This window comes from Pseudomonas sp. RGM2987, assembly GCF_022952855.1.
Lineage (GTDB): Bacteria > Pseudomonadota > Gammaproteobacteria > Pseudomonadales > Pseudomonadaceae > Aquipseudomonas.
In genome coordinates, this window is the sequence record NZ_JALJDX010000193.1 from 1 (window position 1) to 55,654 (window position 55,654).

Genomic DNA, 55,654 nt, shown 5'->3' on the forward strand with positions numbered 1-55,654 from the left:
ATTCAACATTTTGGGCGACAGACACACCGCTTTCGCGAGCAAGCCCGCTCCCACAGGGGCGGCGGATGCTTTAAGTGCTTGGCAATGCCAATTGCGGATTGCCAAACCCGAACGGTGCCAGCGCAAACCCTTGTTCATCCACCTGCAACGCCCAGCCTTGCTTGTCCCAATCCCCTAGCACTATGCGTCTCGCGGCATGTTCGCCGAGTTGCAGTTTGTGGATAGCGGGGCGGTGGGTGTGGCCGTGGATCAGGGTGCTTACGCCGTACTGCTGCATGACCCGTGGGATTTCCTCGGGCGTGACGTCAACGATGTCGTTGGCTTTCATCCGCGTCTGCGCACGGCTTTCACTGCGCAACTTGCGCGCCAGTTTCTGGCGAGTGCCCAGCGGCAGGTGGCGCAGGATGAACAGCGTGACCGGGTTGCGCAGCCAGCGGCGCAGCTTCATATAGCCTTCGTCGCGGGTGCAGAGGCTGTCGCCGTGCATCAGCAGCACCGGCTCGCCGTTGAACTGCACGACACTCGGGTCCTTGAGCAGGGTGCAGCCGGCCGCTTTGCAGAAGGCCTGCCCCAGCATGAAGTCGCGGTTGCCGTGCATCAGGAAAATCGCCGTGCCGCTGTCGCTCAGTTCGCGCAGGGCCTGGCAGATGGAACGCTGGAACGGCGTCATGGCATCGTCGCCGATCCAGGCTTCGAAAAAATCGCCCAGGATGTACAGCGCTTGCGCCGCACGGGCGCGGGTGGCCAGTAAATCCAGAAACGCCCGGGTGATGTCCGGGCGCTCCTCTTCCAGATGCAGATCTGAAATCAGCAGTATCACTCAATGATCTCGGCTTTCTCGATGATCACGTCTTCTGCCGGTACGTCCTGGTGGCCCGCCTTGGACGTGGTGGAAACGCCCTTGATGCTGTCGACCACGTCGGTGCCTTCGATCACTTCGCCAAACACGGCGTAGCCCCAACCTTGCACGGTCTTGCCGCTGTGGTTGAGGAAGCTGTTGTCAGCCACGTTGATGAAGAACTGCGCGGAGGCCGAATGCGGCTCCATGGTACGGGCCATGGCGATGCTGTACTTTTTGTTCGGCAGGCCGTTGTCGGCTTCGTTCTGGATGCTCGGGCGCTTGTCTTTCTTTTCTTTCATGCCTGGCTCGAAACCACCGCCCTGGATCATGAAGTTACCGATGACGCGGTGGAAAACGGTGTTGGTGTAGTGACCGGCCTGGACATACTCAATGAAGTTGGCAACGGTCAGCGGCGCTTTTTCGGCGTTCAGTTGCAGAACGATGTCGCCGTGGTTGGTGGTCAGTTTGACTTTGCTCATGATGACTACTCTTTCAAGGAATTCGTGGGTTTCGGGGCGCGAGCGCCCGCAACCGGTCTGGCTGCAATCGGCCAGGTTCGGCAGTTTAGCCTGCCAGGCGCGAAATTCGAGGCTGTTTTTCGTCAGGCCGTCGATTAAATTCAATCGTTTACCGGCCTGGCCTGTCAGCCGCTTGACAGCATCGGCTATGATACGGGCTTTGATTTATCAGGCCGCACCCGGCCGCGCACTTGTCTGTTCAAGGATCCTATGAGCAAGCCCACTGTCGACCCTACCGCGAATTCCAAGACCGGCCCGGCCGTGCCGGTCAATTTCCTGCGCCCGATCATCCAGGCGGACCTGGACTCGGGTAAGCACACACAGATCGTCACTCGCTTTCCTCCTGAGCCTAACGGCTACCTGCACATCGGCCATGCCAAGTCGATCTGCGTGAACTTCGGCCTGGCCGAGGAGTTCGGCGGCGTCACGCACCTGCGTTTCGACGACACCAACCCGGCCAAGGAAGACCAGGAATACATCGACGCGATCGAAAGCGACGTCAAGTGGCTGGGCTTCGAATGGTCCGGTGAGGTGCGCTACGCCTCGCAGTATTTCGACCAGTTGCACGACTGGGCTGTGGAGCTGATCAAGGCCGGCAACGCCTACGTGTGCGACCTGACCCCCGAACAGGCCAAGGAATACCGCGGCAGCCTGACAGAGCCAGGCCGCAACAGCCCGTTCCGTGAGCGCAGCGTCGAGGAGAACCTGGACCTGTTCGCCCGCATGCGCGCCGGTGAGTTCCCGGACGGCGCACGCGTGCTGCGGGCCAAGATCGACATGGCCTCGCCGAACATGAACCTGCGCGACCCGATCATGTACCGCATCCGCCACGCCCATCACCACCAGACCGGTGACAAGTGGTGCATCTACCCCAACTATGACTTCACCCACGGCCAGTCGGACGCTATCGAGGGCATCACCCATTCGATCTGCACCCTGGAATTCGAAAGCCACCGTCCGCTGTACGAGTGGTTCCTGGAGCATCTGCCGGTGCCGGCCAACCCGCGCCAGTACGAATTCAGCCGCCTGAACCTGAACTACACCATCACCAGCAAGCGCAAGCTCAAGCAACTGGTAGACGAGAAGCACGTCAACGGCTGGGACGACCCGCGCATGTCGACGCTGTCGGGCTTCCGTCGCCGTGGCTACACGCCGAAATCGATCCGCAATTTCTGCGAGATGGTCGGCACCAACCGTTCCGACGGCGTGGTGGACTTCGGCATGCTGGAATTCAGCATCCGTGACGACCTCGACCAGAGCGCCCCGCGTGCGATGTGCGTGCTGCGCCCGCTGAAAGTGGTCATCACCAACTACCCGGAAGGCCAGGTCGAGAACCTCGAGCTGCCGCGTCATCCGAAGGAAGACATGGGCGTGCGCGTGCTGCCGTTCGCCCGGGAAATCTACATCGACCGCGACGACTTCATGGAAGAGCCGCCAAAAGGCTACAAGCGCCTGGAGCCTGCCGGTGAAGTGCGCTTGCGCGGCAGCTACGTGATCCGCGCCGACGAAGCGATCAAGGACGCCGACGGCAACATCGTCGAGCTGCGTTGCTCCTATGACCCCGACACCCTGGGCAAGAACCCGGAAGGCCGCAAGGTCAAGGGTGTGATCCACTGGGTGCCGGCCGCCGCCAGCGTCGAGTGCGAAGTGCGCCTGTACGATCGTCTGTTCCGTTCGCCGAACCCGGAGAAGGCCGAAGACAGCGCCAGCTTCCTGGACAACATCAACCCTGACTCCCTGCAAGTACTCACTGGTTGTCGTGCCGAGCCTTCGTTGGGCAACGCACAGCCGGAAGACCGTTTCCAGTTCGAGCGCGAAGGTTACTTCTGCGCGGATATCAAGGACTCGAAGCCAGGTGCTCCGGTATTCAACCGTACCGTGACCTTGCGTGATTCCTGGGGTCAGTGATCAAGTCTTAAGGGAAACCCTGTGCTTACGATCTACAACACGCTCACCAAGAGCAAAGAAGTCTTCAAGCCGCTCGATGGCAACAAAGTGCGCATGTACGTCTGCGGCATGACCGTGTACGACTACTGCCACATCGGGCATGGCCGCAGCATGGTCGCCTTCGACCTGGTAACCCGCTGGTTGCGTTTCAGCGGGTATGACCTGACGTATGTGCGCAACATCACCGACATCGAAGACAAGATCATCAACCGTGCCCGGGAGAACGGCGAGCCTTACGATGCGCTGACCGAGCGCATGATCAAGGCCATGCACGAGGACGAGGCGCGCCTCAATATCCTCAAGCCGGACCTGGAACCGCGTGCCACGGACCACATTCCGGGCATGCTGGCGATGATCCAGACCTTGATCGACAAGGGCTATGCCTATGCACCAGGCAATGGCGACGTGTACTACCGCGTCGCCAAGTTCATGGGCTACGGCAAGCTGTCGCGCAAGAAGATCGAAGACCTGCGCATCGGCGCGCGCATCGAAGTCGACGAATCGAAACAGGACCCGCTGGACTTCGTGCTGTGGAAAGCCGCCAAGCCGGGCGAACCGAGCTGGGAGTCGCCATGGGGCGCCGGGCGTCCGGGCTGGCATATCGAGTGCTCGGTGATGTCCACCTGCTGCCTGGGCGAGACCTTTGACATTCATGGCGGCGGCAGTGACCTGGAATTCCCGCACCACGAAAACGAAATCGCCCAGAGCGAAGCGGCGACCGGCAAGACCTACGCCAACGCGTGGATGCATTGTGGCATGATCCGGATCAACGGCGAGAAGATGTCCAAATCGTTGAACAACTTCTTCACCATCCGCGACGTGCTGGAGAAGTATCACCCGGAAGTCATTCGTTACCTGCTGGTGTCGAGCCACTATCGCAGCGCGATCAACTATTCGGAAGACAACCTCAAGGACGCCAAGGGTGCCCTGGAGCGTTTCTACCACGCGTTGAAGGGCCTGCCGAGTGTGCCGGCGGCCGGTGGCGAAGCGTTCGTGGCGCGGTTTACCGAAGTGATGAACGACGATTTCGGCACGCCGGAAGCCTGCGCGGTGCTGTTCGAGATGGTGCGCGAGATCAACCGCCTGCGCGAGAGCGATCTCAATGCAGCGGCGGGCCTGGCAGCGCGCCTGAAGGAACTGGCCAGCGTGCTGGGTGTGTTGCAGCTTGAGGCCGATGAGTTCTTGCAAGCTGGGGCTGAAGGGCGGGTAGATGCCGCTCAGGTCGAAGCCTTGATCCAGGCGCGCCTGAGCGCGCGGGCGAACAAGGACTGGGCCGAATCCGACCGCATCCGCGACCAACTCACCGCCATGGGCGTCGTGCTGGAAGACGGCAAGGGCACAACGACCTGGCGCCTGGCGGACTGAGTCCGACTACGCACGATACCCAGTGGGAGCGGGCTTGCTCGCGAAGGCGTTCTAACCGTCAACGATGATGTTGGCAGTGAGGACGCTTTCGCGAGCAAGCCCGCTCCCACAGTGGTTGTGTGGTGGACGCAAGACCGATGACCGCCGTCATTCCCCTGTGGTAGCTGAGCTTGCTCGCGATAGCGGTGGGTCAGCTTGCATCTGTGGTGAGTGTGCCGATGCCTTCGCAAGCAAACCCACCCCCCACAGTTTTTTTGTGTTCAGCCTGCTGATCCCCCTTTTATGAGCTAGTACTGTCAGGTCAATCCGACGTTCACTGACAGGCGTCTCTCCCATGTTGGCTCATTGGTCTCTGGCAGCAATCCATCTCCTGGCCTTCGCCCTCGGCTTCTGGGCAGTGCTCACCCGCGGCACGGCGCTGCGGCGCCTGGCGGGTGGCGCGGATGCGGTGCGCAACGTGTTGATGGCGGATAACGTGTGGGGCCTGTCGGCGCTGGTGCTGTTGGTGACCGGTGGGATGCGGGCGTTTGGCGGGTTCGAAAAAGGCTCGGACTATTACCTGCACCAGCCGCTGTTTCACCTGAAGATGACGCTGTTGCTGCTGATCCTGCTGCTGGAAATCGCGCCGATGATCGCCCTGATCAAATGGCGGATAGGCTTGGGCAAGGGGGCGGCTATCGATCCTTCTCGGGCCGGTCGGTTTGCCCGCATCAGCCACATCGAAGCCTTGCTGCTGCTCTTGATGATGATCGCGGCCACGGGCATGGCTCGCGGCGTGGGCCTGGACTGACCGACCGCAAACGCCCGCTTCATCGCCATTAAAACGAAATGTCTGACAGCCATGCTATGAGCCATGCCATTAGTATCGGGTTCACGGGCTGGACGAAAAGCAAAAGGCGGGGGATAGCGGGGGGAGGCGAGGGCGGCCGGAATCTTTAGCCAGCCATTGCAGGGATGCAAACGGGCTGGCTACGGACTGCCGCAAGGCTCAGGATTGCGGTTTGTCGGGGGCGGTAAGGCCGGCCTGGATCCGCTGATAAATCTCCTCGCGATGCACCGCAACGTTTTTCGGGGCGTTGATGCCGATCCGGACTTGTTGGCCGCTCACGCCCAGAATGGTGATCGTGATGTCGTCACCAATGTTTATGCTTTCACCGACTTTGCGGGTGAGTATCAGCATGGTGTTCTCCTTGATTGCTTTATAGGGCACCTGATTGACAGTGCAGATGTCGGTACTGCTTATAGATTAGTGCTAAGTGTCACAATGTGAGTGCCTCTTTCTGACGTGCAGACGCAGCATTAATTCCCAGGGTGCGACTATACAGAGACGCCGGACAGGATTCTCGTGTTTTGAGCGCTGTTTGCGGGGGTTCTTGTCGGGCGTGGGTGCTAAAATTCCCGCCTCATGTCTTCCAGGGGAAACGTTGTGCGCAAATTGGCTTGGGTTATCGCGGTATTGGTGTTGGCAGGGTGCGGTGAAGGGCGGGATGTCCAGGCGCCGAAACCCAACCCCGCCGCGACCTCCGCACCGGTCGCCGCTGCCGCGCCGCAGTGGGCTGTCGAAGTTCGAGGCGAGACGCCGCAGGCTGTCAGCGACCTGACCGGCTGGCTCATCGAGCACAGTTTCATGTCGAACGTCTTCAAGGAAAACGGCAAGGATCGGGTCCTGGTCGGCCCTTTCAGCTCCAAGGCCGAAGCTGAAGCCGGTCAGGAGAAGATTACCGCTGCCCTGGTCCGGGCCAAGAAGCGCAATATTGAAACGCAAGTCGTGGATTACCCGACTGCCCAATGATCGGGTGGCACTCCATCAACTGTGGGAGCGAGCCTGCTCGCGATATCGGTAGATCAGTCAACATCTGCATAGGTTGATCCACCGCTATCGCGAGCAGGCTCGCTCCCACAGGTTAAATGTCAGATCAACCGCAGGCCTTCATATCCACCGGCCCCACGAACTCGTTCCCGCGCCCCATGACGCACGCCACGCTCTGGTTGCGCTGGCGCTCCCAGCTCTCCACTGGGTAAGTCTTGTCCCAGGCTTCATACAGGCGTCGGTCCTGTTTCGACAATTGCAGGCCGTACTGCTTGCTCATGTAGAAATACGTGCGGGCGATCATCCCCCGGATCGAAGGGCGGGGCATGACCTTCTTGGCCTTGAAATCCACCTGGGTCAGGCATGAACCGTACTGGCCTTTCTGTTCTGGCAGCCAGCCGAAACTGAAATTGCTGCGGTCACCGTTCACCTCGCCGATGCTTGGCACCAGGTTGTGCAGGTCAGCCTCGGCCCGTTGATAGACCGGGTCGTAGCGGGTGCAATTCTTGCGACCGCCTTGTTGCCAACATTGCCGCTGATGGCCGATCTGCCATGCCGGGACGATATGTTCCCACTCGATGCGGGCGGCGCGGCTGGCGTTTTTCCGTGGTACATATCCGCAGGCCGCCAGGTTGACCCGATTGCCGGTGTATTTGCAGCCGCAGTAAAACTCGGTGGATTGTGGCGCGTAGAGCTTCCAGGCGACTTTCTTGGCTTCGTTGAAGGTGCGCGGGGCACCGGCCTGTGCGCCCATGGCGACAAACACAAGCACTAACGCTAAACAGCGAACACTCATCGGACTCAATCTTCCTTCGGCACTACCCAGAAAACCTGCACACCACCATCGTCGCGATAGGCGAGGGTCACGTTGTCGTTCTCGTCGATTTCTTCCAACAGGCGTTCCCACTCATCCACCGGCTCATCGGGCAAGCGGAAGATCAACGCGGCCTTGGCTTTTTGCGCGGTGGGGGCGTTGATGATTTTCGAAACCCGGAGGCCGAGTCGCGTATAGGAATCCAAGGGGGTAGTTGCAGCGGAGGGCGTTGCCACAGGATTATCCTTATTAAGCTGTACGGGCATACAGTATTTAACCGTAGGCGTTTACGCAACTACTTAAAATTCAAGAAAATCGTCTGACAGCACTTTTTTCGTTTTGGTGTAGGAGGAGGCGGTTTTTTTATTGAGTTGAATAAACAAGCGAGACGATCAAGCCTGGGCTATGGTGTGCTGCGCAAAGGCGGATTTTCAAAGTTGACAAATCCCCGAAGCCTTACCATAGTTCATTCCACGCAAACGTTTGCGCGGCGTTCCGTGCGATGATTTGCTCACAATAATCATAAGATCGGAGTGAACCCATGAAGTTGCCATTCGCTGGACGCCTTCTCGCTGTCGCCATGCTCGCGGCCGCATCCGCTGCACTGCCTGTCTCCTCGGCATTCGCCCAGACCGCTGAAAAGCCCAAGGTTGCCCTGGTCATGAAATCGTTGGCCAACGAGTTCTTCCTGACCATGGAAGACGGCGCCAAGGCCTACCAGAAAGAACATTCCGCCGATTTCGAGCTGATCTCCAACGGGATCAAGGACGAGACCGACACCGCCAACCAGATCCGCATCGTCGAGCAGATGATCGTGTCCAAGGTCGACGCGCTCATCATCGCGCCCGCAGACTCCAAGGCCATGGTGCCGGTGATCAAGAAAGCCGTGGACGCTGGCATCACGGTCATCAACATCGATAACCAGCTCGATCCTGCCGTGGTCAAGAGCAAAAACATCAACGTCCCGTTCGTAGGCCCTGACAACCGCAAGGGTGCGCGACTGGTGGGTGAGTACCTGGCCAAGCAGCTCAAGGCCGGTGACGAAGTCGGCATCATCGAGGGCGTGTCCACCACCACCAACGCACAGGCGCGGACGGCGGGCTTCAAGGACGCGATGGAAGCGGCGCAGGTCAAGGTCGTGTCCTTGCAATCGGGTGACTGGGAAATCAACAAGGGCAACCAGGTTGCCGCTTCGATGCTCAGCGAGTACCCGAATATCAAGGCGTTGCTGGCCGGTAACGACAGCATGGCGGTCGGCGCCGTATCGGCCGTGCGCGCTGCGGGTAAGGCGGGCAAGGTGCAAGTGGTCGGCTACGACAACATCAATGCCATCAAACCGATGCTCAAGGACGGTCGTGTCCTGGCTACCGCCGACCAGTTTGCCGCCAAGCAGGCGGTATTCGGCATCGAGACAGCCCTGAAGATCCTCAAGAAAGAAAAAGTCGAGATCGGCGACAACGGTGTTATCGAAACTCCAGTCGAGCTGGTGACCAAGCAGTAATCCTGGCGACAAAACGGCGCTCGCCCACTCGGGCGAGCGCATGGAGAGTTTTTTATGTCCGTTCGCGACCCGAACGCTGTCCTGTGTGTCAGCGGCATCGGCAAGACCTATGCCCAGCCGGTACTGACCGGCATCGACCTGACGTTGATGCGCGGTGAAGTGCTGGCGCTGACCGGCGAAAATGGTGCTGGCAAAAGCACCCTGTCCAAGATCATCGGTGGGTTGGTGACGCCGACCACCGGGCAAATGCAGTTCCAAGGCCAGGATTATCGCCCCGGCAGCCGTACCCAGGCTGAAGACCTCGGCGTGCGCATGGTAATGCAGGAACTCAACCTGCTGCCGACCCTGTCCGTGGCCGAGAACCTGTTTCTCGACAACCTGCCCAGTCGCTGCGGTTGGATCGACCGCAAGCAACTGCGCAAAGCGGCGATCGAAGCCATGGCCCAGGTCGGGCTCGATGCGATTGACCCCGACACCCTGGTCGGCGAGTTGGGCATCGGCCACCAACAAATGGTCGAGATCGCCCGTAACCTGATCGGCGATTGCCACGTGCTGATTCTCGACGAGCCGACTGCGATGCTGACGGCCCGTGAAGTCGAGATGCTGTTCGAACAGATCACTCGCTTGCAGGCTCGGGGCGTGGCGATCATCTACATCTCCCATCGCCTTGAAGAACTGGCACGGGTGGCCCAGCGCATTGCCGTGCTGCGCGACGGCAACCTGGTCTGCGTCGAGCCGATGGCCAACTACAACAGCGAGCAACTGGTGACCCTGATGGTCGGCCGGGAACTGGGCGAGCACATCGACCTGGGCCCACGGCAGATCGGCGCGCCGGCGCTGACCGTTAGCGGCCTGACCCGTTCGGACAAGGTCCGCGATGTGTCCTTCGAAGTGCGCAGTGGTGAAATCTTCGGTATTTCCGGGCTGATCGGGGCAGGACGCACCGAGCTGTTGCGCTTGATCTTCGGCGCCGACACGGCCGACAGCGGTACGGTCGCACTCGGCTCACCGGCCAACGTCGTGAGCATCCGTTCCCCGGCCGATGCGGTGGCCCACGGCATCGCGCTGATCACTGAAGATCGCAAGGGCGAAGGCCTGCTGCTGACGCAATCCATTGCCGCCAACATAGCCCTGGGCAACATGCCGGAGATTTCCAGTGCTGGCATCGTCAACGGCAGCGATGAACTGGGCTTGGCCCAGCGGCAGATCGATGCCATGCGGATCCGCAGTTCCAGCCCGACGCAGTTGGTATCCGAGCTGTCGGGCGGTAACCAGCAGAAAGTGGTGATCGGTCGCTGGCTCGAACGCGATTGCTCGGTGCTGCTGTTCGACGAGCCAACCCGTGGCATCGACGTCGGCGCCAAATTCGACATTTATGCGCTGCTGGGTGAATTGACGCGCCAGGGCAAGGCGTTAGTCGTGGTGTCCAGTGACCTGCGCGAACTGATGTTGATCTGCGACCGGATCGGCGTGCTGTCCGCCGGGCGTCTGATCGATACGTTCGAGCGCGACAGCTGGACCCAGGACGACTTGCTTGCCGCCGCCTTCGCCGGCTACCAGAAACGTGATGCGTTGCTCAACGAAGCAGCGCCTAGGGAATTTTCATGAAAACCGCATCTGCCGTCGGTAAATCCACTGGCAACTTCTATGGCCTCGGCACCTACCTGGGCCTGGCCGGCGCCTTGCTGGCGATGATCGCGCTGTTCTCGGCGCTGAGCAGCCATTTCCTGTCCTATGACACCTTCAGCACCCTGGCCAACCAGATTCCGGACCTCATGGTGCTGGCGGTCGGCATGACCTTCATCCTGATCATCGGCGGCATTGACCTGTCGGTGGGTTCGGTGCTGGCGCTTGCGGCATCGACTGTCAGCGTCGCGGTCCTCGGCTGGGGCTGGAGCGTCTGGCCGTCGGCATTGCTCGGCATGGCCGTGGCTGCGCTGGCGGGCACGGTGACCGGGTCGATCACCGTGGCGTGGCGAATTCCTTCGTTCATCGTTTCCCTCGGCGTGCTGGAAATGGCCCGGGGCCTGGCGTACCAGATGACTGGCTCGCGGACCGCCTACATTGGCGACTCGTTCGCCTGGCTGTCCAATCCCATCGCCTTCGGTATTTCGCCTTCGTTCATCATCGCCTTGCTGGTGATCTTCATTGCCCAGGCGGTGTTGACCCGGACCGTGTTCGGCCGCTACCTGATCGGCATCGGTACCAACGAAGAAGCCGTGCGTCTGGCAGGTATCAATCCAAAGCCCTACAAGATCCTGGTGTTCAGTCTGATGGGTTTGCTCGCCGGTGTGGCGGCGCTGTTCCAGATTTCGCGCCTGGAAGCGGCGGATCCCAACGCCGGCTCGGGGCTTGAATTGCAGGTCATCGCGGCCGTGGTGATTGGCGGCACCAGCCTGATGGGCGGGCGCGGTTCGGTCATCAGCACTTTTTTCGGCGTATTGATCATCTCGGTGCTGGCGGCGGGCCTGGCGCAGATCGGCGCCACTGAGCCGACCAAGCGCATCATTACCGGTGCGGTGATCGTGGTGGCGGTGGTGCTCGATACCTATCGCAGCCAGCGCGCCAGTCGGCGGGCTTGAACCATGGCAACGATCAAGGATGTGGCGGCGCTCGCGGGGATTTCCTACACGACCGTGTCCCACGTGGTGAACAAGACCCGACCGGTCAGTGAAGAGGTGCGGCGCAAGGTCGAGGCGGCCATCGAGCGCCTGGACTACGTGCCCAGCGCCGTGGCCCGATCACTCAAGGCCAAGACCACGGCAACCATCGGCTTGCTGGTGCCCAACAGTCTCAACCCGTACTTTGCCGAGTTGGCCCGGGGCATCGAGGATTACTGTGAGCGCAATGGCTATTGCGTGATCCTGTGCAATTCCGATGACAACCCGGACAAGCAGCGCAGTTACCTGCGGGTGCTGCTGGAAAAACGTATCGACGGGTTGATCGTCGCTTCCGCCGGTGGCGACGTCGGCCTGGCCGAGGGCTTGACCGGCGTGCGCACGCCCATGGTGATCGTCGACCGTGGCCTCGACGGCCTCGACGCCGACCTGGTGCGCATCGACCATGAACATGGCGCGTACCTGGCGACCCAGCACCTGCTGGAGCTGGGCCATCGCGACATCGCCTTCATTGGCGGCCCCGCCGAAACCAGCGTGGCGCAAATGCGTCTGGCAGGTTACTGCCGTGCCCTGAAAGAGGCGGGAATCGAGCTGCCAGTGGAACGCATGCTCGAAAGCGATTTCACCAGCACCGGCGGCTACCGCGCTGCCGCTCGCTTGCTGGAGCAACAGCCGCCCAGCGCGATCTTTGCCGCCAACGACATGATCGGCATCGGCGTGCTGCGCGCCGCCGCCGAGCGCAACGTGCGGGTGCCCAGCGACTTATCGGTCATCGGCTTTGATGACATTCAAATGAGTCGCTATGTCTATCCGGCGTTGACCACGGTAGGCCAGTCGATCCTGCAGCTCGGCGAAATGGCCGCTGAAGTGTTGCTGCGGCGGATCGCTACGCCGGGGACTGCCACCGACCAGCGGATCGTGACGCCGAGCATTGTCCTGCGAGAGTCGACTGCGCCGCTGTCCGGTGCATTCGCCCAATACCGCTGAACCGAATTGATGAGTAGTGATGTATGCCAGCAAAAGTAGTGGTAATAGGCAGCCTGAACATGGACCTGGTGACCCGGGCGCCGCGTCTGCCCCGTGGCGGTGAAACGCTGATCGGAGAGTCGTTCTGCACCATCCCCGGCGGCAAGGGCGCCAACCAGGCCGTCGCCGCCGCACGCCTCGGCGCCCAGGTATCCATGGTTGGCTGCGTGGGCACTGATGCCTACGGCGAGCAATTGCGCGGTGCGCTGTTGGCCGAGGGCATCGATTGCCAGGCGGTCAGCGTCGTGGACGGCTCCAGCGGCGTGGCGCTGATCGTGGTCGACGACAACAGCCAGAACGCCATCGTGATCGTGGCCGGGGCCAACGGCGTGTTGACGCCTGAAGTCGTGGACCGTTTCGACGCGGTGCTGCAAAGCGCCGACGTCATCATCTGCCAGCTCGAAGTGCCGGATGCCACCGTGGGTCATGCCCTCAAGCGCGGTCGTGAGCTTGGCAAGATCGTCATCCTCAATCCGGCGCCAGCCTCCCATGTCTTGCCGTCGCAATGGTATGGCTACGTCGATTACCTGATCCCTAACGAAAGCGAAGCCGCGATGTTGAGCGGGCTGGCGGTGGACTCGCTGGAAACCGCCGAGGCCGCGGCAACGCATCTGATCGCCGCCGGTGCCGGTAAGGTGATCGTGACCCTGGGGGCCCAGGGCCTGATGTTTGCCAATGGCTCAAGCTTCGAGCATTTCCCGGCACCCTTGGTCAAGGCAGTGGACACCACGGCGGCAGGCGACACCTTTGTCGGCGGTTTCGCTGCGGCACTGGCCGCAGGCAAAAGCGAGGTCGAGGCGATTCGCTTCGGCCAGGTTGCCGCCGCGCTGTCGGTGACCCGGGCAGGCGCGCAACCTTCCATTCCCACGCTGCCGGAAGTACAGGCGTTCAAATCATGAAAAAAACTCCGCTGTTGAATGTGGCGCTGTCTCGACTGATCGCCTCCCTGGGGCATGGCGACAAAGTGGTCATCGGTGACGCCGGCCTGCCGGTGCCGCCCGGGGTCGAGTTGATCGACCTGGCCCTGACCCATGGCATTCCTGACTTTGTCAGCACCTTGAAGGTGGTGCTCAGTGAAATGCAGGTTGAAAGCCATGTACTGGCCGAAGAAATCCACGATAAACAGCCGGCGGCCCTGGTGGCGCTGGAGGCGTTGACGGCCGAAGGCGCGCTGGGTGCTCGGGAACTGGTCAGCCATGAACAGTTCAAGATACTCAGCCGACAGGCCCGGGCGATCATTCGTACAGGCGAATGCTCGCCGTACTGCAACATCGTGCTGATTGCCGGCGTCACGTTCTAGATTCGTCCACCCTGCACAAGGAGTGCGCCATGCGCCGCTATGCTCAGAAAATGCATCAACTGGTCCGGAGCCTGCTGCTTTTGTCACTGATCACTGCCACAAGCGCCCAGGCGGCGGAAAAAATCGAGTTGATCATCGACACCGATCCCGGTGCCGACGACGTGGTGGCGCTGCTGTTCGCCCTGGCGTCGCCTGAGGAACTGCACATCCGCGCCCTGACCACCGTCGCCGGCAATGTGCGCCTGGACAAGACCTCGCGCAACGCGCGCCTGGCCCGGGAATGGGCAGGGCGCGAGGAAGTGCCGGTCTACGCCGGTGCGCCGAAGCCGCTGATGCGCACACCGATCTACGCGGAAAACATCCATGGCAAGGAAGGCCTGTCGGGTGTCACCGTGCATGAGCCCAAGCAAGGGTTGGCGAAGGGTAACGCCGTCAATTACCTGATCGACACGCTCAAGGCTGCCAAGCCCCACAGCATCACTATTGCCATGCTCGGTCCGCAAACCAACCTGGCCCTGGCATTGATCCAGGAGCCTGAGATCGTCCAGGGCATCAAGGAAGTGATCGTGATGGGCGGGGCGCACTTCAACGGTGGCAATATCACGCCGGTGGCGGAATTCAACCTGTTCGCCGACCCGCAGGCCGCCGAAGTGGTGGCCAAGAGTGGCGTGAAGCTGACGTACCTGCCGCTGGACGTGACTCATAAGATTCTCACCAGTGAGGCGCGGCTGAAGCAGATTGCTGCGGTGAACAATAACGCCAGTAAAATCGTCGGCGATATCCTCAACGAATACGTCAAGGGTGACATGGAACACTACGGCATGTCGGGTGGGCCGGTGCATGACGCAACGGTGATCGCCTACTTGCTCAAGCCGCAGCTGTTTACCGGTCGTTCGGTCAACGTCGTGGTGGACAGTCGCGAGGGCCCGACGTTCGGGCAGACGATTGTCGATTGGTACGACGGCCTGAAGGCGCCGAAGAATGCCTTCTGGGTGGAGAACGGTGATGCCCAGGGGTTCTTTGACTTGCTGACTGAGCGCCTGGCGCGGCTCAAGTAGCCTGCCTTCAAAAGGTCAGGCAGCCAGTGCAGGACCTGTGGGAGCGGGCTTGCTCGCGATGGCGGCGGCACATCCAACGCAGATGCAAGCTGGCAAACCGCTTTCGCGAACAAGCCCGCTCCCACAGGTTCGCGGCGTCTCAATCCACGGCGTCAACGATGCTCGGATAGCGCTCGAACGCCTGCTGGATAAAGTCGCGGGCCACTTCCGTTCCCAGCGCCTTCACCAGCAGTTCTATCCCAATGATTGCCAGTTCCTCGGGGCTGCCCGGGCTGTATGAGCTGTGGCCCTCCGACCATTTGGCATTGATGGTGGCTTCGATGCTGACGGTGTTCATGGTCGGACTCGCGAGTTGGAGGTCTGTAGGCGCAGTTAAGCATTTTTGCCATGGATTTGGCACTGCGACTTAGGCAGGGCAGGAGGCCTGTGCGACACTGGCTTTTTTATTGACGAGGAGCCTGCAGTGCAGATTGATTTGAACGCGCCTGGCGGCCTGACTCTCGACGCAGTGCGCCAACTGCTGGCGTCGGCCAGCGACGACGAACATACCCAGTTGCGGGTGACCAAGGGCGGTATTGCCTATTTGTCTTCGGGTGTGGTCGGTGGCACTGACATCGACGGTTTGTTGTTTCGCCTCGAGACGTGGGCGAAAGGCTCGGGGTATGTCGGACGGGTCGCCGCCAGCGACGAGGTCTGGGTCATGCAGATCTATAATGCGTTGAAGGATAACTGGCCCAACCCGCCCTTTGATTACATCGACGTTTATTGAGCGTTGTTCATATTCAGTCACGATTCAGCTCTGAACAGGATGTCTGGCTCAGGCAAACTGCCGGTTTTCCCAATGAGGGCAAGCTGATAGTCCGGTGTTGAAACCAAGCGCCGTCCGGGCTGTCGCACGTTCTCTGTTTATCCATTAGAAAAAGGAGGCTTCATGCCTTGGAAGCTCGTGTCATTGGGTACTTTGCTGGCTGCCGCATTCTTGAGCGGTTGCAGCAGCACCTCTGAATCGACCCCCGATCCTGTGGCAGCCGAGACCGGTCATAGCCGCTGCGAGGCAAAGGGCGCCGAGTTCGCGATAGGCAAGCAGGCTTCGCCACAATTGCTGGAGCAGGCCCGTACCCGCGCGGGTGCGCAGAATGCCCGTATCCTCAAGCCCAATGACATGGTCACACTTGAGTACCGCTCCGATCGCCTGAACCTCAATACCGACGCCAACCTGGTGGTCAATCGGGTGAATTGCGGCTGATCGCCGGTTTTCAATCGAGCATAAAAAACCCCGTCACATGGACGGGGTTTTTTTAGCGCGCCGAGAAATTACTCTGGGCGAACTTGTGCAGCTTGCATACCCTTTTGGCCTTTCTCAGCCACGAAGGAAACGGTCTGGCCTTCTTTCAGGCTTTTGAAACCGTCGCTTTCGATAGCTTTGAAGTGTACGAACAGGTCGTCACCGCCACCTTGAGGAGTGATGAAGCCGAAGCCTTTTTCATCGTTGAACCATTTAACGGTGCCGGTTTGGCGATTAGACATGGTGTATCTCCAAGAAACATATATTTTCAGTGTACTGTGCTGCTCAGGCCAACTGGGCACACCCGGGTATCATAGTCGAAATGTTCGATTTGGGAGCCCCCCGGACACGCTGTTTGCCAATCAGTCGTGTTCTCTTTGTCGCCCAGTCTCGCTGAAGGCCCCGGTTTTAAAGGGTTTCAGCTGAAAGTAAAGGCGATAAAAAAAGCTGTAAAACCTAAAAAAAACGTCTGGAAAAGGGTTTTTTCCGGCTTTTTTAACGGTGCCGACCCGCTTCAAAGGCCCCGCCTACTCATTTTTTCGCAGGTGCATTGGCCTTGCATTTGGCGATCTGGCCAAGAGCTTTCTGCTGCAGTTCGGGGGTCGCCTTGTTGTCCATCAGCGCCTGGATGTCACCCGCCGGATAGGACTTGATGGCGTCGGCGCCGCAGGCACAGTGGGACTTGGCTGCTGCCGCGCCGATCTGTGGCGTTGCCGCCTCAGTGCACTGGGCCATGTACTTCTCGCGCTCGCCCTTGGGCCAGTCGGCATGGGCGGTCAACGGAAGCAGCAGGGCGAGGGGGGCGACTACTGCGAATAAGGTGTTCAGACGCATGCGAAGATGCTCCTTTCGGGTCGATGTCTTGTTATCTGAGGCGTTGCGCTCGCTTCAGTTCAGCACTCTGGCATAAATACCTCGGATTTACGCCCGCATCAATTCGAGCACGGCGGCGACCGTTCATCTGTGCTAGGATCCCCGGCTCAGGCATTTTCAGGCTCCGGATGACACAGGTTCCGGCGGCGGCAAATGCTCGAATAACCCTGATTTGAATCCCAGTCACTCTGGTTCGGTTTCCCCGGTTGGCCGCAAGGCTCCTGCCGCTGTAAGGCAGGCGTTCGTCATTGAATGGCCTGGACTGGATCTTGTACTGGCTCATCCCAACCCACGTGACCTTTGGTAGGGGTCACCACTAGGAGAGGAGGCGCCATGCCAACTATTACTCTTCCCGACGGCAGTCAACGTTCCTTCGATCACCCGGTTTCCGTGGCCGAGGTCGCCGCATCCATCGGCGCAGGCCTGGCCAAGGCCACCCTGGCCGGCAAGGTCAACGGCAAGCTGGTCGACGCCAGCGACGTGATCGACCACGACGCCACGCTGCAAATCATCACGCCCAAGGATGAAGAGGGGCTGGAGATCATTCGCCACTCTTGCGCGCACCTGGTCGGCCACGCGGTCAAGCAGCTGTACCCGAGCGCGAAGATGGTCATCGGGCCGGTCATTGACGAAGGCTTCTATTACGACATCGCCTTCGAGCGTCCTTTTACACCGGACGACATGGCCGCCATCGAACAGCGCATGCAGCAGCTGATCGAGAAAGATTACGACGTCATCAAGAAAGTCACCCCGCGCGCCGAAGTCATCGAAGTGTTCAAGGCCCGTGGCGAAGACTACAAGCTGCGTCTGGTGGAAGACATGCCGGACGAGCAGGCCATGGGCCTGTACTACCACGAAGAATACGTCGACATGTGTCGTGGCCCGCATGTGCCGAACACCCGTTTCCTGAAATCCTTCAAGCTGACCAAGCTGTCCGGCGCCTACTGGCGTGGCGATGCGAAGAACGAGCAGTTGCAGCGCGTCTATGGCACGGCGTGGGCCGACAAGAAGCAGCTCGCGGCCTACATCCAGCGCATCGAGGAAGCCGAGAAACGCGACCACCGCAAGATCGGCAAGCGCCTGGGCCTGTTCCACACCCAGGAAGAGTCGCCGGGCATGGTGTTCTGGCACCCGAACGGCTGGACGATGTACCAGGTGCTCGAGCAGTACATGCGCCAGGTCCAGCGTGAAAACGGCTACCTCGAGATCAAGACCCCGCAAGTGGTGGACCGCAGCCTCTGGGAGAAATCCGGGCACTGGGCCAACTACGCCGACAACATGTTCACCACCCAGTCGGAAAACCGCGACTACGCCATCAAGCCGATGAACTGCCCGTGCCACGTGCAGGTGTTCAACCAGGGCCTGAAAAGCTACCGCGAGTTGCCGATGCGCCTGGCCGAGTTTGGTGCCTGCCACCGTAACGAGCCTTCGGGTGCGCTGCACGGCATCATGCGTGTGCGGGCGTTCACCCAGGACGACGCCCACATCTTCTGCACCGAAGAACAGATGCAGGCCGAGTCCGCTGCGTTCATCAAGCTGACCATGGATGTCTACCGCGACTTCGGCTTCACCGAAGTCGAGATGAAGCTGTCCACTCGTCCGGAAAAACGCGTCGGTTCCGACGAATTGTGGGATCGCGCCGAAGCCGCATTGGCCGCAGCCCTCGACAGCGCGGGCCTTGCGTACGATCTGCAGCCGGGCGAGGGTGCGTTCTACGGTCCGAAGATCGAGTTCTCGCTGAAAGATTGCCTTGGCCGTGTCTGGCAGTGTGGTACCCTGCAGCTCGATTTTAACCTGCCGATCCGTCTGGGCGCCGAATACGTGTCCGAAGACAACAGTCGCAAGCACCCGGTCATGCTTCACCGCGCGATCCTCGGTTCCTTCGAGCGGTTCGTCGGCATCCTGATCGAACACTACGAGGGTGCGTTCCCTGCGTGGCTTGCGCCGACCCAGGCAGTGATCATGAATATCACTGATAAACAGGCAGATTTTGCCGCTGAGGTCGAAAAAACTCTCAACCAAAGCGGATTTCGTGCCAAGTCCGACTTGAGAAATGAAAAGATCGGCTTTAAAATCCGCGAGCATACTTTGCTCAAGGTTCCCTTTCTCTTGGTTATTGGAGATCGGGAGGTCGAGATGCAGACTGTCGCTGTGCGTACTCGTGAAGGTGCTGACCTGGGCTCGATGCCCGTCGCCCAATTCGCCGAGTTTCTCGCGCAAGCGGTTTCCCGGCGTGGTCGCCCAGATTCGGAGTAATTATTATTAAGCGTGATATGAGACAAGATAAACGAGCTGCACCGAAAGCCCCGATCAACGAGAATATCTCGGCACGCGAGGTTCGGTTAATTGGCGCTGACGGCGAGCAGATTGGCATCGTCTCGATTGATGAAGCGCTTCGAATTGCTGAAGAAGCCAAGCTTGATCTGGTAGAAATCTCCGCAGACGCAGTCCCACCGGTTTGCCGGGTGATGGACTACGGCAAATCGATCTTCGAAAAGAAGAAACAGGTTGCCGCGGCGAAGAAAAACCAGAAGCAGATTCAGGTAAAAGAAATCAAGTTTCGTCCAGGGACGGAGGAAGGGGATTACCAGGTAAAACTGCGCAACCTGGTACGTTTCCTGAGTGATGGGGACAGGGCCAAGGTATCCTTGCGATTCCGCGGCCGTGAGATGGCCCACCAGGAGCTGGGGATGGAACTCCTCAAGCGGGTTGAACAAGACCTGCTCGAGTACGGTTCGGTCGAACAGCATCCTAAGATGGAAGGACGCCAGCTGATCATGGTCATCGCCCCGAAAAAGAAGAAGTAATCACCAGGGCACGGCAGGCCTTGCGATTATGTTTATCAACTGAATGCGGAGTATCCGAACATGCCAAAGATGAAAACCAAAAGTGGTGCTGCTAAGCGGTTTCTGAAAACTGCTAACGGCATCAAGCACAAGCACGCTTTCAAGAGCCACATCCTGACCAAAATGTCGACCAAGCGTAAGCGTCAACTGCGCGGTAGCAGCTTGCTGCATCCGTCTGACGTGGCAAAAGTCGAGCGCATGCTGCGCCTTCGTTAATTTTTGGATCAAGAATAGAGGAAGTAACTCATGGCTCGTGTAAAGCGTGGCGTCATTGCCCGTAAGCGTCACAAGAAAATTATGAAACTTGCTAAAGGCTACTACGGTGCGCGTTCCCGCGTATTCCGTGTTGCCAAGCAAGCCGTAATCAAGGCAGGCCAATACGCCTACCGTGACCGTCGTCAGAAAAAACGTCAGTTCCGCGCTCTGTGGATCGCTCGTATCAACGCTGGTGCTCGTACCTACGGTCTGTCCTACAGCCGTTTCATCGCCGGCCTGAAAAAAGCGTCCATCGAGATCGACCGTAAGGTTCTGGCTGATCTGGCAGTGAACGAAAAAGCGGCGTTTGCTGCGATTGTCGAGAAAGCTAAAGCCACCTTGGCTTAAGTACCCCCGGCAGTCACCGGGGCCTGCCTCTGCAGGCCCGGGTGTCAAACGTCATAAATAGGGGAAGAGCCTTAAAGCTCTTCCCCTATTTTGTATCTGGAGTCTGTACATGGAAAACCTGGACGCGCTGGTCTCTCAAGCACTAGAGGCTGTGCAAAGCGCTGAAGATATCAATGCCCTGGAGCAAATCCGGGTTCACTACCTTGGCAAGAAGGGCGAGTTGACTCAGGTGATGAAGACCCTGGGGAATTTGCCGGCCGAAGAGCGTCCGCAGGTCGGTGCGCTGATCAACGTTGCCAAGGAACGTGTCACAGAGGTCCTCAATGCGCGCAAGGCGTTGTTCGAGGAAGCGGATCTGGCTGCCAAGCTCGCCGCCGAATCCATTGACGTAACCCTGCCTGGCCGTGGCCAGACTTCCGGCGGCCTGCATCCGGTAACCCGGACCCTGGAACGTATCGAGCAGTTCTTCACCCACATCGGCTATGGCATCGCCGAAGGCCCTGAGGTGGAAGACGACTACCACAACTTCGAAGCGCTCAACATCCCAGGCCATCACCCGGCCCGGTCGATGCATGACACCTTCTATTTCAACGCGAACATGCTGTTGCGCACCCATACCTCGCCGGTACAGGTCCGCACCATGGAGTCGCAGCAGCCGCCGATCCGCATCGTCTGCCCAGGCCGTGTTTACCGTAGCGACTCCGATATCACCCACTCGCCGATGTTCCACCAGGTCGAAGGCCTGCTGGTTGATCGCGACATCAATTTCGCCGACCTGAAAGGCACTATCGAAGAATTCCTGCGGGTGTTCTTCGAAAAAGAACTGGCGGTGCGTTTCCGTCCTTCGTACTTCCCGTTCACCGAGCCATCCGCCGAAGTCGACATGGAATGCGTGATGTGCAGCGGTAAAGGCTGCCGCGTCTGCAAGCAGACCGGCTGGCTGGAAGTCATGGGCTGCGGCATGGTTCACCCGAACGTGCTGCGTATGTCCGGGATCGACCCGGAAGAATTCTCCGGCTTTGCTTTCGGCATGGGCGTCGAGCGTCTGGCCATGCTGCGTTACGGTGTGAATGACTTGCGCCTGTTCTTCGACAACGACTTGCGGTTCCTTGCGCAATTTCGCTAGCCGTCACGAACTTATTAGGAGAGCAGGATGAAATTCAGTGAACAATGGCTGCGCGGCTGGGTAAGCCCGCAGGTAAGCCGGGACGAGCTGGTTGCTCGTCTGTCGATGGCCGGTCTTGAGGTTGATAGCGTAACGCCGGCCGCCGGTCAATTCAGCGGTGTGGTAGTGGGCGAGGTGTTGAGCACCGAGCAGCACCCGGACGCCGACAAACTGCGAGTTTGCCAGGTCAGCAATGGTGCGCAGACCTTCCAGGTCGTCTGCGGCGCGCCCAACGTGCGCCCGGGCCTGAAGATCCCGTTCGCCATGATCGGTGCCGAACTGCCGGGCGACTTCAAGATCAAGAAAGCCAAGCTGCGGGGCGTCGAGTCCAACGGCATGCTGTGCTCCCAGGCTGAACTGCAGATCGGCGAGGGCAACGACGGCCTGATGGAACTGCCGGCCGACGCGCCAGTGGGCCAGGACATCCGTGAATACCTGAGCCTGGACGACGCGAGCATCGAAGTCGACCTGACCCCGAACCGCGGTGACTGCCTGTCCCTGGCCGGTCTGGCCCGGGAAGTCGGCGCCTTGTACGACGCCCCGGTTTCTCGTCCAGTTGTTGCGCCTGTACCGGCGAGCCATGACGAAGTGCGTTCGGTGGAAGTACTGGCACCCTCGGCATGCCCGCGTTACCTGGGCCGCGTGATCCGCAACGTCGACCTGTCGAAGCCGACGCCGCTGTGGATGGTCGAACGCCTTCGCCGCGCCGACGTGCGCAGCATCGACGCCGCCGTCGACATCACCAACTACGTGATGCTGGAGTTGGGCCAACCGCTGCACGCGTTCGATCTCGCCGAAATCAATGGCGGCATCCGCGTGCGCATGGCTGAGGAAGGCGAAAAACTGGTGCTGCTCGACGGCCAGGAAGTCACCTTGCGCAGCGATACGCTGGTGATTGCCGACCATGCCCGCGCCCTGGCGATTGCCGGCGTCATGGGTGGTGAGCACAGCGGCGTCTCCTCGACGACCCGTGATGTGTTTCTCGAAAGTGCGTTCTTCGACCAGATTGCCGTCGCTGGCAAGGCCCGTTCCTACGGCCTGCACACCGACGCTTCGCACCGCTATGAGCGTGGGGTGGACTGGCAATTGGCCCGTGAAGCCATGGAGCGCGCCACTGGCCTGCTGCTGGACATCACCGGCGGCGAAGCCGGCCCGATCATCGAGACTGTCAGCGAACAACACCTGCCGAAGATCGCACCGGTCACTTTGCGTGCCCAGCGCATCTCGCAGATGCTGGGTATGGACATGGACGCCGCCGAAGTCGAGCGCCTGCTCAGTGCCTTGGGCCTGGACATCAGCGCTGACGGGGCAGGGCAATGGCGCGTCGAAGTGCCAAGCCATCGCTTTGATATCAGCCTGGAAGTCGACCTGATCGAAGAACTGGCCCGCCTGTATGGCTACAACCGCCTGCCGGTTCGTTACCCGCAAGCGCGCCTAGCTCCACAAGCCAAGGCCGAAGCCCGTAGCGACCTGCCAGAGCTGCGCCGCCTGCTGGTGGCCCGTGGGTATCAGGAAGCGATCACCTACAGCTTCATCGATCCTCGCCAGTTCGAGCTGTTCAGCCCGGGTGTCGAGCCGCTGTTGCTGGCCAATCCGATTTCCAATGACATGGCGGCCATGCGCTCGTCCCTTTGGCCTGGCCTGGTCAAGTCGCTGCAACACAACCTGAATCGCCAACAGGACCGCGTGCGTCTGTTCGAAAGCGGCCTGCGCTTCGTGGGCCAACTGGACGGCTTGAAGCAAGAGCCAATGCTCGCCGGTGTCGTCTGCGGCAGTCGCCTGCCGGAAGGCTGGGCACAAGGCCGCGAGGTCGTCGATTTCTTCGACGTCAAGGCAGACGTGGAAGCGGTGCTGGGCTTCGCTGGTGCGCTCGACGCGTTCACCTTCGTGCCGGGCAAGCATCCCGCCCTGCACCCCGGGCAGACGGCGCGCATCGAGCGTGACGGGCGTGAAGTCGGCTATGTCGGCGCGATTCACCCTGAACTGTCGAAAACCTTGGGCCTCGATCACCCGGTGTTCGTCTTCGAGCTGATCCTGGCCGAAGTGGCATCGGGGAAAATGCCGAAATTCCAGGAGTTATCGCGCTTTCCTGAAGTGCGTCGTGACCTGGCGTTGCTGGCCGATCGCGAGGTGGCTTCCAGCGCTGTGCTGGAAGTAATTCGTGAAAATGCAGGTGAATGGCTGACGGACCTCAGGCTCTTTGACGTGTATCAGGGTAAAGGCATTGATCCGCATAGAAAAAGCCTTGCTGTTGGCTTGACCTGGCAGCATCCATCGCGCACTCTTAATGACGATGAGGTGAATGCCGCAACGCAAAATATCCTCACCTCGCTCGAAACCAGGTTGAACGCCACGTTAAGGAAGTGACGTATGGGGGCTCTGACGAAAGCTGAGATGGCGGAACGTCTGTATGAGGAGCTGGGCCTGAATAAACGGGAGGCCAAAGAATTGGTCGAACTGTTTTTCGAAGAAATCAGGCACGCTCTGGAAGACAACGAACAGGTCAAGTTGTCCGGTTTCGGCAATTTCGACCTGCGGGACAAACGCCAGCGGCCTGGCCGCAATCCAAAAACGGGAGAAGAAATCCCGATCACGGCTCGCCGTGTGGTCACCTTTCGTCCAGGGCAGAAGTTGAAGGCCCGAGTTGAGGCTTATGCTGGAACCAAGTCATAACGACGAACTACCCGTCATCCCGGGCAAACGCTACTTCACCATCGGTGAAGTCAGCGAGCTGTGTGCGGTAAAACCGCACGTGCTGCGCTATTGGGAGCAGGAGTTTCCTCAACTCAACCCGGTCAAGCGCCGCGGAAACCGCCGGTATTATCAGCGACAGGACGTGCTGATGATCCGGCAGATCCGCGCGTTGCTCTATGACCAGGGCTTCACCATCGGCGGCGCACGCCTGCGCCTCTCCGGTGACGAGGCCAAAGACGATACAACCCAGTACAAACAGATGATCCGCCAGATGATCGCCGAGCTTGAAGATGTGCTGGTGGTGCTCAAGAAATAAATTTCTGCTTTTAAATACTTCCAGTTTTCAAAAGCTTGCGATATATTCCTGAGCGTTCCGCTGAGAAGCGGAACAAGATTCACGCCTAGTCGGGGCGTAGCGCAGTCCGGTAGCGCACTAGCATGGGGTGCTAGGGGTCGAGTGTTCGAATCACTCCGTCCCGACCATATAAATCAAAGGGTTGCGAGATTTTATCTCGCGACCCTTTTTATTTTTAAGTGTTTTTACCCCTACAAAACGACTGGCTTTGGATGGAATCCTCGTCTGTTTCAAAGAAAATGGGCGCGAGATTTCTGGGTGCCGGAGTCCCCCCCGCAGTAAGTTCGGCGATGGGGGTTGAGGGGACCTTAATTACGGCCCGTCAGCAGTCTCCAGCTTTGACTGTGGGGAGGCCGCGCTAACCGAGAAGTCCCAATAACCCTATAAGACGAAATGTCAGCAAATCGGGGCTAGAAGATCTGGGGCTCGAAGCCCATGCATTCGACTCTGAGCCCCTATCGATCCACCTGAAACCGCGTGACCAGGGTAGGCTGCGGTTGAGAGCGTGGCTTGCGCGGCCTGATTCATCCAACCATAGAAATCACCGGTCTTCCCACAAGCGCTGTCAGTGCCGGCAGCCTCTTGCTTCGGATGTATTCGATGCTTCCCACCAGGTAGACACAGTCTCTGGCCCGGGAGATGGCGACATTCATGCGTCGGTCGTCTGCATAGAACGTGGCGGGCCCGACGGTACGCACGAACGAGAAGAAGACGACGTCAGCCTGACGCCCTTGGAACGCATCGACGGTATCTACCTCGATTGTCAGATGCTCGCGGAAATCGAGTTTGCCCAGGGCGAGCTTGAGCTGCCTGCACTGTGCGCGGTAAGGCGTGATCACTGCTACGCTCAATCGCTTGCCGTCGCTGAAGTAGGGCCTGGACTCTTCGCTTTGAAGAACGGTGGTGCTGGCATCCATCATCACATCACCGGAGCCCACGGTATCGCCGCGGGCTGAGGCTTCAGCAATCACAGCAGACTTTGCTTCGCTGATTTGCTCACACATCGTCGTCAGGCGATCAACGATGATCTGAATCTCGCGCTGGTTGATCAATGTCTTTTCCTCTTCTCCGCGTTCAGGGGGGACGAAGTACCCCTTGGAGTCGTAGGTCAGCCAGGCGAATTGCTCGAACAGGCCATTACCCTCCGTGCGGCTGTGATCGAGGCCGTTGTTGTAGAAGTGCTTGGAGATGAATTTGCCGATCTCTGGCAGCATCCGGTACTGCTTGAGCAGCGTGCCTTTCATGTGCTCGGGGAAGTTCTCGAAGATGCGCTCGATGACGCCGCCTCTGATGAGCTTCTCCTGGGCCTTGTCGAGTGCCGAGAGGGCGGCAGACTCTTCCTTGCAGAAGGTCGGTGGCAACTGCTTATGGTCGCCCACCAGCACGCACTTGCGGGCCACTGTGAGTGCCATGAGCCACTCGGGCAGGGTGGCTTTGGAGCACTCATCGACAATGGCCAGGTCGAACATGTCACTGTCCTTGTCGATTAAGTGATCCACCTGGTTGCAGGTCACGCCGATGATCTGATGCCGGTCGGCGAGGTTGCGCACCAACCACCGAGGAAGTTCGATACTCCCATCGCTGTTCGTGCGTCCGCGATCCAGCTTTTGCCACAAACGCTCTGTGAGCTCCGGCGCTTTCTCCCACGCATCTCTCCATACGGCATCAGCCCGATCAAGCGCTTGGACTTCGATGGAGGCTGGGTTTTCCAGGGTGGAGACCATGAAGCGTGGGTAGCGCATCACCATGGACATATCGGCAACTGAAAGGTGAGTGGTCAGGCGATCAAGAGCGTTGTCGACCGCGACGTGTGTTTCGGAGCTGATGAGGATTCGCGCGTCGGGTTTGCTGCGCAGGGTCTGGAGGATGATCTCCACGATTGCGGTGGTTTTACCGGTACCTGGAGGCCCTTGAAGGAAGAAGATGTCTTCGCCAGCCAGGGCTTTCTGGATTTGGGAGTAGGCATAGATGTCAGCCAGGTAGCACTCCTGCACCGGTGCCGTGGCGTGAATAGCCATCGAATGGTGCAGGCCCAGTTCGGCAAGCTCAGCACCTACCTTCGTTTTGCGAGCGGTAGCGTGGGTTTTCTCAGCCGATTTGCTGCCCGATGCATCGTCTCCGGATCCTGCCGCCTCGGTGTAATACTTGGCCAAGATGTTGTTGTGAGCGACGTTGCAGTTAGCACCACTGCGGAATCGCAGGATGTACTTGATCTGCCGTTCATACTTTGCGCGGGTGATCGGATCGGCTGTGATCTCGACGAGCTTGACCAGGTACTCCAGCCAGTCGTCGATGTGATCGATGAGGTCGGGTGCCGGTGAGACAGGGGAGGGGGATGTGCTCAGGTCACCCTTGTTGAAGTGCTCTTTGGATGTCATTTCAGACCCCCTCAACTTTTGGCTTCAAGAGCGACAATGCACCCGCCGGGTTTCGTACGCCAATGCCCATCAGAATCTTGCTCAGCAGTGAGTCGTTTCGTTCCAGTTGCTCGATGCTCAGCGGCAACTCAAGTACCTGGCCAGCCGCGAGTGCCTCGACGATGCGCATGTCATCATTGATGGAGAGCGTGTCCATGTTGAGGTGGGCCATCTCCGCTGCGAGCAGTTTGTCCAAACCCAAGACGAGGCGGTTGACCGTAAATTGGGGCAGGACGTTGATCAGCTCATCGTTGGTGGTGTAGCCCTGTCGTACGGCTTCGGAAATGGCGATGAAGCACTCCCTGAATTGCCAGGCGCCCCATTGGAAGCTGAGCTTCACGCGCATTGTGCTTGATGTGCTCACTATTGCCTCCTTGCTGGGTGACGTACTGACTTGGTCGCCAGGCCGATCGCTGGCCAGTAGATGTCTGCGTCGTCGCGCGCGAGCAAGGTGAATACCTGCTCGATGGTTTTTGAGGGGTGAAGGTCGTTGATCCAACCCATGAGTTTCTTGATTTCATCGCGGCGAAATGTGAACACCTGGCGGGCTGCGTAGAAGTTGTCCTGGTGTTCGCGAGCGGCTGCCAGCGAATGGAAAATCTCCGAGCGCGCTGCCTTGTCCGCGTCGAGTGTGGAAAACTCTTGAAAGTCATGAGCCCACTTGATGCGCGTTTGGATAATCGCTTTACGATGTTTGAGGTCTGATGTCTTGCGCTTGGCGTCTTCCCAATCGGGCCTCGTATCGATGAGCACCTGATTGATTTCACTGAGCGTGCCGCCATTGGGCATTTGTGAAATCCACAGGTTGGCCAGTGGCGACTCGCTGTCCAAGAACTGGTAGTAGTTTTCGAAAATATCCTGCAGTGCTCTGAATTTGGTACCGCACTGCTCGTAGAGGTTCTTCACACGCTGCCTCACGAGCTGGTGTTGCTCACTGTTTCGTTCCTTCTCTGCCTTGAGCGCGGAGGTGGAAATTCGGAGGTCACTTAGCTGCTTTCGCAGCTTGCTCTGATAGCTTTTGATACGGCTCAGATCGCGCTCATAGTCCTTGGCATCGGACTTGGCATCTCTTGCAAACTGTTTGACGAGCTTGTTTATCTCCGGGGTTGTGACGCGAGGCGGACGATCCGCAATTTGTGCTTGCCAGGTGCGGCGTTCCTCGGCGCGCGAAAGCCGGATCATCTCTTGATTGAGCTCATCCAGGTACGAAATCGTGGATCGGATGACCTGGATTTTGTCTCTCTCAAGATTCCAGCGCAGCTCGCTGATGTTCTTGCGCAACCATGCCTCGATACACAGGAACATAGCCTGCGGGAGGTCTTTGAGGTGGTCAATGTAGTCCGTGGTCTTCTCGATGTGATCGTTGAGGAACTCAACATACTGCTTGAGCTCTTCCTCGCGCAGCTTGGCGAGCTGTTGGATCTGCAATTTGTACGCGTCGGCTTGAGCTTTAACCCGGGCCTGGCTAGCCGCAGCTTCGCGCTCATACTCATCGATCATGCACTGCGTTTTTTGCAGATGTTTATCCAGGCTACGGCTGGTGAAGTAATGGACAAGTTTCTTTAGCATTCTGGGCTCCTTGCACTACGGGCGCACAAAAAATTCGTAGGCCTGATCCCACGACGTCTGCTCAGGCAGCACGTCCGTGAGACGGACATCGATCGTGGCCAGCATCGTCCGTGCGATTTTGTCGGTGTCACCACCCCCGAATGCAGTCGCTTCAAGGGATTGCTGCAGCGTTTTGAGCTCCTCGCGATAGGCATCCATGCGCGCCTGTTCGAGTTGCTGTTCGGTACCGGCAGCCTGGAGCGCCTTGCGCTCGCCGAGAAGGGTGTTCTTGATTGGGGTGAACAGGAGGAACTGAAGCTCCAGGTGAGCGTTCAGGTCTTTGCTCAGCATCTGATAGCGCTCCCCCGCCTGCCAAGTGATCTCTTGGCGCTGACGCTCGTAGTCCTCCTCGATCTGCAAAATTTTCTGCTGGTAGCTGGCCTTAAGCTGATAGAGGGATTCTGCCTCTTGGGAAGGTAGGCTGGCGATCTGCTTCTCGATCTGCTTCTGCACGGCCATAAGTTGACCTTTGCGAGCACGGTATTCCGAGAATACCGAGATACTGCCGGAAAACGGCAGCATGTCCTTCCACTCGAACTTGAACTCGGACATCGTTCCGACCAACCCCGCGTACTGCGATAGGTTGATTGAGCCGTTGGTGAGCTGGGACATCGCAGCCTGCATGTCCTCCATCGCCAGTTTTTTACCTTGGCCGGCGAAGTGGCCAACATAAGCAGAGACAGCGAAGGAGAACCCAATCGAGAATACGGCCCCCAGCGCAATTGGGCCAAGGGCTCCAAGTGTGGTGCCAAACAGAGCTGTGGAGGCGATCTCGGAGGCCACCCATTGGCCCAGGAAGGTCGCCGTCGCGGTGCCTGCGCTGTACGCCAAGGACCCGCCCACCACCGATACCGTGGTGCTGATCATTGAGCCACCGAACTCCAGGCTGTCGATTTCGCCTCGCGAGAACTTGTAGATGTTCTGGCCGAGGCTCACCGCGATGTTGGTGACAGCCGAAGCTACGTTGCCTTTAATCAGGTGGCCGCCTGCGTTCTTGAGTACGGTGTGCGAGGCGCTGTCGATCAGGTTCTGGCCAAGGTGCTGAATGCCAGTGACCAGGACGGCATTACCGGCCCCCTTGATCGAGCTCAGAACAATACGCTCGGCGGCCTCATAGCACTGCTCCATCGTGAGGGGCTCATCGCTGCGCATGATGCCAAGTAGCTCGGAGGCGGCGCTTAGCGTGGCGCCACCGATTGCCCCAGCCTTGGCTGCATTCGCGTATTGCATGCGATTGAACTCAGCACGCACGCGATCTTTCTCTGCGTACTCGGGACCTTTGCCTTCTTTGGTGGTTTCTTTGACGAGTTCCTCAGAGCTGCCTTTGCCGCGGCGCTTGAGTGGCTTGCTCTTTATGTCGGGGCGATCGTCCGAATGGATCGAGTCATCCAGGGTCTCTGAGGTCTTCTTGTAGTTCTCGCTTACCTCCGGCCGCTTCTGGGCGTTGTTGGTCGCCTCGTCTTTGGCAACGATTCGGGCGTCAGCGAGCTGCTCCTCCGGGACGATTTTGCCTACGTCCTGATAATCACCGTGGTTGATGGCTTTGGTGCTTTCCTCTGCAGTCTTGTAGAACTTGAGTTGATAGTCCTTAGAGCCATCGGGGGTGTTGATGCGAATGTCGGTGACTGGATCGTTATGTCGCCCTACGTCCAACGTGGCTCGGTGGTTGTTGGCTCCCTTGCCGGCTGCTTCGATGTTGTACGAGCCCGCGTGGTGAGCTTCTGCGATTCGGCCCTGCTGCTTGTCCAGGGCCCAGTTTGCATACTCACCGTCTTTTCTTGTGATCGATTGCTTGAGCATCACCGAGTACTGATCCAATGCATCGGTCAGGAACTGGTTCTGCAGTTCGTTGAAGCCAGCCTGAGCATACAGAACACCCTGTTCGAGGGTCTCTTTCGTTTCCATGTCATCTCATCCTTCAGATAGGTCGCCGAGGTGGCGCCTGACCCTGCATGGAGGCAGTCCAATCCGAACGCATCGGCGGCGATGCGCGTTTCTTGAGAGGATTATTACGAAAGTGATATCGGAAGGCCATTAAGTCTGGCAAAAGGTATGCGCCTACTTCGGATAAGCTTCAGCAGCGGATCATGAGCCTGATCCAGTCAGTGCGCATTAATGGGCACGACCCGTATGCTTGTCTCAAGGATGTGCTGACGCGGCTGCAGACGCAGCGAGTAAGTGAGATTGATCAGTTGCTGCCACGTCGGTGGATACCGGACTGACTTGCGCAAGGTGAGTTGGGCGGTCGCTTACCGCTCAATTTGTGATTGAACGGATATAGTAGCGTCGTGTGCGCATTGTCCAACGCAATACGTTGAAAGGAGTCGACATGAAGCTCATCGCCAATCGAATTAACGGGGTACACCTGCGCGACCTATTACCTGGGGCCGAGGTCGAGATAGATGGCGTATTGGCTGCCGTGGCCTATGGCAGTAGTGCATCCGATATCACCCAAGATCTGGTCGGCCATTGCGTCAATAACAAGCTGCGTCTGGACCTATGGATGCGCTACGACCACACCGTGCCTGTTTCGGTAGAGCTGCTCAAGCGCCTGTTCAAGCATCAGAAAGACAATGTATTTACGCGCTTTGTCCCCGACCGCTTCCACCCCAAGGTTATTTGGTGGAAAGGTTACGGCGCCTATATTGGCTCGGCCAACCATACCGATAATGGGTGGCTTACGAACATTGAAGCGGGAGTTTTCCTGACGGCGGACGAGTTGCTCGCAAATGGCATGGACAACCAGTTGGAAGACCTCTTCGACTACTTGCATGAACTGGAAGTGACCATCCCTATTTCGGCGGATTACATCGCTGAAATGGAGCGCTTCAACCTCTGGAACAAGGGCATCTACGACGAGTCGCGCAAGAAGCGCAGCCATCCCGAATGGGAAGGGCCGAGCTTTGTCCAAGAGAAGGCCGCCTTTGACCGACGGAAGGACAATTTCAAGCAGGAGTGGTTAGAAACGCTCGGTATTCTGCAGAGCATCCAGCAACAACTGGGTGACTACCGACCCAAATGGGTGAGTGCCGATGTCCCAAGTGCTTGGCATGTCGATCAATTTCTGCATGGTTACTATTACAATCATGTCGGCGACGCCCAGCGCAAGCCATACGAGGACTTCCACGAAAGCCATCGGGCCAACCCGCAGGCTGCACTGGAGGTTGAACTGAGGTGGTGGAAGTCTTTGTCGGAAGCGCCATCGTACGAAGACTACGCGCTTTATGAGAGTGCACCGGCGGTGCGTGAGTTGCTGGCCCGGGACAGGGTGCTCGAATTATCTAGTGAGGAATTCGCCGTCCTGTGTCGCAACACCCACGCGACCATGGAGCACATAATAAAAGTGCCAACCGCCGAGCTTGGCTTTCCTGAGCTGAAGACGCTGGACAGGGAGTCACGTGTGCGGCCCTTTGCCGAACTCATCCTGCGTCAGCGCAACCGCAAGGGATGGGATGTTCGTAAACTACTCCACCATGTGCTCTACGAAGGGCAAGATAATGAGATCTGGTTGCGCCTGTACCATGCTGGGCGCGACTGGGAGTACAGCATCCCACGCTATGGCCTGAATTCTCTAGCCGAGGTGATCGGCTGGGCCCGGCCGGAAGTGGTCCCACCGCGCAACGGTCGCACCAGCAAGGCGTTGAGAGCACTGGGCTACGATGTGAAGGTTTATTGAATTCCACAGCACAGTTGCCACGTTCAAGCGCTGTATCGCTTGGCGGATAGTTGAAATATTCAGTGCAGGAGCGTCTACTAGTGGCCGATAGCTTCTGCTTGCTGGGCGCGCGTCCAGTTGCCACCGGTCTGACACATGCTCCTTTCTGGCTTGTCGGGTTGGGCGCAAAAAAAACCAATGCCACCATTGCGATGCGAACCGTTTGTTACGTCGCTCAATCGCTTCCAAAATGGGCACACTCTCCAGACTTTAGAGGGATTACCTCCACGATCTGCTGTATTAGCATCCATTCAGCCCTGGACCGTTAAAACGGACTAGCATAGAGGCGTTGACCGAGCGCGAGGTTTGGCCAGCCACCATTGGCGTAGGGCTAGAATGTACAAAATTTGCGCCAGATGCCGGGAGCCTTTCCAGTCGATTTCAGCACGTGTACTGCGATAGCGCTGTTTCGAGTTGCTCGCGGACATGACAGCGAAGGTGCGCGGGCGAAACGACTTCGACGTCTGCGGCATTGCTCATCAGGAATAATCTAAGACCCTGAGTGTCGAGCAATTCACACCGCAGCAACCATCTATCGCCATCTCTTTCGACCTGTTGATTCGCCGCAAGCGCGTTTTCCGTAAGGCGATTGTGAAGGTTCTCCTTCAACCGCAACACCAACTCTATCGTCTCGTTCGCGTGGACAGAAATTAGGTCTCGCTGAACCTCGATGGAGCGAACGTCATAGCCTTCAGGTTCTTGGATAGCATCCCTCGCCACCCGCACGTCTACCATCCGATGCAACATCAGCGCACAGGTTTTACCAATCCCGTTGCTGCTGTACTTTCCTCTTGGCAAGCCAGGATCGGGCGCCTCTCCATGCCAGGTCTCCTTTGCTACAAATGCTGACAGGTAGATGTTGCTGTCCTGGTACGCGAGCGCTAGCGGTTTCAGAAGGTAGGAGCACTCCACGCCGTTGGCATCTCGAGGTCTATAACGCACGGTCAGGCTATGATCGTCGATCATTGCACCTTGTATGAGCTTGAGGTGCTCATGGTCATGTTGCCCATGCTCCAGCACAGTGAACCGCGTGCCAGTGATGATGCGACCCTCGGCGACTAAATGCCGGGCTGATCGAGACTTCAGCTCCCAGGCCGCGTACTCGCGCAGCTTTGTAAGCTCTTTCGTGTCCATCCAGAAACCGAAGCGTTCAGCATGTTGGAAAATAGCGCTAAGGGTCATCGATTCTTGCGGCGAAAGCGCCAAGTCAAAACTGCCTTTGCCCAATTTCCAGCGATGCGCTCTGCGTCGCTGTCCTGATTCTTCGGGTACTTTTTCTACAAACCCTTCCGCCTTCAACTCAAACAGGTCACGCCGAGTTGTCCTCGGATTGGCGGTACCGTCCGCCCATTCGAGCATCTCTTGATGCAACTCCTCGGTCGACAAAGCGCGGCCTGCACGTTGGAGAATCTTGCGCAAATATTTGCGTCGCTTTTCTCGGTGTTCAGTTTCATCTGAAATAATTCGCATAATTTTTCAACTCGGACAAATCAGTGTCTAGTAGGGCTGCATCATAGCCCCGCTGGCACGCAATTGGGCGTTGAATATGCCAGCCCACAGGAGCATTCATGAACACTAAACACCCCTACGCTAAGCTTGATCACGTCCCCGAATTCATCGACTGGTTGGCGGGTCATCTTGATTCGGACACGCTCATCACGCATGAGTACGTTGATCGTCGCTCGGGAGTACGGTGGTCGTGTAACAGCCTGTACGGCGCGTTTACCTCGTATTGCTGGAATCACCCGGGTAATACCCGCCTCGCGTTCAACCCAGGGGTTAGCGCTGCCAGCAACGAAATGGCGCTGTCCGCACTGCGCGCAGACTTGATCGCTGCTGGCAGCAGCGATGCGTTGATCCTCCAGGCGTCCCTCGACGTCATGGCCTGGGGAGGTGTCACCTCCCGCAACAACGAATGGTTGAAAGCCAACAAGACTGGCCTTGCAAAGATGATTTCGGATGTCGCTACAGCATTGGTAGACAATGATCCCGACGCCCCGATTCTTCGTAATCAATCGCTGCGCTTCAATTCGGGAATGACCAAAATCTATTCGTTGCTTTGCCCTGATTTCATCATCTACGACAGCCGGGTAGCCGCTGCATTGGGATTGCTGGTGGTCAAATACTGCAATGTCAAATGCCTGACGAAAGTTCCGCCGGCGCTTAATTTCCCTTGGGCCGGGGCGAAAGAGTCGACCACTGCTCTCGCACCTAAACGCCGTAACCCAAGTATCGGAAGTCTTCAGTTCAAACGCCTGCGCTCAGGGTCGCATCACGCACGTTGGAACATGCACGCCAGCTACGTGCTCAGCCAAGTGGCAAAACATCCTCTCTGTTCTGAGAGTCCTTTCCGGGTCGGTAAAACAACCCAACAAACACTTCGCAGCATCGAACAGGCTCTGTTCAGTATTGGGTATGACTTGCCGGTGAACGACTGACCACCATTGCTTTGGTGAAACGATCTCACAAGTCATCCTGCTGGAGGAGGCGAGGGGGCGTCCTGCGCCCTTGCGCCCCCACTAACTTAAATCGGAGGCCCCAATGGCCGAGATGACCTCGCTGCAACTCATGATTGTCGAGTTGGCGAAAAGCGGTACTAGTTCGTCGGCGCTCAAATCTGCTGTCCTAAGCGTTCACCCACACCTGAACGATGGTGCTTACTTGGGGGAATTGGCCACCTTGCAAGTCAAAGGCTGGCTTGTTGGTGAAGAGGCGGAGGGCGCTTGGTTTTTCACGTCTTTCGTCGACGACGTGGTCGCTGACCGGGTACCTGAGTACAGCCCGGAGTTCGCCGAAATGATTGTGGCCGCGGATTGTGGCAACTGGACCGAATTGGACCCGGATGAACTCATAGCGCAGTTGGATGAAATGCTCAGAAAGGCAAACGCCCGGCGTTCGGGAAAAGCGTAGCGTTGGATTTACAGGGCTCCGTTGTTGTCTTCACCCTGACAACGCACAGAATAATGGAGTGACAACGCTCCAGTCACCATCGGGGGATCCTAAAAATGGAGTGGCAGCGCTCCAGTTAGGCCTTTCGCTACGCTAAAAATATTACTAAAGTGCCACTATCTAATAGCGAGATGATGGCAATGAATATCCTCACGCCTCAACCCATTCAGGTTTCGCTCGGCCAATGGTTTAGCCGCAACCTATCCTCCGTTCTCGCTGTCGCAGGTGCGCTGCGGGAAACGCAACACGATGCCGACGGCCCCGGGCCTTTGTCCGCGGTGCAGATCCAGCAGCAAACCGGCATCGCTCGTAGCACGCTGCGGGCCCTGAAATCACCAGCGCAAGGTAGCGATGCCAACCCGGACCTGAGCACTATCGAGCGTCTTGCCCAGGCTCTGGGGGTGCCACCTGCTTTCCTGTTGATGCGCCCCCAGGACTGGGCACTGCTGGCCAGCGCGATCGGCAACAGTGGCGATTACTTGGTTGCAGCTCACAAGTTGGAGGCCGAAGAGCGGCTTCAAGAGATTAATCCGGTGGAAAAGGTCTTGCGCGAATGCAAGGTCCATCCGGATCGGCGCCCCAGTATTGTGGGTGCCTCGCCGGAAGTTGCCCGGGCCAATGCCCGCGATGAGTGGCGTAGACGCGCATGTCTCAAGCTCGATGCGCTGATGCTGCGCGAGATTTCAAAATCCGGCCCACGCAAGTGGTTGGCCGCGATAGCGGGCGCCTGGGTCAGCCAGACCACGCCACACGATCCTTCTTCTAGCGAACAATAAGGAGTGCCGGGATGCCGATCATTCACGACCCCGATCTTGCCGATGTATTGATGAGTGCCAGCGCCGACGACGTGGGCCTGTTGATAGATGTGATCACCGACAACGGCAAGGGCCGCATCTCCCTGTCATCTTCAGTCTGTCGTCAGTTGATGTCCGACAAGGACAAGGGTGTCGGCGAGTCGACCCGGGCTATTTTCGCCGAGGAGCTTACCCGCTTTGGCGGCAACTCACTGGTCAACCTGTTCCGCGGCGGTAGTGGTGTGCCGTACCGCGAGCTGTTGGCTGATGTGGCCGGGCACGTCGGCGCGAAGAACAAGGCGAGCGCCAGCTGCGCCGAGATGGAAATGGCGATCATCACCAAGGTATTCGCCCAGTCCCTGGCGCGGATGAGCGAGGAAGACCGCAAAACACTGTTCGAATCCCTGGGCGGACTGACGTACCGACCCGGCATGGGGCCGGGGGCATTGGCGGCTTTGCTGGCTTCACTCGGTAGTTCCGGGTTGGCTTCCTACAACGTGGCGGCGGTGGTCGCCAGCGCGACCATGAGCAGCCTGGTAGGGCGTGGCGTGGTGCTGGCGGGTTCGAGCACCCTGGGTCGTGGTCTAGCAGTGCTGGCTGGCCCGGTGGGCTGGGCCATCACCGGGATCTGGACGGCATTCGACCTAGCAAGCCCGGCGTACCGGGTCACCGTGCCCTGCGTCATCCAGATCGGCCATATGCGCCAGAAGATGTTGCTCAAACCCACCTGTCCCGGTTGCCACGCGATAGTCGCGGCCGCCGCCAACTTCTGTGGCAAATGCGGGATACGCCTGGGCGCCTGATGCCCACTTTAGACGACCAAGGAGTGAGTCAATGAACCCTGTGATTTCCCCTCTCGAATTTCTCCTGACCAACGTCATCTGCTTCGCCGCTGGCGCGGCCACGGTGGTCGCGCTGAGCCTTGCGGCGAAAGCCGTGCATGCCTCCGGCAAACGCGCCGCGCAGAGCGCCACCTGAACCAACGGATTGAGTAGGAGCGAGAACCGTGTACAGCAACCATCACGCCAAGCGACTGGTATCCCTCAAGGGGGAAATCATAAAGATCAATGCAGACATCCAGAATCTGCGTGCCGACCTCGAATGGTTCGAGCGATTCGACCAGGAGAGCAACCATAGCAGGCTCGCTCAGGTGCAACGGGAAACTCTCGCCGCGCGGGAGCAGCTTGCCAGGGTCGAACAGAGCATCAAGGCCAGCCGCGCTGAGCTGAACAGCGCCAAGGGCGTTGCCGAGGCGGGCTGGTCGCCGTTGCACTGGTTTTCCAGTGAACGGCGCGTGGCTGAGCGCCAGGTCAGCACCCTGCAGGAGCGGCTGGCGCAGTTCAAGAGCCGGCAAGAGGGCTTGGTATCCGGGCTCGGCGAAAGCGAACGGGAGCAGCTGCGCCTGAGCGCCAATTCGCGGCGATACCAGGGCTTCGATTCATTGCAGGCCAAGGCCACCATCACGCAACTGGACAACGACGTGCAACGCCTGCAGAGCGTCGTCGACGAAGTCAGAAAGGCCAGCGCCCACTGGGAGGCGGTGGCCGGAGAGGTGTATCGCAATTGGAAAACTACTCATGACCAGTTGCGGGCGACGGAGCGGGACATCATCGATGCCGAATGCTTCATCAACCAGTTGGACAATGCGCAAAGCTCATTCGATAAAAGGATGGCCCATGACGAATGTGAAAACCGCTTTGGTGTCGGGCAACGCAGTCCGGATAGGGTGTTGAAGGATCGGCAATTCCACCAGCGCAAACTGGAACGGGAAGAGGAAAAACGCAAGCGCCGCCTGCGCGACACCATTCGCTTGCTGGAAAACGAAATCCGCAACTTGGTGGTAGATGGCAATAATCTTTGCTACCTGAACGAAGCGGGCGGAAAACGGCGCTTCATCGGTCTGGAGGTGCTCAAGACACTTGTGCCTCACCTGGCCGCGACTTATGGCGTGACCTTGGTCTTCGATCCGGGCATCCGCCGCCAGCTCGATATGAGCGACAACGCACTCCAAGCGATGTTTCCGCAGGCCCGGATACTGGTTATGCCGCCCACCCTTACCGCCGACCATCCGGTGCTGGCCGCCGCGGAGTTCGATGTCGAGACCTATGTGATCAGCAACGACCACTACAGCGATTACCCGGACATGGCTGCGGTCCGAGAGGATCGGGTACTGCATACAGTGGTCCATCGCGACTCCGTGCAGATCCCGCAGCTGCAGGTATTGCAGCCTTACTGATGCCCCACGCGACCGGTGACTACCGGTCATGTGCAACCCACGCCCGTGCAATCGTGCAGGCTAGCAACGAGTCAAGAAAGATGGATCTGAAAGGCCACCTGCTGTACATCGATATCACCCAAATCTGCGGCATCGGTTGCGCGTTCTGCATGTACGCCGACAAGCACAAGACGGGGATGAGCATGGAGTTATCGAGCCTCGCCCGGGAGAACCTGGCGGCGCTGATCAACGCCCCCGACGTCAAGCGCATCTCCATCAGCGGAGAGGGCGAACCCCTCAACAACGCCAGAGTCTTCCACGAGATTCTTGAGCTTTCCCAGGGCGGCAAGCGTTTCGAGTTCATCACAAGCGGTTTCTTTCCCCACGAGAAGATGGCGGAGTTCTATGACACCACCAGTCGCATCGTGGTCAGCCGGGGCGACACCTGCAATATCCGACTGAGCTCGGACAGCCACCATATCGAAAAGGTGAAATGGCGGGCTCATGGCTTCAGCCTGGATTACCTGCGACGAAACAAACCGGCCGGGCTGAGCTTTTCGTTTCGCTCGATCGACACTGATCGGGAGTTCACCCGCGACTACCTCCGGGAGGAACTGGCGCGCTGGGGCCTCGACGCCGGGATCGTCGCGGGCAATGCCCTGGAAGATACGCTGGTGGTCGGCGAGGAACGGTTCGGTATCGACTACAAGAACCTGGTCCACCCGGCGGCCGACACGCCACCAGGTTATCTGGATCTGCATGGCTACATCGACGCGATCGAAGCCCGGGTCAACAAGCGCTTCACCCTCGGCAGCCTCAACCCGCCTCCTCACGCCAACGGCATGGACCTGACGGTGAAACCTAATGGTGACGTCTACCTGTACGGCATCGAGCACCAGCGCCTGGGCAATATCCACTTTGACCGGATTGGCTGGGAGCGACTGGCCAGCCATGTACGCGACACGCCCCTGGTCCGCGCCCTTTACAGCCAACCACTGAGGGACCTGCTGGCGCGTCTCGACGACCTCGAACTGGTGCACAAGATCCTGCGCAAGGCGAATAACCCCTACTGGCTGGTCAAGGAACTGGCCAATCACGATGGCCTGTTAGAACAGATGGTGCCGGCATGATCGACTCCCACAGTCATACCTTTTATTCCAAGCATGCCGTCGGTACGGTGGACGAATTGGTGCGGGCGTCAATCGCCGCCGGAGTGAAGATCCTCACCATTACCGACCACGCGCCGTTTCCGGTGGACAGCGACAATCGCCTGCTGGAGGCGGAACTGGAGCGCTATTTCGCCGATATTGAGCGGGCACGACAGGAGCACCAGGGACAGATCAAGATCCTGCGCGGACTGGAGTTCGACTACATGCCGGGTGCGGATGCCTACAACCGCGAGTTGCTGGCCCGGTACGATCTGGATTTCGCCATCGGCTCGATCCACTACGTCGAGTTACCGGGCGAGCCCATGGCTAAGGTTTGGGAGTTGGCCAGGCTGTCCGCCCCGGCCTTTCTCGACCGTTATTTCGCCCATCTGCAAGCCTTGCTGGAGTGCGGGCTGTTCGACACAGTCGGGCACGCCGACACGCTGCTGCGCGGGGTGGCGGAAGACGTAGTGCTGCGCCGGATGGAACCGATGCTGCCGCTGTTCGCCCGCAATGGTGTGGCCTATGAACTGAATGCCTCGGGCATTCGCAAGTCGAGCCTGTTGCCCGGTTCGACTCGTGAGGTTCAGGGTGTCTGGAGCTATCCATCACGCACCCTGCTGCCCCAACTGATCGCCTACGGCGCGGCGTTCACCATAGGTTCCGACACCCACGATCCGCATGACGCGGGGGCCGGCATCCGCACCCTGGTCGATGAACTGCAACCACTGGGCCTGCACCGGATCAGCTACTTTGAAGGGCGTCGACGCATCGACATGCCCCTGGATTTCTTCAGCCCGGCGTCTGGCACCGATACAAGGATTGTCCCGTGAACTCCCGATCGAATGACTGGAATCTACTCGCCACGGCGCCTGTCGACGAACAGCTGGCGCGCTTTCGCGAGGCCGTGGCCCGGCCGCAGGCGGAGCACGTGAATGGAGGTCTGCGCGCGTTCGCTGGCGGCTTGCTGGCGCAAGACCTAATCAATATGGACAACTATGTCGCGGTGCTCGGCGGTCATGCCCTGAACTGTCTGACGATCGACGGCACCGACGGATTCCGCGACATGAGCAGTGGCGCAAGCGCCTCCGAGCTGACGGCCATCTACAGCCGTGCCAAGTACGGCAGCCAGAAGGACATCAATTTTCTCGCCGGCCTGGTGATCAACTATCTGGAGCGACAGCTGGATGACCCGGCGTCACACTGGGCACGGCTGTTCACCAGCGCGCGGGAGCACGACGAAAATGTGGTGCTGATGACCACTGGCTGGCGCAACGTGCCTTCGACGGCCAACGTGCTCTACGACATCGTGGTGGAGGAGATCAACGTCAAGCTCGCCCATATGGGCCTGCCCACCCTGATCAACGTCAAGCTGCCGCGCATCGCTCCTCCTTGCGAGAACTACGCGAGCCTGAGTACTGAAGAGCGCGAGCGGGTCAATCTTGTCCAGGACCATGTGATTCCCGCGGAGAACTTCTATCGCTGGAGCGGCGTGCACGTCATCTTTGGTGACGATGTGCTGGTGACCGGATCGACCGCCGACAAGGTGTTGCGTGAGTCCCTGCTAGCCGGTGCCCGCTCGTTCCAGGCGATCTACCCTATTGCCATCGATCCGCGGGTTGCCCTGGCTAATGCCACCGTCGAGGAGCGCCTGAACATGGTGGAAATCAGCCATCAGCTGGACGACACATTGGCCAAACTCCTTGGGGCGGCGGAATACCAACCCATCCTGCGCACGTTGCGTCTATTGTTTTCGACGGACAACTACCAAGCCTTGCCGGCATTCCTGGCGCGGGTGCCGGCGGCCAATTGGTTGCGGCTGTACAAGGCGGCTCTGGGAAACGAGTTCCTGCGGCAGGCCGAATGCATACCTTCGCTAACGCTGCTGCGGAATTACCTGGAGGACCTTGGGCTACTGGGCAGTGGCGGCGTGACGGCAGAGAGGGCCACGTTGTGCGTGTGAACTACGTGAGCTACTGGGAAACGGCGGCGGGGCAGAGCATGCCGCCGTGGATCGCCTTGGCTCTGGTCTCAATGCAGCGGGCGCTGGGGGACAATTTCACCCTGCTAACCCCGGTCAGCCTGCAGAATTGCATAGATGCTTCTATCCTCGGCAAGGATTGGCGCTTCGAGTCGCTGACCTTCAGCATGGACAAAGGGATCGAGGCGATCGTCGCCAGGAGCGACTTCATCCGCATGGCCTACGTTCATCGCCATGGCGGGGCCTGGATCGACGCGGACAGCATCCTGCTGCGCGACCCGACCTCGTTGTTGTTCCCGACGGGACTCGACAAGCGACTGCACTGGCACAGCGAATGCCTGTTCGCCTCACTGCCGGGAAACGCCGATCTCGCAGAGGCACTGGCGACCGGGCTCGCCGTAGAGACACATGCCTGGGGCAACCCGGGAGGGATCAAGGAGCTTGTCGCCAGGTCGCCGCACCAGCTGGTGACAATTTCGCCATCGGTATGCGACCCGGGTTATCGACCGCTGTACAACTTCGACAGTTGCGCGGTGATGAGGCGCACGGACATTGCCGTGAGCGACTTTCTGCTCCGCGACGTGAACCTGCTCAAGCTGTACAACACCTGGTTCAAGCGGACCGCGACACGCGATGTGTCGGTGGCCGAGTTCCTTGAAGAGGGAACCCTGTTGTCACGCATCTTCCTGCATATCGAACCCGATCTTGGCTTCTGGCTGGGGGAGTGTGAGCGCTTGATCGAACACTGCGGCTGATGGGTTTCAGGACAGTTCCACCGCATGCGCCGGCAGGTGCACGCGGCAACGTTGGGCCCCGTTTAGCTCCAGGCGAGTCGCGATCACCTCGTGCACCGTCGGGGTCTGCCGGTGTGGCGAGCCATGGGCGACGTACAGCCAGGCCGGCACGCGGTGGGCAAGGTGGTCGAATTCCAGCTCGATACGCAGCAAGTCGAACACCTCCCTGGTACGTCCGCTCGGTGTCCAAGCCAGCGGTGCGCTGCGGTGATGAGGATGGATCAAACGCAGCGGTCGTGACAATTGCAGGTTCAGCGTACCCGGATGGCAATCGGCGATTTCAGGAAAAGACCGGCTGATCAAGGGCAGCTGGCGGGCCAGCGTGCCAGTGGCCACGCCCAGACCTGAAACGATATGCGCATCCACTGCGAGGGCCGCATCGATTGACTTTTGGAGCAGTTCGGCGACGGGTTGAATCACGTCGGCATCAGTGAATTCGTTCATGTTTTTCCTGCCGGTGTGCGGGTACTGACGTGGTCCCTGGCGACTAAACACAACCCGGGTATGGGGGGAAAGCGGCGGCAGCCAGGGATTGGAAGAGTTGCTGGCCGGATAGATCGCGACCAATGCCGCCTTCAGTCCGACGGCCATGTGCACGATGGCAGTATCGACACTGACAACCACTCTGGCCCGCTGGATGGAACCCGCGACCGCGCGGGGCGTATCCAGTTCGACCAGTGTCCGGACGTTGCTGCGGGCGATGGCGTGTCCGAGCTGCAGTGCCTCGGCACGGCTGGCGGGACTGCACAGAATGCCAATATGGTGCTGCGGCCAGACATCCGCCAGGGCACGGACCAGCGAGAGCGCTCTGGCGAACCCAAGGCTTTTATCAGGTCGGCTGGCATAGGGGTTGACCAGGATGTGCGCGACGTTGTCGTCCTGTCGTTCGGGAAGCGGGACGATATAGTCGCGGTTGATACGGGTCGCACCGAGGTCGAGCAGGACCCGGGTATAGCGCTCGACCACGTTGAGCTGCGCGGTTGCTTCACCAAGCTTGCCGCTGACGCAGTGCAAGGCATCATCCAGCGAGTAGACCCGGGCGGGCTTAAGTAAGCGGATGAACAGCATCTCGATGGGTTGGATACGGCCAACTAGGTGGACAAACACATCGACCGATCCCAATTCCCGTACCAGTGGGCCCAGCCCGGTCAGCGTGGGTGCGCAAGCGACAGAGATGACCCGGTCGACGCCGAAATCGAGCCGATGCAGGTCGACCAGCTCCGGTACGGTGAGCACGGTGACCCGGGCACCGAGCTTGTGCGCTTCGCGAAAGAAGAATGAAGAAACGATCGCGTCGCCCAGTTTGGCGTCCCAGCGGGGAAGCACGATATGCAGGGGTTGGGCAAGGTCGCGAGGTGCCAGCTGGCGGTCCACCAGGCAGCGCATCAACAGGCGCGCCATAGACTTCCGATGGTTTTGCAAAATGGGCATCAGTTCGCACTTTCCGGAATAGCTGGCGATGATATCTATGGCACGGGGCCGTTACCAGTATTGGCCTAAGGCGCGTGACATATGGCGACGAGACAGGTGCCCGCGTACCAACTGCCAAAATATATTCACTACGATGCTAGTGCCTAAGCTTAGCTGCGTTATCAGGGAAGAACTCAAAGCTGCTGGCTTCGCTGATACAGCTCAGTGACCCAAGGCGAGTGATTAGCTTTCTGAAAAACCAAACAGAGCTCTTTTCGAGGCCGCGTTACGCCGACATAGAACAGACGTCTAGCTTCGCGCATGCCTCGTTCTGACTTAGCGTCGCGACAGTTGGGGAAGTCTTGAGCATTGATACCAAAGATGATGACCGCGTCAAACTCGCGACCTTTGGCGCTATGTAAGGTACTCAAGGTCACTCGGCCAGAGCCATCTATCCGTCCCGCAAAAACATTGAGGGGCATATCAAGCTTCGACGCCGGGTCTGTCCGCACTAACAACTCAGAACAGACTTCCCATTCCTGATGAGTGTTTCGGGCAATTTTCTGCCAAGGCTCAATCAGCTCGCGGCAAAAGCGTGTCAAACACCAATGTTGTGGGCCAGTTTGATCATGGGTGTTTGCCATACTTTTTCGAACAGTTCCACGACGGTGAAGTTCACGAATCTGTACATGCAGTCTGTCACCTTTGCTCATGGCTAATTTAAGGTCATGACACAGAGTGTCGCGGTGTTAAATTCCGGAAAACTCTGGGTGCAACAGCCTATGACGGTGTTCGCGTCTCTGGCGTCGCGTACGCTGGAAAAGACAACATCGACTCGTTTGGCGTGTGCGCGTAAGTTGAGGACAGCACGGCACTGAGCTGATCGCTTAACAGGTTCCAGGCGTTTTTCTTCTCTCCGGCATAGTCGTGATGCAGGTAATGGCGCCTCACCCGAGAGCCTGCCAACACATGGTTTTGGCAGCGATCGATGACGTCCAGGTTGACCCCCAAAGCCTGCATCATGGTCGCGCCCGTGCGGCGCAGGTCATGCGGCGTCCAGTCGCCGTTTTGGCCGTCGGCAAGGACCAGGGTATCGTCATGGCACCGTCTGGAGAGGGCCTTGCGGTTTTTGAACCGGGCTTGGCGGTCACCCACCTGCTTGCTCACCACTTTCACGTCCACATGTCCGTCATCCTGCTTGTTCGGAAAGCACCACTGGGAGTCTCCCGTCAGGGTCTTGAGTTCCTGAAAGAAATGCAGGGTAAAGGGGGAGAGGAAGACATAGTGGTCCTGTTTCTTGCCGCGAGTGCCTTTGACGTTTTCGCTGGGGAGGAACCACGTCTGCCGGTCCAGATCGACATTTTTCCATTCGGCCTGGAGCAATTCACCAATCCGGCACAGCGTGCCCAGGCTAATCCAGAGCGCGAGCTGCGTTTCCTTCTTTAGTGGACGAATGCCGTCGTATTTTTGGCCCGCGGGGAGGGCGTCGTAATCGGCGGTCATTTGCTGGAAGCGGTTGTGCAGTTCTAACAGCTCCGCCGGGGAAAGGATGCGGCTTCTTTCCGCTTCGTAGTCGGCAGGGATCAAGGGGGAGATGTCGACCAGCTCAGTTGGATCACCCTCGATCAATAAGGCCCGCCAAGGTTGTCGCTTTCTAGCCCAGCTAAACATCTGGGTGAGGTCGGCGAAGAAGCTGATGGCTTGCCGGTGAGCGCCGCGGTTGACCACGGTGCGGATCAGCGCCCGAACATCGTGTTCGGAGACGCTGCTCACTGCGGTCTTGCCGAGTGCTGGCAAAAGGTCCTTGTTAAAGCGTCTTTGCAACTCGGCATTGCCGTCTTTACGCGCGACGCCATCCAATAGCCAGGCCTTGACCAGGTCCTGGACGGTCAGCGTTTTCACCTTCGTCGTGTTTACTTGTTCGGCCTCTACGTTAGCAGCAGCGTATGCCTGTGCCTTGGCGGTTTTCTTTTGCTCGTTGGGATTGATCTGCTCATCAATGAGCGCCCTGGCCTGGTTACGCGCCTTGCGGATGTCCGTCAGGGATTTGCGCGGCCAGGTTCCGCAGGCGTACTCTTTGTTCTGGTCGCCCCAGCGATAACGATAGAAAAAGCTGACCGATACACCGTCCTTGCGGGCTGAGATTCGACCGGCCAGATTGCCGTCCTCTCGGAGGATTCGGCCGGCATCGTTGGGAGTCAGCGACTCGAGTTCTTTGATGGTGATTTTGGCCATGAAATGGACTCCCCCTACTTTTACCCCCACAAAAACGTCGGCTCTTGATGGACGTTCCTGGACTCTCGTAGAGCAGAACACCGCTGGAGCTCAAGTAAATACTAGCTTAGAAAAATCCAGAGTAAAATTTTGGAAGCTTTCAGGAAGTATGAAAAAGGAGATGGGGTGCTAGGGGTCGAGTGTTCGAATCACTCCGTCCCGACCATATAATTCAAGGGGTTGCGAGATTTTATCTCGCGACCCCTTTTTATTTTAAAGCGTTTTTCCCCCTACAAAACGACTGGCTCTTGCTGGAATCTTCTATCAGAACGGCTTGCTCCAGCTCTTGCCTGATTGCGCTAATTGGTTTGAAATAGGTGTGATGGCTTTATAGTGGCTTTTTCTACATTGCTCATTAACGATCGATGGCATTGTGGCCTCGATGCAGGGAGGCAAATCGATGCGAGCTCTTTTGAGGTATCCGACGCAGGTTGGCGCCTTCTACATTGCCCAGTCGACTGACGGGCGATTTCACCCAGTATTTGATGATGAGAGCCTGGGCAGCTATCGAAGCATTACCGATGCGATCAATGATCTGACAAGTGATGCAACTAGCTCGGTGCTGCACCCCAGAACATTTGAGTTGCTGGATACGTCTGTTCTCGGGTTACCTGATGATCCTGGCGAGTGGATCCGCGTTTAAGTTTAATACGTCCCATGGCATCGTTTCTCGGGTGCTTGCGGGCAACGTTCCTTATTTCCTTACTTTTTAGAGCGTCGTATGGTGAGTATGAAAAAAATAGGTTTGTATGCGGGGATTTTAGGCGCTTTGGCGTCAGTAGCTGCGCTGGTATTACCAGGAACCGCAGTGTCGCAGAGCAGCAGTGTCGCAATAGTCCGGTCATTTCTGGAAACGGCAATACCGTTAACTACCAGTCGCAGACTGGGTTCCCTAGCGCTGAAACAATCAGGGCACAACGCCCTAATATCAGTGAGCGGCAGTATCAAGCGATACAACCGGGAATGACGTATGACGAGGTACTAGAAATCGTGAAAATACCCGGTAAAGAAGCCGCAAGTACGGGGAGGGTTCAAGTCTACACGTGGGGCACTGAAGTGTATGTCTATATGACGGTGACACTGGTGGATGGCAAGGTCCAATCAAAGTCTCATTGATACCGATTCCCTTACTCAGGCGTCTTGTGGTGTCGTCGATGAGTAATTTTTACCTCTTAGCAAGAATTTACCGGCGCAGGACAGCGCTAAGGAAGCATTTTGTCCGTCATAAATATCAATGAGTTTCCTGCCTTCTTTCGTGCCTACAACTGGTCGAACGTGAACCACAAGGCACGAGGGTATCCGGGCGACATATATCCCGCCTTCCCATGGATAAAGTCGTTAGAAGACCGTGGCAGTTGGCTTGTTAAACAGACGATAATCACTGATGCACCGACGGACTATGTCCGTGAGCTTCTCGCCTGGGGCGCCGGAAAGAACGATCCCCGAATGAGATTTGAGGTCGGTCTGGGCAACGTTTCACTGCTGAGTATCTTCGAGCCAGTAGTTGCCAATATCGGTAGTCCAAAGGCCGCGATCACTGCGGCGCTTCAGATCCCCGGGTGCGGGTTGACCTACGCATCGAAGCTGCTGCGGTTCTTGCGGCCGGATATGCACGCTAGCCTTGATGGGCGTATACGCGAAGCAATGCTTAAAGCCGGATTGCTTAAAGAAATTTACGACAGTAATGAAAATTCGATGGTCCGAGGCTACGTTGCATTCCAGGCCTTCTGCGCCGACCTGGTTACGCAACTCGATGCGGCGAAGATCGTCCGGCCGGGATGTAATCTTCTGGCGGCGCCAACAGAGACAGGCTGGCGAGTGGCAGACGTAGAAATGGCGTTGTTCACCTGGGCCGACCGCTCGAACCCAGGATCAGGCGCTGAGAGCCAGATAACTAACCCTCAGTGAAAGAAGTGTGGCCCGTGCCTTGGCCGCAATCAGCGTTATAAGCCTTTAAAAACAGTTACTTGATCAAAACAAACGCCCGCACGGCACCAGCAGCCGGGGTAAAGAAAATCCTCCTTGTGCTAGCCAGCAGCCTAAGGGCAAGACCAATGGAGCAACGAGCAATGAGCTTTAAACCTCGTTAGTGACTCCAAACGGAATATGTACAGATGGCATTACTGTGCTGGCTGAACGTAGATGGCCCGACTGGTCATCGAAGAAAATATGCGGTCTTAGCACACCCAATACCTTCCTCTTTTCGATGCCGCCCAGAAAAAACGCGTCATTGGCCATCACGCCCCAGCTTTTTAGCGTATTTAAAGCCCGTTAATGTGAAGGCGCATTGCGCGCTGTGACGATAGAAACACGGAAGCGATTTTCGTAACTGGGATCGGCTTTTTTACGCTGCTCTTCGGCAGCCTGAATCTTCCCCATCCGCACGAGAAACTCCTGCAAAGGGCCAGGATTGTGTGGTTGCATCACGTTTTTAACCTCATGGGCATGAAAGTTCGTAAGACCTTGGCTTTGCATCACCGCCTCGGACTCGTCCCCCGCCAATACCCCATCGAAGTCGAATGCAATACGCAGTGAGTTGTCTTGTTCGTCGTCGACGATCGTTGAGTCCAGCACTTGACCTGCAGGGTAGCGAGCCTTGATCGCGGCATCTACGTCCTCTTTGTTGGCAGACAGAAACAAGGCTATGTTCAACGCGGGAATGAACTCATAGGGCGAACGCCCCTGCATGAAAATAGCGCGAGTGATGCCCAGACCGTAATGCTCGATGGTTTTCATAACGCGCAGTCCAGTGTCGGGATCATTTCTGGATAGTAGAACCACCTCCACCAATGGATCATTTTCGGGATCTGTGCTCAGGTCATTAAGAGATAGCAAGCGCCTGACGAATGAGAACGCAATACCCTTTGGCAAAGGAGTTGTCAGGTTTTCTTCCTGAAATTTTCGATAGTGTTGCTCACCTTGACTTCTGAATACTGCGTCCGACTCGGAGAGGTCGAATACGGCGCTAGATGCAACGCCGATGACTAGACGATTTTCTAAATCGTAGGGCATGAAATGTCCCTCTGAGTGATTGAGTACACGCGACCTTCCCTATAGGTGTGGTCTGGATGAAGCTCTAAGGTAGCGCACGACGGGGTATGTTTGAGTGCCTGTTTTTCTGTCCACAGTGAATTTTCCACTATTGACTACACTCGACGAGCGGGTATCGCTTTGGCTAATCCTAAAAGTCACTAGAGCTGGCATTTGGACGACAGAGCATCTGAATGGACTTTTGATGAGGTCGGAATCAAATGCAAAGGCAAGGCGATTCGATTTTTCTCAGTGCTTCTGACTTGGTTGGACATCTTAACTGCCGGCATTTAACGAGCCTTGACTTAGCTGTGGCGAATGGCGAGCTAGAACGCCCCGCTATCTGGGACCCATTGCTGCAGATTCTTTGGGAGCGTGGCGCGCGACATGAACAAGGCTTTGTCGAGCACCTACGATCTCAAGGTCTATCCGTCACAATCATTGACGGTGTCGGAGTTGATGACGAATCGGTCGAGCGCACAAGGAGCGCCATGGTCGCTGGGGACGAGATCATAGTACAAGGCGCGTTTCGCGCGAATGGTTGGGTGGGGCGCACGGATGTCCTCAGGCGAATAGAGGCCGAGAGCGATCTCGGAGCATGGTCTTATGAGGTGATTGATACCAAGCTCGCTCGTGAGACCAAAGGTGGAACTGTCTTGCAGCTTTGCTTGTATGCGGATCTGGTCGGCACCATCCAAGGGAATTGCCCGACGCATAGCTATGTAGTTGCCCCATGGTCTGGGTATGAGCCACAGATGTATCGAATGGACGATTACGCAGCGTACTTCCGACGAGTCAAAAGCAGCCTTGTAGCTGCTATCGAGCTCGCGGGGGAGGTGATCTATCCTGAACCGAAGGAGCATTGCGACATCTGTCGTTGGCAGAGTCGTTGCGACCGGAAACGTCGAGAGGATGACCATCTCTCGCTTGTGGCCGGGATCACCAAAGTCCATATCGATGAGTTAAAACGGCACGGCATAGAAACCATGACGGATCTAGCAGCAATGCCGGTTCCGCTTCCATGGAGGCCGTCGCGCGGGGCAGTACATTCGTACGAGCGGGTACGAGAGCAGGCGCGCATTCAGGTCGAGGGACGCGAAGCAGGGAGTGTGCTTCACGAACTTTTACCTGTTACGGAGGGATTCGGTTTAGCGAGCTTACCCGAACCTTCAGTCGGGGATATCTTCTTCGATCTGGAGGGCGACCCATTTGCTGGGGAAGGCGGCCTTGAGTACTTGTTTGGTTATACTTTTATTGATGGTAACAATGGCATCGCTTATACGGCTGACTGGGCGCTATCTCGTGAGGAAGAAAAACTGAATTTCGAGCGTTTCATCGATTTCGTCGTCGCTCGACAGGAGCAATATCCGGATCTGCACATTTACCATTTCGCACCCTATGAGCCGGCTGCTCTAAAACGGTTAATGGGGCGTCATGCAAGTCGTGAAGAAGAGATTGATGCTCTTCTGCGCTCTAAACGTTTTGTTGACCTTTACAGCGTGATACGAAATGGTCTACGAGCGAGCGTGGAAAGTTACTCGATCAAAAAGCTTGAGCCCTTATACGATTTCAGCCGGGATACAGAACTTTCAGAAGCAAACAAGGCGCTTGCTAAGGTTCAAGCATGTCTTGAGCTGGGAGATTTAGCGTTCATCAATGATGTTGATCGTTCTGTTGTGACTGGATACAACCGAGATGATTGCGTATCTACATGGCGCCTTCGGGACTGGCTAGAAATACAGCGCACCAACTTGATCAACGTTGGCAATATCATTCCTCGACCGGAAGTCCCTGGGAGCGTGCCAAGCGAGGCACTTGGTGAATGGCAAGAGAAGATCAATGGGCTTATCGAACGGTTGACGGACGGGGTTCCTACTGATGCGGCGGAGCGCACGGCCGAGGAGAATGCTCGATGGATTCTCGCGCATTCGCTCGACTGGCACCGGCGAGAACAGAAGGCGCTTTGGTGGGAGTATTTCCGCCTTTCCGACCTTATGGCAGAAGATTTGCTCGACGAGCGAGCTGGACTTTCAGGTCTAACATTTGTGGGCGTGAATGGGGGAACCGCTAAGGCACCCATTCATCGCTACAGCTTCCCTCCTCAAGAAACGGAGATGCGCGGCAGTGAGGATCTGCACACTTTGGGAGGCAGGAAGCTAGGCAGCGTCGACGCAATTTCTCTGGATGAACGTTGGGTCGATATTAAGAAAAGAGGGGACAGTGCAAATACTCATCCTGAGGCAGTTTTTTCCCACACAGTTATTAATACGACTGTCCTCGCCAGTGCGCTTGTTCGCATCGGCGAACATGTCGTTGCTCATGGGATGGAGGGAGGCGAACACTTTCAGGCCGCTCGTGATCTTCTGATGCGTCTGCCCCCTCGTATAGGCAATCAACCGATCCAGCATGAAGGTGAGTCTGCCCTAGATTCCGCACTCCGTGTTGCGGCACATATTGAAAGTGGACTGCTTCCAATTCAAGGGCCGCCAGGTGCCGGCAAGACGCACACAGGCTCACGCATGATCTGTTCTCTGGTACAAGCCGGGAAGACTGTTGGAGTGACTGCCAATAGCCACAAGGTCATCCGTAACCTTCTCGATGGAGTTGTGAAGGCTTCTGAAGAAATGGGAATTGATGTTTGCTGCTTTCAAAAACCTTCGGAGATGGAACCAGATCAGCAGCGATTGCGATTTGTAAAAAGTAATGCTGATTTGCTAAACGCCATCGGCAGCAGAGCAAATGTGGCAGGAGGGACTGCTTGGCTGTGGGCGTCGCCTGATGCAGCGCAATCCGTAGATGTGCTGTTTATTGATGAAGCGGCGCAAATGGCGCTTGCGAATGTAATTGCTGTATCACAAGCGGCGAATAGCGTTGTGTTGCTAGGCGATCCGCAACAACTCGATCAGCCGATGCAGGGTAGTCATCCAGAAGGCACTGATGTTTCAGCTCTGCATCATATTCTAGGTGAAGAGCAGACGATTGCGTCTGACCGAGGACTTTTTCTTGCGGAGACATGGCGTCTTCATCCGGACATCTGCTCCTATACGTCCGAACTATTCTACGAGGGACGTCTTCATCCTCGCCCAGGATTGGAGGCTCAAGCAATTCGCTCACCCGGACGCCTCAATGGTTCAGGCCTCCGCTATGTTGCAGTCGTTTCTGAAGGCAATCAGAGTTCATCGCCGGAAGAGGCTGATTGCGTTCGAACGCTCGTGGAGGAAATCCTTGCGTCAGGCACTACCTGGATCGACAGACATGGTGTTGAGCGACTGATATCGCTTCAAGATATATTAATCATTGCTCCCTACAATGCGCAGGTGTTCGAGCTACAGGACCGCATTTCGGGCGCTCGGATCGGAACTGTCGACAAATTCCAAGGACAGGAAGCGCCGATTGTTATTTACTCGATGACAACATCAAGTTACGCCGATGCACCGCGTGGCATGGAGTTTCTCTACAGCCTAAACCGACTGAATGTCGCTACATCACGTGCAAAATGTGTATGTGTACTCGTTGCATCGCCTACTTTGTTTGAGGCCCAATGCCGAACACCCCGCCAGATGCAACTCGCCAATGCTTTCTGCCGTTACGATGAACTTGCGACGAAAATATAGAAAAAGGAGCTAGTAATCCTGACGGCCTCTGCATTTTCTGCTGCATCACCATGACTCGTGATGATTCGTACTCGCCAGGAGCGACATCGCGCACGCGGAGCTTGGGCTTCATTAAATCGCAGGCTCGAAGCTTGCTGTCGATGGCCAGATCGAAGAGAGCCGGATCTCTGCGTCGATGCCTGCCCCTGCGGTCCAGGACCAGGCGGCGAAATCAGACTTCGTCATGAGCGTTTATCCGAAAGGCGACAGTGGTGCAGTATCCCCGTCGGTGCAGGGCGGATAAATACGCCGGCCGGAATACAGTTGGGATACGCAATAATCAATCAGCGGATGCGTTTGAACGATGCCATGCAAGGGTAGCCTGTCACCTATAAGATTTAGGGCGTCAAAAACAGTAATGCGATGAGGTTCGTGTTCCAATGCAGCAACTTAATATCCCTGTGCCTTATGACGAACGATGCGTGCTCACACCAAGTGGTTGCGCAGTGGTGTGGCCGTTTCTGAATGCAAAGAAAGGCGATGGTCCCTATGAGCTATTTCTGGACACCAATGCCCTGAGTAAAGTGGATTGGGCGCGCGAGCTGCCGCAGCACGTCCGAGACCAGTCCATTCTGAATCCGTTGCCGGCGCTGATGGAACAGTGGTTTTCCAATCCAGAGTTTCGCGCTGACCCGATTACCCGAATAGACGCGATGACCCAAACCTTGTGCGATTTGGGCTTTAACTTTCGAGCGAATTTCGCCGAGCAACAAGTGGCCCTTTTACGCAGGAATGAAGCGGCACTGAAGACGCAGTTCAGCCTCATTTTTCCCTATGTGGTGATCATGAAATCATTGCTGTCGAGGAAGATGCCGGTTGATACGGCGCTGGCTGAGCTTGATCGAATTGGCCAGGCTGATATTCCGCGCTTCACTTCCAGCCTTATGTTGACTGCCTTAGGGGTTGTGCTGAAAAGTAAGCAGGCGCTCAAACTCGACGGGGATACGAAGCCTGCCTACTCGTATCTGGATTCCTTCCTGGCTTTCCAGTCGGGACAAAAGGTTGAGGGTAGCCACATCACAGTGCCGTACCTGCGCAACCGGGCGGGGGATTTGAACCTATGGTTGATACTGCCGACGCTACGCCAGCAGGGTTATTCATTTATTGGCACACCTGCGGTGGTCACGGGCGATAAAGTACTGCACCGATTGATCCTGCGCGTACTGCCACCGCTGCTTCATGTCAGTCAGAAAACGTGCTTTTCCATCTTTCCGGAGGGATTGGATGAGGCCCAATGCACGAAAATTCTCCAGACTGTACAGACCGTTGGGATCAGAGGCGAGATGACCACGGAGCAGCGCCGGCAGCGAGTGGCGGCGTTGTTTGAGTTGGCCAAGGATTTTTGTGCCAACGCTGAAGAGCGTGCGGCCGTAGACAAAAGTTGGCAGGAATGGTGCCTGCCGGGGCTTGGGTTGGATATCCGATTGGACTGAACTGCCAGCGCCGGTCCTGATTGCTCAGGACCGGAATTAGTTTGGTGAACTACGCGTCGGCCGATATCACGGCAGTGCCATCGACGACTTCATCAGAGAGTCACGACTCGATCAACTCCCGCACCCGCGCCATCAAGGTGCTGAGTTGTGGAAGTGGGGATGGACACGAGATTTCCGTGTGCCAATTTCATTTCTTTGGTTGGTGAGTGGAGTTTTTTCAACCGCTTATTATTTGCTGGTTCGTGTGCTCCCTCACTTAGAGCATCGAGTAACGCATTATGTGTCGATATCTGATACGATTTTGCTCAGCAATAAGTGCTTGGCTTTTTATAAATCAGTTAATGTCTTTTGGGATCGTTGCTTGAATTGCTGGTTTAGCGGTGTCAATTTTCGTTCTAAATTTCAACTGGTACCCTCAGGGAGGGAATTCTGTGACTGTAGAGGCTCCAGATGTGCTTCCTGCCATCGTTGATACCAGCAAGCCGCTGGGGCAAGCAGTTGTGGCGATGTTTAAAGGCGTTGAAGAGGAGCTTGAGGAATATCCTCCAGGGGCTGTGAAAATCATCATTTTTGGTGGAGTCGCGGTACACCTGTATACCAATCACCGTGTTTCGGTAGATATTGACGGCGAAATTTTTCACTGTGATCGATCTTTGAGCAAGGATGAGCTCATTGAAAGCCTAGGGGCTACGCCTGAGTCGTTCGTCGATCCTACAGGGCGAACCCTCGCCCTGAACTACGATCTCACGTTCAATACGACGCTTGGGCCACTTCATGAGGACTATCTCGATCGTGCGATTCGCCTTGAAGAATTTGGTGACGCTTCTCCAATTCATATTTTCATTGCGGCCCCATTGGATTTAGCCATCTCAAAGCTCGGACGTGCTACTGAGCAAGACATCGAAGATATTGAAAAGCTCTTACGGATGGGGCTAATCTTGACCACAGATCTGAATCGACTGGCTTTACAGGCGATTGACGTGTACGTTGGTAACAAGGAACCACCACACTCGATCCTTAAGCGGATTATTGCGGATTATCTGGAGACTCACGATGATGACGAAGCGCCATAGCGCCACCGTCCTCTCGACTGAATTGGAACGGCTGGCGAAGCAACCTCTGGATCAAGCGGATGACGCTGCCTTGGTGAGAGCTGCTCGTGCGTTTTGGTACTCGAATGATAACCTTGAAACTGCACTGAACTCATTTTTGCGTAAGGGCAGAAGCGCTGTTGAGGTTAGGCGTGCTGGCTATCTGTTTGAACGACTGACTCAATTTACATGTGCTACGGATTCTCGCGTGTCCGAGGCCAATCGTGCTTTGAATCTTGTCGTATCTCACAAGCAGGGTCATGCCGTTGCAACAAAAGGCCGCGTTGATCGATTGGCATTGTCTTGGGGGCTAGATAAGGGGTTGGGCTTGAAAGTTCAAGCGCTGATGCCCTTTCAGACAAGGCATTTCGAGGCTACCCAGCGACAAATGCAAACGGCGTGCTGAGTGAGTGCTGTAAAAAAACCGGCCGTTTGTTGCCGGTTTTTTTATATGTGTATTTTGTTGAATTGACAAAAGCGTAGATCGGGGTACCCTACAGGCAGGCCTGAGCCGCTTAGCGGC

Annotated in this window: 54 protein-coding genes, 1 tRNA gene and 3 pseudogenes; 40 read left to right on the forward strand and 18 right to left on the reverse strand. The window is 57.5% G+C overall.

The window, feature by feature from the left end; translation table 11 throughout:
• Positions 1-70 precede the first annotated feature (70 nt).
• Both lpxH and RGM2987_RS13420 read right to left on the reverse strand, forming a co-directional pair.
• Positions 71-820: a UDP-2,3-diacylglucosamine diphosphatase gene (lpxH, locus tag RGM2987_RS13415; RefSeq protein WP_245141865.1), complete on the reverse strand. Its 750-nt coding sequence runs from the start codon at positions 818-820 to the stop codon at positions 71-73.
• Complete coding sequence (locus RGM2987_RS13420) at positions 817-1,320, reverse strand: peptidylprolyl isomerase (protein ID WP_245142007.1); 504 nt, start codon at positions 1,318-1,320, stop codon at positions 817-819. Before RGM2987_RS13420 ends, lpxH begins: the two co-directional genes overlap by 4 nt.
• Positions 1,321-1,569: 249 nt before the next feature.
• Between RGM2987_RS13420 and RGM2987_RS13425 the strand changes: the two genes are divergently transcribed.
• The 3 genes from RGM2987_RS13425 to RGM2987_RS13435 all read left to right on the forward strand — a co-directional run bounded on the left by RGM2987_RS13425 (position 1,570) and on the right by RGM2987_RS13435 (position 5,461).
• Positions 1,570-3,267, forward strand: a complete 1,698-nt coding sequence (locus tag RGM2987_RS13425) for a glutamine--tRNA ligase/YqeY domain fusion protein (protein WP_245141867.1) — start codon at positions 1,570-1,572, stop codon at positions 3,265-3,267.
• A gap of 21 nt (positions 3,268-3,288) precedes the next feature.
• On the forward strand, positions 3,289-4,671 hold the full coding sequence (cysS, locus tag RGM2987_RS13430; RefSeq protein WP_245141869.1) for a cysteine--tRNA ligase: 1,383 nt from the start codon (positions 3,289-3,291) through the stop codon (positions 4,669-4,671).
• A 334-nt stretch (positions 4,672-5,005) separates the two neighbouring features.
• A complete protein-coding gene (locus RGM2987_RS13435; RefSeq protein ID WP_245141873.1) occupies positions 5,006-5,461 on the forward strand; it encodes a DUF2214 family protein in 456 nt (151 codons plus the stop codon).
• A 198-nt stretch (positions 5,462-5,659) separates the two neighbouring features.
• Here the strand turns inward: RGM2987_RS13435 and csrA are convergent, their stop codons facing one another.
• Positions 5,660-5,851: a carbon storage regulator CsrA gene (gene csrA / locus RGM2987_RS13440; RefSeq protein WP_245141876.1), complete on the reverse strand. Its 192-nt coding sequence runs from the start codon at positions 5,849-5,851 to the stop codon at positions 5,660-5,662.
• 246 nt (positions 5,852-6,097) lie between these two features.
• On the opposite strand from csrA, the gene RGM2987_RS13445 reads away from it, so the two are divergent.
• A complete protein-coding gene (locus RGM2987_RS13445) occupies positions 6,098-6,463 on the forward strand; it encodes an SPOR domain-containing protein (RefSeq protein ID WP_245141878.1) in 366 nt (121 codons plus the stop codon).
• 124 nt (positions 6,464-6,587) lie between these two features.
• Here the strand turns inward: RGM2987_RS13445 and RGM2987_RS13450 are convergent, their stop codons facing one another.
• Both RGM2987_RS13450 and RGM2987_RS13455 read right to left on the reverse strand, forming a co-directional pair.
• Positions 6,588-7,277, reverse strand: coding sequence for an endonuclease I family protein (locus tag RGM2987_RS13450; protein ID WP_245141881.1), 690 nt, complete (start codon positions 7,275-7,277; stop codon positions 6,588-6,590).
• A 5-nt stretch (positions 7,278-7,282) separates the two neighbouring features.
• On the reverse strand, positions 7,283-7,561 hold the full coding sequence (locus tag RGM2987_RS13455; RefSeq protein ID WP_245141884.1) for a DUF1654 domain-containing protein: 279 nt from the start codon (positions 7,559-7,561) through the stop codon (positions 7,283-7,285).
• Positions 7,562-7,836: 275 nt separating this feature from the next.
• Here RGM2987_RS13455 and RGM2987_RS13460 point away from each other — a divergent pair, with 275 nt between their 5' ends.
• Genes RGM2987_RS13460 through RGM2987_RS13490 form a run of 7 tightly spaced genes read left to right on the forward strand, consistent with a single transcriptional unit; the run spans position 7,837 to position 14,798 of the window.
• Positions 7,837-8,796, forward strand: a complete 960-nt coding sequence (locus tag RGM2987_RS13460) for a sugar ABC transporter substrate-binding protein (RefSeq protein WP_245141886.1) — start codon at positions 7,837-7,839, stop codon at positions 8,794-8,796.
• Positions 8,797-8,850: 54 nt separating this feature from the next.
• Complete coding sequence (locus RGM2987_RS13465) at positions 8,851-10,404, forward strand: sugar ABC transporter ATP-binding protein (protein WP_245141888.1); 1,554 nt, start codon at positions 8,851-8,853, stop codon at positions 10,402-10,404.
• On the forward strand, positions 10,401-11,378 hold the full coding sequence (locus tag RGM2987_RS13470; protein ID WP_245141890.1) for an ABC transporter permease: 978 nt from the start codon (positions 10,401-10,403) through the stop codon (positions 11,376-11,378). The genes RGM2987_RS13465 and RGM2987_RS13470 overlap by 4 nt, the downstream gene beginning before the upstream one ends.
• A 3-nt stretch (positions 11,379-11,381) precedes the next feature.
• On the forward strand, positions 11,382-12,401 hold the full coding sequence (locus RGM2987_RS13475; RefSeq protein ID WP_245141892.1) for a LacI family DNA-binding transcriptional regulator: 1,020 nt from the start codon (positions 11,382-11,384) through the stop codon (positions 12,399-12,401).
• A gap of 23 nt (positions 12,402-12,424) precedes the next feature.
• The gene (gene rbsK, locus RGM2987_RS13480; RefSeq protein ID WP_245141894.1) at positions 12,425-13,339 is read left to right on the forward strand and encodes a ribokinase; all 915 of its coding nucleotides are present in this window, start codon (positions 12,425-12,427) and stop codon (positions 13,337-13,339) included.
• The gene (gene rbsD / locus RGM2987_RS13485; protein ID WP_245141898.1) at positions 13,336-13,740 is read left to right on the forward strand and encodes a D-ribose pyranase; all 405 of its coding nucleotides are present in this window, start codon (positions 13,336-13,338) and stop codon (positions 13,738-13,740) included. The genes rbsK and rbsD overlap by 4 nt, the downstream gene beginning before the upstream one ends.
• A 29-nt stretch (positions 13,741-13,769) precedes the next feature.
• Positions 13,770-14,798 carry a nucleoside hydrolase gene (locus RGM2987_RS13490; RefSeq protein WP_245141905.1) on the forward strand — a complete coding sequence of 343 codons (1,029 nt, stop codon included), beginning with the start codon at positions 13,770-13,772 and terminating at the stop codon, positions 14,796-14,798.
• 139 nt (positions 14,799-14,937) lie between these two features.
• Here the strand turns inward: RGM2987_RS13490 and RGM2987_RS13495 are convergent, their stop codons facing one another.
• Positions 14,938-15,135 carry a hypothetical protein gene (locus RGM2987_RS13495; RefSeq protein ID WP_245141910.1) on the reverse strand — a complete coding sequence of 66 codons (198 nt, stop codon included), beginning with the start codon at positions 15,133-15,135 and terminating at the stop codon, positions 14,938-14,940.
• 126 nt (positions 15,136-15,261) lie between these two features.
• Between RGM2987_RS13495 and RGM2987_RS13500 the strand changes: the two genes are divergently transcribed.
• On the forward strand, positions 15,262-15,567 hold the full coding sequence (locus RGM2987_RS13500; protein WP_245141932.1) for a hypothetical protein: 306 nt from the start codon (positions 15,262-15,264) through the stop codon (positions 15,565-15,567).
• Between the two features lie 162 nt (positions 15,568-15,729).
• Positions 15,730-16,044, forward strand: a complete 315-nt coding sequence (locus tag RGM2987_RS13505; protein WP_245141934.1) for an I78 family peptidase inhibitor — start codon at positions 15,730-15,732, stop codon at positions 16,042-16,044.
• Between the two features lie 68 nt (positions 16,045-16,112).
• Here the strand turns inward: RGM2987_RS13505 and RGM2987_RS13510 are convergent, their stop codons facing one another.
• Both RGM2987_RS13510 and RGM2987_RS13515 read right to left on the reverse strand, forming a co-directional pair.
• Positions 16,113-16,325 carry a cold-shock protein gene (locus RGM2987_RS13510; RefSeq protein WP_003179963.1) on the reverse strand — a complete coding sequence of 71 codons (213 nt, stop codon included), beginning with the start codon at positions 16,323-16,325 and terminating at the stop codon, positions 16,113-16,115.
• Positions 16,326-16,614: 289 nt separating this feature from the next.
• Positions 16,615-16,917: a hypothetical protein gene (locus tag RGM2987_RS13515; RefSeq protein WP_245141937.1), complete on the reverse strand. Its 303-nt coding sequence runs from the start codon at positions 16,915-16,917 to the stop codon at positions 16,615-16,617.
• Between the two features lie 372 nt (positions 16,918-17,289).
• Here RGM2987_RS13515 and thrS point away from each other — a divergent pair, with 372 nt between their 5' ends.
• The 9 genes from thrS (at position 17,290) to RGM2987_RS13560 (ending at position 24,747) form a co-directional block, all read left to right on the forward strand.
• Positions 17,290-19,212: a threonine--tRNA ligase gene (thrS, locus tag RGM2987_RS13520; protein WP_245141940.1), complete on the forward strand. Its 1,923-nt coding sequence runs from the start codon at positions 17,290-17,292 to the stop codon at positions 19,210-19,212.
• The gene (gene infC / locus RGM2987_RS13525; RefSeq protein WP_245142009.1) at positions 19,212-19,763 is read left to right on the forward strand and encodes a translation initiation factor IF-3; all 552 of its coding nucleotides are present in this window, start codon (positions 19,212-19,214) and stop codon (positions 19,761-19,763) included. Before thrS ends, infC begins: the two co-directional genes overlap by 1 nt.
• Positions 19,764-19,823: 60 nt before the next feature.
• Entirely contained in the window at positions 19,824-20,018 is a 195-nt protein-coding gene (gene rpmI, locus RGM2987_RS13530) for a 50S ribosomal protein L35 (RefSeq protein ID WP_002553160.1), read from the forward strand.
• Between the two features lie 30 nt (positions 20,019-20,048).
• Positions 20,049-20,405, forward strand: coding sequence for a 50S ribosomal protein L20 (rplT, locus tag RGM2987_RS13535; protein WP_039592831.1), 357 nt, complete (start codon positions 20,049-20,051; stop codon positions 20,403-20,405).
• Between the two features lie 109 nt (positions 20,406-20,514).
• Entirely contained in the window at positions 20,515-21,531 is a 1,017-nt protein-coding gene (gene pheS, locus RGM2987_RS13540) for a phenylalanine--tRNA ligase subunit alpha (protein ID WP_047229332.1), read from the forward strand.
• 27 nt (positions 21,532-21,558) lie between these two features.
• Entirely contained in the window at positions 21,559-23,937 is a 2,379-nt protein-coding gene (gene pheT, locus RGM2987_RS13545) for a phenylalanine--tRNA ligase subunit beta (RefSeq protein ID WP_245141943.1), read from the forward strand.
• Positions 23,938-23,940: 3 nt separating this feature from the next.
• Positions 23,941-24,243 (forward strand): integration host factor subunit alpha, encoded by a 303-nt coding sequence (ihfA, locus tag RGM2987_RS13550; RefSeq protein ID WP_002553164.1) that lies wholly within the window; start codon positions 23,941-23,943, stop codon positions 24,241-24,243.
• On the forward strand, positions 24,224-24,580 hold the full coding sequence (locus tag RGM2987_RS13555) for a MerR family transcriptional regulator (RefSeq protein ID WP_003179985.1): 357 nt from the start codon (positions 24,224-24,226) through the stop codon (positions 24,578-24,580). Before ihfA ends, RGM2987_RS13555 begins: the two co-directional genes overlap by 20 nt.
• Before the next feature lie 90 nt (positions 24,581-24,670).
• Positions 24,671-24,747: transfer RNA gene (locus RGM2987_RS13560), tRNA-Pro, on the forward strand.
• Between the two features lie 396 nt (positions 24,748-25,143).
• Here the strand turns inward: RGM2987_RS13560 and RGM2987_RS13565 are convergent.
• Genes RGM2987_RS13565 through RGM2987_RS13580 form a run of 4 tightly spaced genes read right to left on the reverse strand, consistent with a single transcriptional unit; the run spans position 25,144 to position 30,549 of the window.
• Positions 25,144-26,997: an AAA domain-containing protein gene (locus tag RGM2987_RS13565; RefSeq protein ID WP_245141946.1), complete on the reverse strand. Its 1,854-nt coding sequence runs from the start codon at positions 26,995-26,997 to the stop codon at positions 25,144-25,146.
• A gap of 1 nt (position 26,998) precedes the next feature.
• Positions 26,999-27,400: a hypothetical protein gene (locus tag RGM2987_RS13570; protein ID WP_071492924.1), complete on the reverse strand. Its 402-nt coding sequence runs from the start codon at positions 27,398-27,400 to the stop codon at positions 26,999-27,001.
• Positions 27,400-28,605, reverse strand: coding sequence for a hypothetical protein (locus tag RGM2987_RS13575; protein ID WP_245141949.1), 1,206 nt, complete (start codon positions 28,603-28,605; stop codon positions 27,400-27,402). Before RGM2987_RS13575 ends, RGM2987_RS13570 begins: the two co-directional genes overlap by 1 nt.
• A gap of 15 nt (positions 28,606-28,620) precedes the next feature.
• Positions 28,621-30,549 (reverse strand): hypothetical protein, encoded by a 1,929-nt coding sequence (locus RGM2987_RS13580; protein ID WP_071492926.1) that lies wholly within the window; start codon positions 30,547-30,549, stop codon positions 28,621-28,623.
• A 179-nt stretch (positions 30,550-30,728) separates the two neighbouring features.
• On the opposite strand from RGM2987_RS13580, the pseudogene RGM2987_RS13585 reads away from it, so the two are divergent.
• Positions 30,729-30,866: pseudogene (locus tag RGM2987_RS13585) on the forward strand (transposase domain-containing protein); the annotation flags it as partial.
• Positions 30,867-30,973: 107 nt separating this feature from the next.
• Positions 30,974-32,320: a phospholipase D family protein gene (locus tag RGM2987_RS13590; protein ID WP_245141951.1), complete on the forward strand. Its 1,347-nt coding sequence runs from the start codon at positions 30,974-30,976 to the stop codon at positions 32,318-32,320.
• A gap of 420 nt (positions 32,321-32,740) precedes the next feature.
• Here RGM2987_RS13590 and RGM2987_RS13595 read toward each other — a convergent pair whose 3' ends face one another.
• Positions 32,741-33,829, reverse strand: coding sequence for a WYL domain-containing protein (locus tag RGM2987_RS13595; RefSeq protein ID WP_245141954.1), 1,089 nt, complete (start codon positions 33,827-33,829; stop codon positions 32,741-32,743).
• A gap of 98 nt (positions 33,830-33,927) precedes the next feature.
• On the opposite strand from RGM2987_RS13595, the gene RGM2987_RS13600 reads away from it, so the two are divergent.
• The 10 genes from RGM2987_RS13600 to RGM2987_RS13645 all read left to right on the forward strand — a co-directional run bounded on the left by RGM2987_RS13600 (position 33,928) and on the right by RGM2987_RS13645 (position 42,201).
• Positions 33,928-34,797 carry a hypothetical protein gene (locus tag RGM2987_RS13600; RefSeq protein WP_245141957.1) on the forward strand — a complete coding sequence of 290 codons (870 nt, stop codon included), beginning with the start codon at positions 33,928-33,930 and terminating at the stop codon, positions 34,795-34,797.
• Between the two features lie 103 nt (positions 34,798-34,900).
• On the forward strand, positions 34,901-35,269 hold the full coding sequence (locus RGM2987_RS13605; protein ID WP_245141963.1) for a hypothetical protein: 369 nt from the start codon (positions 34,901-34,903) through the stop codon (positions 35,267-35,269).
• Between the two features lie 179 nt (positions 35,270-35,448).
• Positions 35,449-36,084, forward strand: a complete 636-nt coding sequence (locus RGM2987_RS13610; RefSeq protein ID WP_245141967.1) for a helix-turn-helix transcriptional regulator — start codon at positions 35,449-35,451, stop codon at positions 36,082-36,084.
• Between the two features lie 11 nt (positions 36,085-36,095).
• The gene (locus RGM2987_RS13615) at positions 36,096-36,905 is read left to right on the forward strand and encodes a ubiquinol-cytochrome C chaperone family protein (protein ID WP_245141971.1); all 810 of its coding nucleotides are present in this window, start codon (positions 36,096-36,098) and stop codon (positions 36,903-36,905) included.
• 31 nt (positions 36,906-36,936) lie between these two features.
• Complete coding sequence (locus RGM2987_RS13620) at positions 36,937-37,080, forward strand: hypothetical protein (protein WP_176814209.1); 144 nt, start codon at positions 36,937-36,939, stop codon at positions 37,078-37,080.
• Between the two features lie 28 nt (positions 37,081-37,108).
• The gene (locus RGM2987_RS13625; protein ID WP_245141973.1) at positions 37,109-38,338 is read left to right on the forward strand and encodes a hypothetical protein; all 1,230 of its coding nucleotides are present in this window, start codon (positions 37,109-37,111) and stop codon (positions 38,336-38,338) included.
• Between the two features lie 80 nt (positions 38,339-38,418).
• Positions 38,419-39,447 carry a radical SAM protein gene (locus RGM2987_RS13630; protein ID WP_245141977.1) on the forward strand — a complete coding sequence of 343 codons (1,029 nt, stop codon included), beginning with the start codon at positions 38,419-38,421 and terminating at the stop codon, positions 39,445-39,447.
• Positions 39,444-40,298: a histidinol-phosphatase gene (locus RGM2987_RS13635; RefSeq protein WP_245141979.1), complete on the forward strand. Its 855-nt coding sequence runs from the start codon at positions 39,444-39,446 to the stop codon at positions 40,296-40,298. Before RGM2987_RS13630 ends, RGM2987_RS13635 begins: the two co-directional genes overlap by 4 nt.
• Positions 40,295-41,428, forward strand: a complete 1,134-nt coding sequence (locus RGM2987_RS13640; RefSeq protein ID WP_245141981.1) for a phosphoribosyltransferase family protein — start codon at positions 40,295-40,297, stop codon at positions 41,426-41,428. The genes RGM2987_RS13635 and RGM2987_RS13640 overlap by 4 nt, the downstream gene beginning before the upstream one ends.
• Positions 41,425-42,201 carry a glycosyltransferase gene (locus tag RGM2987_RS13645; protein WP_245141984.1) on the forward strand — a complete coding sequence of 259 codons (777 nt, stop codon included), beginning with the start codon at positions 41,425-41,427 and terminating at the stop codon, positions 42,199-42,201. The genes RGM2987_RS13640 and RGM2987_RS13645 overlap by 4 nt, the downstream gene beginning before the upstream one ends.
• Positions 42,202-42,207: 6 nt before the next feature.
• Here RGM2987_RS13645 and RGM2987_RS13650 read toward each other — a convergent pair whose 3' ends face one another.
• From RGM2987_RS13650 to RGM2987_RS13660, 3 genes are all read right to left on the reverse strand, one after another.
• A complete protein-coding gene (locus RGM2987_RS13650) occupies positions 42,208-43,671 on the reverse strand; it encodes a glycosyltransferase family 9 protein (protein ID WP_245141986.1) in 1,464 nt (487 codons plus the stop codon).
• Between the two features lie 173 nt (positions 43,672-43,844).
• Positions 43,845-44,363, reverse strand: coding sequence for a 3'-5' exonuclease (locus tag RGM2987_RS13655; protein WP_245141989.1), 519 nt, complete (start codon positions 44,361-44,363; stop codon positions 43,845-43,847).
• Positions 44,364-44,430: 67 nt separating this feature from the next.
• Positions 44,431-45,885: a site-specific integrase gene (locus tag RGM2987_RS13660; RefSeq protein WP_245141991.1), complete on the reverse strand. Its 1,455-nt coding sequence runs from the start codon at positions 45,883-45,885 to the stop codon at positions 44,431-44,433.
• A gap of 439 nt (positions 45,886-46,324) precedes the next feature.
• Between RGM2987_RS13660 and RGM2987_RS13665 the strand changes: the two genes are divergently transcribed.
• Entirely contained in the window at positions 46,325-46,567 is a 243-nt protein-coding gene (locus tag RGM2987_RS13665; RefSeq protein ID WP_245141994.1) for a hypothetical protein, read from the forward strand.
• 572 nt (positions 46,568-47,139) lie between these two features.
• Complete coding sequence (locus RGM2987_RS13670) at positions 47,140-47,832, forward strand: hypothetical protein (protein ID WP_245141997.1); 693 nt, start codon at positions 47,140-47,142, stop codon at positions 47,830-47,832.
• Between the two features lie 168 nt (positions 47,833-48,000).
• On the opposite strand, the pseudogene RGM2987_RS13675 reads toward RGM2987_RS13670, so the two are convergent.
• Positions 48,001-48,936 (reverse strand): annotated as a pseudogene (locus RGM2987_RS13675) (5'-nucleotidase).
• 239 nt (positions 48,937-49,175) lie between these two features.
• On the opposite strand from RGM2987_RS13675, the gene RGM2987_RS13680 reads away from it, so the two are divergent.
• Positions 49,176-52,568 (forward strand): TM0106 family RecB-like putative nuclease, encoded by a 3,393-nt coding sequence (locus tag RGM2987_RS13680; RefSeq protein WP_245141999.1) that lies wholly within the window; start codon positions 49,176-49,178, stop codon positions 52,566-52,568.
• Between the two features lie 22 nt (positions 52,569-52,590).
• Here RGM2987_RS13680 and RGM2987_RS13685 read toward each other — a convergent pair.
• Positions 52,591-52,770 (reverse strand): annotated as a pseudogene (locus tag RGM2987_RS13685) (hypothetical protein); the annotation flags it as partial.
• Between the two features lie 217 nt (positions 52,771-52,987).
• Here RGM2987_RS13685 and RGM2987_RS13690 point away from each other — a divergent pair.
• The 3 genes from RGM2987_RS13690 to RGM2987_RS13700 all read left to right on the forward strand — a co-directional run bounded on the left by RGM2987_RS13690 (position 52,988) and on the right by RGM2987_RS13700 (position 55,537).
• Complete coding sequence (locus RGM2987_RS13690) at positions 52,988-54,040, forward strand: hypothetical protein (protein ID WP_245142002.1); 1,053 nt, start codon at positions 52,988-52,990, stop codon at positions 54,038-54,040.
• 431 nt (positions 54,041-54,471) lie between these two features.
• Positions 54,472-55,113, forward strand: a complete 642-nt coding sequence (locus tag RGM2987_RS13695) for a DUF6036 family nucleotidyltransferase (protein WP_245142004.1) — start codon at positions 54,472-54,474, stop codon at positions 55,111-55,113.
• On the forward strand, positions 55,094-55,537 hold the full coding sequence (locus RGM2987_RS13700) for a hypothetical protein (RefSeq protein WP_348529637.1): 444 nt from the start codon (positions 55,094-55,096) through the stop codon (positions 55,535-55,537). Before RGM2987_RS13695 ends, RGM2987_RS13700 begins: the two co-directional genes overlap by 20 nt.
• Positions 55,538-55,654 lie beyond the last annotated feature (117 nt).

Bases quoted from the DNA above. Each gene is read 5' to 3' on its own strand.
- RGM2987_RS13460 (WP_245141886.1), top strand. From the start codon at position 7,837: ATGAAGTTGCCATTCGCTGGACGCCTTCTCGCTGTCGCCATGCTCGCG.
- RGM2987_RS13515 (WP_245141937.1), bottom strand. From the start codon at position 16,917: ATGCGTCTGAACACCTTATTCGCAGTAGTCGCCCCCCTCGCCCTGCTG.
- RGM2987_RS13510 (WP_003179963.1), bottom strand. From the start codon at position 16,325: ATGTCTAATCGCCAAACCGGCACCGTTAAATGGTTCAACGATGAAAAA.
- RGM2987_RS13425 (WP_245141867.1), top strand. From the start codon at position 1,570: ATGAGCAAGCCCACTGTCGACCCTACCGCGAATTCCAAGACCGGCCCG.
- rbsD (WP_245141898.1), top strand. From the start codon at position 13,336: ATGAAAAAAACTCCGCTGTTGAATGTGGCGCTGTCTCGACTGATCGCC.
- RGM2987_RS13595 (WP_245141954.1), bottom strand. From the start codon at position 33,829: ATGCGAATTATTTCAGATGAAACTGAACACCGAGAAAAGCGACGCAAA.
- RGM2987_RS13605 (WP_245141963.1), top strand. From the start codon at position 34,901: ATGGCCGAGATGACCTCGCTGCAACTCATGATTGTCGAGTTGGCGAAA.
- csrA (WP_245141876.1), bottom strand. From the start codon at position 5,851: ATGCTGATACTCACCCGCAAAGTCGGTGAAAGCATAAACATTGGTGAC.
- RGM2987_RS13565 (WP_245141946.1), bottom strand. From the start codon at position 26,997: ATGACATCCAAAGAGCACTTCAACAAGGGTGACCTGAGCACATCCCCC.
- RGM2987_RS13495 (WP_245141910.1), bottom strand. From the start codon at position 15,135: ATGAACACCGTCAGCATCGAAGCCACCATCAATGCCAAATGGTCGGAG.
- RGM2987_RS13655 (WP_245141989.1), bottom strand. From the start codon at position 44,363: ATGAGCAAAGGTGACAGACTGCATGTACAGATTCGTGAACTTCACCGT.
- RGM2987_RS13475 (WP_245141892.1), top strand. From the start codon at position 11,382: ATGGCAACGATCAAGGATGTGGCGGCGCTCGCGGGGATTTCCTACACG.
- RGM2987_RS13620 (WP_176814209.1), top strand. From the start codon at position 36,937: ATGAACCCTGTGATTTCCCCTCTCGAATTTCTCCTGACCAACGTCATC.
- RGM2987_RS13505 (WP_245141934.1), top strand. From the start codon at position 15,730: ATGCCTTGGAAGCTCGTGTCATTGGGTACTTTGCTGGCTGCCGCATTC.
- RGM2987_RS13450 (WP_245141881.1), bottom strand. From the start codon at position 7,277: ATGAGTGTTCGCTGTTTAGCGTTAGTGCTTGTGTTTGTCGCCATGGGC.
- RGM2987_RS13610 (WP_245141967.1), top strand. From the start codon at position 35,449: ATGAATATCCTCACGCCTCAACCCATTCAGGTTTCGCTCGGCCAATGG.
- rplT (WP_039592831.1), top strand. From the start codon at position 20,049: ATGGCTCGTGTAAAGCGTGGCGTCATTGCCCGTAAGCGTCACAAGAAA.
- RGM2987_RS13555 (WP_003179985.1), top strand. From the start codon at position 24,224: ATGCTGGAACCAAGTCATAACGACGAACTACCCGTCATCCCGGGCAAA.
- RGM2987_RS13420 (WP_245142007.1), bottom strand. From the start codon at position 1,320: ATGAGCAAAGTCAAACTGACCACCAACCACGGCGACATCGTTCTGCAA.
- pheS (WP_047229332.1), top strand. From the start codon at position 20,515: ATGGAAAACCTGGACGCGCTGGTCTCTCAAGCACTAGAGGCTGTGCAA.
- RGM2987_RS13580 (WP_071492926.1), bottom strand. From the start codon at position 30,549: ATGGAAACGAAAGAGACCCTCGAACAGGGTGTTCTGTATGCTCAGGCT.
- RGM2987_RS13600 (WP_245141957.1), top strand. From the start codon at position 33,928: ATGAACACTAAACACCCCTACGCTAAGCTTGATCACGTCCCCGAATTC.
- RGM2987_RS13660 (WP_245141991.1), bottom strand. From the start codon at position 45,885: ATGGCCAAAATCACCATCAAAGAACTCGAGTCGCTGACTCCCAACGAT.
- ihfA (WP_002553164.1), top strand. From the start codon at position 23,941: ATGGGGGCTCTGACGAAAGCTGAGATGGCGGAACGTCTGTATGAGGAG.
- RGM2987_RS13575 (WP_245141949.1), bottom strand. From the start codon at position 28,605: ATGCTAAAGAAACTTGTCCATTACTTCACCAGCCGTAGCCTGGATAAA.
- RGM2987_RS13650 (WP_245141986.1), bottom strand. From the start codon at position 43,671: ATGCCCATTTTGCAAAACCATCGGAAGTCTATGGCGCGCCTGTTGATG.
- RGM2987_RS13690 (WP_245142002.1), top strand. From the start codon at position 52,988: ATGCAGCAACTTAATATCCCTGTGCCTTATGACGAACGATGCGTGCTC.
- RGM2987_RS13465 (WP_245141888.1), top strand. From the start codon at position 8,851: ATGTCCGTTCGCGACCCGAACGCTGTCCTGTGTGTCAGCGGCATCGGC.
- RGM2987_RS13630 (WP_245141977.1), top strand. From the start codon at position 38,419: ATGGATCTGAAAGGCCACCTGCTGTACATCGATATCACCCAAATCTGC.
- RGM2987_RS13700 (WP_348529637.1), top strand. From the start codon at position 55,094: ATGATGACGAAGCGCCATAGCGCCACCGTCCTCTCGACTGAATTGGAA.
- RGM2987_RS13455 (WP_245141884.1), bottom strand. From the start codon at position 7,561: ATGCCCGTACAGCTTAATAAGGATAATCCTGTGGCAACGCCCTCCGCT.
- pheT (WP_245141943.1), top strand. From the start codon at position 21,559: ATGAAATTCAGTGAACAATGGCTGCGCGGCTGGGTAAGCCCGCAGGTA.
- RGM2987_RS13490 (WP_245141905.1), top strand. From the start codon at position 13,770: ATGCGCCGCTATGCTCAGAAAATGCATCAACTGGTCCGGAGCCTGCTG.
- RGM2987_RS13665 (WP_245141994.1), top strand. From the start codon at position 46,325: ATGCGAGCTCTTTTGAGGTATCCGACGCAGGTTGGCGCCTTCTACATT.
- rbsK (WP_245141894.1), top strand. From the start codon at position 12,425: ATGCCAGCAAAAGTAGTGGTAATAGGCAGCCTGAACATGGACCTGGTG.
- rpmI (WP_002553160.1), top strand. From the start codon at position 19,824: ATGCCAAAGATGAAAACCAAAAGTGGTGCTGCTAAGCGGTTTCTGAAA.
- RGM2987_RS13590 (WP_245141951.1), top strand. From the start codon at position 30,974: ATGAAGCTCATCGCCAATCGAATTAACGGGGTACACCTGCGCGACCTA.
- RGM2987_RS13470 (WP_245141890.1), top strand. From the start codon at position 10,401: ATGAAAACCGCATCTGCCGTCGGTAAATCCACTGGCAACTTCTATGGC.
- RGM2987_RS13615 (WP_245141971.1), top strand. From the start codon at position 36,096: ATGCCGATCATTCACGACCCCGATCTTGCCGATGTATTGATGAGTGCC.
- RGM2987_RS13435 (WP_245141873.1), top strand. From the start codon at position 5,006: ATGTTGGCTCATTGGTCTCTGGCAGCAATCCATCTCCTGGCCTTCGCC.
- RGM2987_RS13680 (WP_245141999.1), top strand. From the start codon at position 49,176: ATGCAAAGGCAAGGCGATTCGATTTTTCTCAGTGCTTCTGACTTGGTT.
- thrS (WP_245141940.1), top strand. From the start codon at position 17,290: ATGCCAACTATTACTCTTCCCGACGGCAGTCAACGTTCCTTCGATCAC.
- RGM2987_RS13635 (WP_245141979.1), top strand. From the start codon at position 39,444: ATGATCGACTCCCACAGTCATACCTTTTATTCCAAGCATGCCGTCGGT.